At 69.9% G+C, this 55,419-nt stretch carries 52 protein-coding genes, 2 tRNA genes and 8 pseudogenes (2 of these 62 only partly in view); 36 read left to right on the forward strand and 26 right to left on the reverse strand.

Going from position 1 to position 55,419, the window contains the following annotated elements:
- The 8 genes in view from AB5J53_RS41950 to AB5J53_RS41985 are tightly spaced (at most 47 nt apart) and all read left to right on the forward strand, a layout consistent with a single transcriptional unit that may run on beyond the window.
- Window positions 1–353, forward strand: partial view of a helix-turn-helix domain-containing protein gene (locus AB5J53_RS41950; RefSeq protein ID WP_369250830.1) — the 3' portion only. 352 nt of this gene lie to the left of the window's left edge; only the last 353 of its 705 coding nucleotides appear in the window; its start codon lies off the left edge, out of view; the stop codon is at window positions 351–353.
- A gap of 47 nt (window positions 354–400) precedes the next feature.
- A complete protein-coding gene (locus AB5J53_RS41955) occupies window positions 401–1,738 on the forward strand; it encodes a M24 family metallopeptidase (RefSeq protein ID WP_369250831.1) in 1,338 nt (445 codons plus the stop codon).
- Window positions 1,738–2,706, forward strand: coding sequence for a thiamine pyrophosphate-dependent dehydrogenase E1 component subunit alpha (locus AB5J53_RS41960; protein WP_369250832.1), 969 nt, complete (start codon window positions 1,738–1,740; stop codon window positions 2,704–2,706). Before AB5J53_RS41955 ends, AB5J53_RS41960 begins: the two co-directional genes overlap by 1 nt.
- Window positions 2,694–3,704 (forward strand): alpha-ketoacid dehydrogenase subunit beta, encoded by a 1,011-nt coding sequence (locus AB5J53_RS41965; protein ID WP_369250833.1) that lies wholly within the window; start codon window positions 2,694–2,696, stop codon window positions 3,702–3,704. The genes AB5J53_RS41960 and AB5J53_RS41965 overlap by 13 nt, the downstream gene beginning before the upstream one ends.
- Window positions 3,705–3,749: 45 nt before the next feature.
- Window positions 3,750–5,102: an amidohydrolase family protein gene (locus AB5J53_RS41970; RefSeq protein ID WP_369250834.1), complete on the forward strand. Its 1,353-nt coding sequence runs from the start codon at window positions 3,750–3,752 to the stop codon at window positions 5,100–5,102.
- Complete coding sequence (locus tag AB5J53_RS41975; RefSeq protein WP_369250835.1) at window positions 5,099–5,980, forward strand: cupin domain-containing protein; 882 nt, start codon at window positions 5,099–5,101, stop codon at window positions 5,978–5,980. Before AB5J53_RS41970 ends, AB5J53_RS41975 begins: the two co-directional genes overlap by 4 nt.
- A 20-nt stretch (window positions 5,981–6,000) precedes the next feature.
- A complete protein-coding gene (locus AB5J53_RS41980; protein ID WP_369250836.1) occupies window positions 6,001–6,690 on the forward strand; it encodes an SDR family NAD(P)-dependent oxidoreductase in 690 nt (229 codons plus the stop codon).
- A complete protein-coding gene (locus tag AB5J53_RS41985) occupies window positions 6,687–7,601 on the forward strand; it encodes an NAD(P)-dependent oxidoreductase (RefSeq protein WP_369250837.1) in 915 nt (304 codons plus the stop codon). Before AB5J53_RS41980 ends, AB5J53_RS41985 begins: the two co-directional genes overlap by 4 nt.
- A gap of 108 nt (window positions 7,602–7,709) precedes the next feature.
- On the opposite strand, the gene AB5J53_RS41990 is transcribed toward AB5J53_RS41985, so the two are convergent.
- Entirely contained in the window at window positions 7,710–7,976 is a 267-nt protein-coding gene (locus AB5J53_RS41990) for a WhiB family transcriptional regulator (protein ID WP_369250838.1), read from the reverse strand.
- Window positions 7,977–8,191: 215 nt separating this feature from the next.
- Here AB5J53_RS41990 and AB5J53_RS41995 point away from each other — a divergent pair, with 215 nt between their 5' ends.
- Window positions 8,192–9,379 carry an acetyl-CoA C-acyltransferase gene (locus AB5J53_RS41995; protein ID WP_369250839.1) on the forward strand — a complete coding sequence of 396 codons (1,188 nt, stop codon included), beginning with the start codon at window positions 8,192–8,194 and terminating at the stop codon, window positions 9,377–9,379.
- A 159-nt stretch (window positions 9,380–9,538) separates the two neighbouring features.
- Window positions 9,539–9,829, forward strand: a pseudogene (locus AB5J53_RS42000) (AMP-binding protein); the annotation flags it as partial.
- Window positions 9,830–9,841: 12 nt separating this feature from the next.
- On the opposite strand, the gene AB5J53_RS42005 reads toward AB5J53_RS42000, so the two are convergent.
- Window positions 9,842–11,080, reverse strand: coding sequence for an RNA-guided endonuclease InsQ/TnpB family protein (locus AB5J53_RS42005; RefSeq protein WP_369250840.1), 1,239 nt, complete (start codon window positions 11,078–11,080; stop codon window positions 9,842–9,844).
- A gap of 59 nt (window positions 11,081–11,139) precedes the next feature.
- On the opposite strand from AB5J53_RS42005, the gene tnpA reads away from it, so the two are divergent.
- The 3 genes from tnpA (at window position 11,140) to AB5J53_RS42020 (ending at window position 13,736) form a co-directional block, all read left to right on the forward strand.
- Window positions 11,140–11,538, forward strand: coding sequence for an IS200/IS605 family transposase (tnpA, locus tag AB5J53_RS42010; RefSeq protein ID WP_369252803.1), 399 nt, complete (start codon window positions 11,140–11,142; stop codon window positions 11,536–11,538).
- Entirely contained in the window at window positions 11,480–12,865 is a 1,386-nt protein-coding gene (locus AB5J53_RS42015; RefSeq protein WP_369250841.1) for an AMP-binding protein, read from the forward strand. Before tnpA ends, AB5J53_RS42015 begins: the two co-directional genes overlap by 59 nt.
- Before the next feature lie 97 nt (window positions 12,866–12,962).
- Window positions 12,963–13,736, forward strand: a complete 774-nt coding sequence (locus AB5J53_RS42020; RefSeq protein ID WP_369250842.1) for a sulfite exporter TauE/SafE family protein — start codon at window positions 12,963–12,965, stop codon at window positions 13,734–13,736.
- Between the two features lie 3 nt (window positions 13,737–13,739).
- Here AB5J53_RS42020 and AB5J53_RS42025 read toward each other — a convergent pair whose 3' ends face one another.
- On the reverse strand, window positions 13,740–14,675 hold the full coding sequence (locus tag AB5J53_RS42025) for an HAD-IIA family hydrolase (protein WP_369250843.1): 936 nt from the start codon (window positions 14,673–14,675) through the stop codon (window positions 13,740–13,742).
- Between the two features lie 114 nt (window positions 14,676–14,789).
- Between AB5J53_RS42025 and AB5J53_RS42030 the strand changes: the two genes are divergently transcribed.
- The gene (locus tag AB5J53_RS42030) at window positions 14,790–15,536 is read left to right on the forward strand and encodes a cobalt-precorrin-6A reductase (RefSeq protein WP_369250844.1); all 747 of its coding nucleotides are present in this window, start codon (window positions 14,790–14,792) and stop codon (window positions 15,534–15,536) included.
- On the opposite strand, the gene AB5J53_RS42035 is transcribed toward AB5J53_RS42030, so the two are convergent.
- The 3 genes from AB5J53_RS42035 to AB5J53_RS42045 form a co-directional block, all read right to left on the reverse strand.
- A complete protein-coding gene (locus tag AB5J53_RS42035) occupies window positions 15,523–15,648 on the reverse strand; it encodes a hypothetical protein (RefSeq protein WP_369250845.1) in 126 nt (41 codons plus the stop codon). The two genes, AB5J53_RS42030 and AB5J53_RS42035, sit on opposite strands and share 14 nt — an antisense overlap.
- 124 nt (window positions 15,649–15,772) lie before the next feature.
- Window positions 15,773–16,543, reverse strand: coding sequence for a precorrin-6A synthase (deacetylating) (gene cobF, locus AB5J53_RS42040; RefSeq protein ID WP_369250846.1), 771 nt, complete (start codon window positions 16,541–16,543; stop codon window positions 15,773–15,775).
- Window positions 16,544–16,622: 79 nt separating this feature from the next.
- On the reverse strand, window positions 16,623–17,147 hold the full coding sequence (locus tag AB5J53_RS42045; RefSeq protein ID WP_369250847.1) for a DUF309 domain-containing protein: 525 nt from the start codon (window positions 17,145–17,147) through the stop codon (window positions 16,623–16,625).
- A 100-nt stretch (window positions 17,148–17,247) separates the two neighbouring features.
- Between AB5J53_RS42045 and AB5J53_RS42050 the strand changes: the two genes are divergently transcribed.
- Window positions 17,248–17,321, forward strand: a tRNA-Pro gene (locus tag AB5J53_RS42050).
- Between the two features lie 581 nt (window positions 17,322–17,902).
- Here AB5J53_RS42050 and AB5J53_RS42055 read toward each other — a convergent pair.
- Window positions 17,903–18,256 (reverse strand): annotated as a pseudogene (locus AB5J53_RS42055) (transposase); the annotation flags it as partial.
- A 57-nt stretch (window positions 18,257–18,313) separates the two neighbouring features.
- Here AB5J53_RS42055 and AB5J53_RS42060 point away from each other — a divergent pair.
- Window positions 18,314–19,363, forward strand: a complete 1,050-nt coding sequence (locus AB5J53_RS42060; protein ID WP_369250848.1) for a LacI family DNA-binding transcriptional regulator — start codon at window positions 18,314–18,316, stop codon at window positions 19,361–19,363.
- Here AB5J53_RS42060 and AB5J53_RS42065 read toward each other — a convergent pair.
- Window positions 19,326–20,086: pseudogene (locus AB5J53_RS42065) on the reverse strand (aminoglycoside phosphotransferase family protein); the annotation flags it as partial. The gene AB5J53_RS42060 and the pseudogene AB5J53_RS42065 overlap by 38 nt on opposite strands.
- On the opposite strand from AB5J53_RS42065, the gene AB5J53_RS42070 reads away from it, so the two are divergent.
- Both AB5J53_RS42070 and AB5J53_RS42075 read left to right on the forward strand, forming a co-directional pair.
- Window positions 20,061–20,639 carry a hypothetical protein gene (locus tag AB5J53_RS42070; RefSeq protein WP_369250849.1) on the forward strand — a complete coding sequence of 193 codons (579 nt, stop codon included), beginning with the start codon at window positions 20,061–20,063 and terminating at the stop codon, window positions 20,637–20,639. The pseudogene AB5J53_RS42065 and the gene AB5J53_RS42070 overlap by 26 nt on opposite strands.
- A 183-nt stretch (window positions 20,640–20,822) precedes the next feature.
- Window positions 20,823–21,197, forward strand: coding sequence for a hypothetical protein (locus AB5J53_RS42075; RefSeq protein ID WP_369252805.1), 375 nt, complete (start codon window positions 20,823–20,825; stop codon window positions 21,195–21,197).
- On the opposite strand, the gene AB5J53_RS42080 is transcribed toward AB5J53_RS42075, so the two are convergent.
- The 3 genes from AB5J53_RS42080 to AB5J53_RS42090 form a co-directional block, all read right to left on the reverse strand.
- A complete protein-coding gene (locus tag AB5J53_RS42080; protein WP_369250850.1) occupies window positions 21,104–21,676 on the reverse strand; it encodes a YceI family protein in 573 nt (190 codons plus the stop codon). The two genes, AB5J53_RS42075 and AB5J53_RS42080, sit on opposite strands and share 94 nt — an antisense overlap.
- A gap of 361 nt (window positions 21,677–22,037) precedes the next feature.
- Window positions 22,038–22,250, reverse strand: a complete 213-nt coding sequence (locus AB5J53_RS42085) for a hypothetical protein (RefSeq protein ID WP_369250851.1) — start codon at window positions 22,248–22,250, stop codon at window positions 22,038–22,040.
- A gap of 299 nt (window positions 22,251–22,549) precedes the next feature.
- Window positions 22,550–22,789 (reverse strand): hypothetical protein, encoded by a 240-nt coding sequence (locus AB5J53_RS42090; protein WP_369250852.1) that lies wholly within the window; start codon window positions 22,787–22,789, stop codon window positions 22,550–22,552.
- 487 nt (window positions 22,790–23,276) lie between these two features.
- On the opposite strand from AB5J53_RS42090, the gene AB5J53_RS42095 reads away from it, so the two are divergent.
- On the forward strand, window positions 23,277–24,761 hold the full coding sequence (locus tag AB5J53_RS42095) for a SpoIIE family protein phosphatase (RefSeq protein ID WP_369252807.1): 1,485 nt from the start codon (window positions 23,277–23,279) through the stop codon (window positions 24,759–24,761).
- 50 nt (window positions 24,762–24,811) lie between these two features.
- Here the strand turns inward: AB5J53_RS42095 and AB5J53_RS42100 are convergent, their stop codons facing one another.
- Window positions 24,812–24,985 carry a hypothetical protein gene (locus tag AB5J53_RS42100; RefSeq protein ID WP_369250853.1) on the reverse strand — a complete coding sequence of 58 codons (174 nt, stop codon included), beginning with the start codon at window positions 24,983–24,985 and terminating at the stop codon, window positions 24,812–24,814.
- Between the two features lie 518 nt (window positions 24,986–25,503).
- Between AB5J53_RS42100 and AB5J53_RS42105 the strand changes: the two genes are divergently transcribed.
- A complete protein-coding gene (locus tag AB5J53_RS42105; protein ID WP_369250854.1) occupies window positions 25,504–26,598 on the forward strand; it encodes a hypothetical protein in 1,095 nt (364 codons plus the stop codon).
- Window positions 26,599–27,090: 492 nt separating this feature from the next.
- A complete protein-coding gene (locus AB5J53_RS42110) occupies window positions 27,091–27,333 on the forward strand; it encodes a DUF6480 family protein (protein ID WP_369250855.1) in 243 nt (80 codons plus the stop codon).
- A gap of 42 nt (window positions 27,334–27,375) precedes the next feature.
- Here AB5J53_RS42110 and AB5J53_RS42115 read toward each other — a convergent pair whose 3' ends face one another.
- From AB5J53_RS42115 to AB5J53_RS42150, 8 genes and pseudogenes are all read right to left on the reverse strand, one after another.
- On the reverse strand, window positions 27,376–28,110 hold the full coding sequence (locus tag AB5J53_RS42115) for a VOC family protein (protein ID WP_369250856.1): 735 nt from the start codon (window positions 28,108–28,110) through the stop codon (window positions 27,376–27,378).
- Between the two features lie 367 nt (window positions 28,111–28,477).
- Window positions 28,478–28,980, reverse strand: a pseudogene (locus AB5J53_RS42120) (DNA polymerase ligase N-terminal domain-containing protein).
- A gap of 46 nt (window positions 28,981–29,026) precedes the next feature.
- Window positions 29,027–29,320 (reverse strand): hypothetical protein, encoded by a 294-nt coding sequence (locus tag AB5J53_RS42125; protein WP_369250857.1) that lies wholly within the window; start codon window positions 29,318–29,320, stop codon window positions 29,027–29,029.
- 127 nt (window positions 29,321–29,447) lie between these two features.
- Window positions 29,448–29,779: pseudogene (locus AB5J53_RS42130) on the reverse strand (hypothetical protein); the annotation flags it as partial.
- A 203-nt stretch (window positions 29,780–29,982) separates the two neighbouring features.
- A complete protein-coding gene (locus AB5J53_RS42135) occupies window positions 29,983–30,633 on the reverse strand; it encodes an endonuclease (RefSeq protein ID WP_369250858.1) in 651 nt (216 codons plus the stop codon).
- 13 nt (window positions 30,634–30,646) lie between these two features.
- Window positions 30,647–30,926 (reverse strand): annotated as a pseudogene (locus tag AB5J53_RS42140) (DUF3140 domain-containing protein).
- A 66-nt stretch (window positions 30,927–30,992) separates the two neighbouring features.
- Window positions 30,993–31,112, reverse strand: a pseudogene (locus AB5J53_RS42145) (hypothetical protein); the annotation flags it as partial.
- Between the two features lie 117 nt (window positions 31,113–31,229).
- Window positions 31,230–31,868, reverse strand: a complete 639-nt coding sequence (locus AB5J53_RS42150) for a DedA family protein (RefSeq protein WP_369252809.1) — start codon at window positions 31,866–31,868, stop codon at window positions 31,230–31,232.
- 607 nt (window positions 31,869–32,475) lie between these two features.
- Here AB5J53_RS42150 and AB5J53_RS42155 point away from each other — a divergent pair.
- Complete coding sequence (locus tag AB5J53_RS42155) at window positions 32,476–32,580, forward strand: SHOCT domain-containing protein (protein WP_369250859.1); 105 nt, start codon at window positions 32,476–32,478, stop codon at window positions 32,578–32,580.
- Between the two features lie 65 nt (window positions 32,581–32,645).
- On the opposite strand, the gene AB5J53_RS42160 is transcribed toward AB5J53_RS42155, so the two are convergent.
- A complete protein-coding gene (locus AB5J53_RS42160; protein ID WP_369252811.1) occupies window positions 32,646–33,173 on the reverse strand; it encodes an NUDIX hydrolase family protein in 528 nt (175 codons plus the stop codon).
- A 24-nt stretch (window positions 33,174–33,197) separates the two neighbouring features.
- The gene (locus tag AB5J53_RS42165; protein ID WP_369250860.1) at window positions 33,198–34,322 is read right to left on the reverse strand and encodes a DUF2235 domain-containing protein; all 1,125 of its coding nucleotides are present in this window, start codon (window positions 34,320–34,322) and stop codon (window positions 33,198–33,200) included.
- Between the two features lie 127 nt (window positions 34,323–34,449).
- On the opposite strand from AB5J53_RS42165, the gene AB5J53_RS42170 reads away from it, so the two are divergent.
- From AB5J53_RS42170 to AB5J53_RS42190, 5 genes are all read left to right on the forward strand, one after another.
- Entirely contained in the window at window positions 34,450–35,622 is a 1,173-nt protein-coding gene (locus AB5J53_RS42170; RefSeq protein WP_369250861.1) for a caspase domain-containing protein, read from the forward strand.
- Window positions 35,619–36,920: a hypothetical protein gene (locus AB5J53_RS42175; RefSeq protein ID WP_369250862.1), complete on the forward strand. Its 1,302-nt coding sequence runs from the start codon at window positions 35,619–35,621 to the stop codon at window positions 36,918–36,920. The genes AB5J53_RS42170 and AB5J53_RS42175 overlap by 4 nt, the downstream gene beginning before the upstream one ends.
- A gap of 110 nt (window positions 36,921–37,030) precedes the next feature.
- Window positions 37,031–38,071, forward strand: a complete 1,041-nt coding sequence (locus AB5J53_RS42180) for a ComEC/Rec2 family competence protein (RefSeq protein WP_369250863.1) — start codon at window positions 37,031–37,033, stop codon at window positions 38,069–38,071.
- A gap of 66 nt (window positions 38,072–38,137) precedes the next feature.
- The gene (locus tag AB5J53_RS42185) at window positions 38,138–39,001 is read left to right on the forward strand and encodes an intradiol ring-cleavage dioxygenase (protein WP_369250864.1); all 864 of its coding nucleotides are present in this window, start codon (window positions 38,138–38,140) and stop codon (window positions 38,999–39,001) included.
- Window positions 38,998–40,071, forward strand: a complete 1,074-nt coding sequence (locus AB5J53_RS42190; RefSeq protein WP_369250865.1) for a maleylacetate reductase — start codon at window positions 38,998–39,000, stop codon at window positions 40,069–40,071. The genes AB5J53_RS42185 and AB5J53_RS42190 overlap by 4 nt, the downstream gene beginning before the upstream one ends.
- Here AB5J53_RS42190 and AB5J53_RS42195 read toward each other — a convergent pair.
- The gene (locus AB5J53_RS42195) at window positions 40,007–40,762 is read right to left on the reverse strand and encodes a hypothetical protein (RefSeq protein ID WP_369250866.1); all 756 of its coding nucleotides are present in this window, start codon (window positions 40,760–40,762) and stop codon (window positions 40,007–40,009) included. The genes AB5J53_RS42190 and AB5J53_RS42195 overlap by 65 nt on opposite strands.
- A 252-nt stretch (window positions 40,763–41,014) precedes the next feature.
- Here AB5J53_RS42195 and AB5J53_RS42200 point away from each other — a divergent pair, with 252 nt between their 5' ends.
- From AB5J53_RS42200 to AB5J53_RS42215, 4 genes are all read left to right on the forward strand, one after another.
- On the forward strand, window positions 41,015–42,424 hold the full coding sequence (locus AB5J53_RS42200; protein WP_369252813.1) for a hypothetical protein: 1,410 nt from the start codon (window positions 41,015–41,017) through the stop codon (window positions 42,422–42,424).
- Between the two features lie 265 nt (window positions 42,425–42,689).
- Window positions 42,690–43,457, forward strand: a complete 768-nt coding sequence (locus tag AB5J53_RS42205; protein WP_369250867.1) for an NPP1 family protein — start codon at window positions 42,690–42,692, stop codon at window positions 43,455–43,457.
- 809 nt (window positions 43,458–44,266) lie between these two features.
- Window positions 44,267–44,340 (forward strand) — tRNA-Pro (locus tag AB5J53_RS42210).
- A 460-nt stretch (window positions 44,341–44,800) separates the two neighbouring features.
- Window positions 44,801–45,979 carry an FAD-dependent monooxygenase gene (locus AB5J53_RS42215; protein ID WP_369250868.1) on the forward strand — a complete coding sequence of 393 codons (1,179 nt, stop codon included), beginning with the start codon at window positions 44,801–44,803 and terminating at the stop codon, window positions 45,977–45,979.
- A 526-nt stretch (window positions 45,980–46,505) separates the two neighbouring features.
- Here the strand turns inward: AB5J53_RS42215 and AB5J53_RS42220 are convergent.
- Together AB5J53_RS42220 and AB5J53_RS42225 are read right to left on the reverse strand one after the other, a co-directional pair.
- Complete coding sequence (locus AB5J53_RS42220; RefSeq protein WP_369252815.1) at window positions 46,506–46,844, reverse strand: hypothetical protein; 339 nt, start codon at window positions 46,842–46,844, stop codon at window positions 46,506–46,508.
- A 435-nt stretch (window positions 46,845–47,279) separates the two neighbouring features.
- Window positions 47,280–47,747: a winged helix-turn-helix transcriptional regulator gene (locus AB5J53_RS42225; RefSeq protein WP_369250869.1), complete on the reverse strand. Its 468-nt coding sequence runs from the start codon at window positions 47,745–47,747 to the stop codon at window positions 47,280–47,282.
- Between the two features lie 98 nt (window positions 47,748–47,845).
- Between AB5J53_RS42225 and AB5J53_RS42230 the strand changes: the two genes are divergently transcribed.
- The 4 genes and pseudogenes from AB5J53_RS42230 (at window position 47,846) to AB5J53_RS42245 (ending at window position 51,805) form a co-directional block, all read left to right on the forward strand.
- Window positions 47,846–48,340 carry a PaaI family thioesterase gene (locus AB5J53_RS42230; RefSeq protein WP_369250870.1) on the forward strand — a complete coding sequence of 165 codons (495 nt, stop codon included), beginning with the start codon at window positions 47,846–47,848 and terminating at the stop codon, window positions 48,338–48,340.
- A gap of 40 nt (window positions 48,341–48,380) precedes the next feature.
- On the forward strand, window positions 48,381–49,193 hold the full coding sequence (locus AB5J53_RS42235) for an enoyl-CoA hydratase-related protein (RefSeq protein WP_369250871.1): 813 nt from the start codon (window positions 48,381–48,383) through the stop codon (window positions 49,191–49,193).
- A gap of 183 nt (window positions 49,194–49,376) precedes the next feature.
- Window positions 49,377–50,162: pseudogene (locus AB5J53_RS42240) on the forward strand (cyclase family protein).
- Window positions 50,159–51,805, forward strand: a complete 1,647-nt coding sequence (locus tag AB5J53_RS42245) for a thiamine pyrophosphate-binding protein (protein WP_369250872.1) — start codon at window positions 50,159–50,161, stop codon at window positions 51,803–51,805. Before AB5J53_RS42240 ends, AB5J53_RS42245 begins: the two are co-directional and overlap by 4 nt.
- 613 nt (window positions 51,806–52,418) lie before the next feature.
- Here AB5J53_RS42245 and AB5J53_RS42250 read toward each other — a convergent pair.
- Complete coding sequence (locus AB5J53_RS42250; RefSeq protein ID WP_369250873.1) at window positions 52,419–54,155, reverse strand: FAD-dependent oxidoreductase; 1,737 nt, start codon at window positions 54,153–54,155, stop codon at window positions 52,419–52,421.
- 234 nt (window positions 54,156–54,389) lie between these two features.
- On the opposite strand from AB5J53_RS42250, the gene AB5J53_RS42255 reads away from it, so the two are divergent.
- A protein-coding gene (locus tag AB5J53_RS42255; RefSeq protein ID WP_369250874.1) for a SchA/CurD-like domain-containing protein crosses the window boundary here: on the forward strand, window positions 54,390–55,419 show its 5' portion. 95 nt of this gene lie beyond the right edge of the window; only the first 1,030 of its 1,125 coding nucleotides appear in the window; its start codon is at window positions 54,390–54,392; the stop codon falls past the right edge of the window.

Consider the following 55,419-nt stretch of genomic DNA (forward strand, 5'->3'; position numbering starts at 1 on the left):
ATCCGGGGCGCCGCATCGGGCCATTGGTCGGCGCCGGGCGGCGGGAGACGCTGGAGCTCGACTCGGGTGTGGTGTGGGAACGTCTCGGCCATGTTCCGGGCACCGACGTCGACTTCCTGCTGGTGACCTACCGGCCCGGCGGCACCTCGTCCAGTTCCGGTGGTCTGATGCGGCATGCGGGCACCGAGTACGGCTACCTCACCTCCGGCGAACTCGTCCTCACCCTCGGGTTCGAGGAGTACACGCTGCGCCCCGGCGACGCGGTGTGCTTCGAGTCGACCACCCCGCATCGCTACCGCAACGACGGTGCCGAACCTGCCGTTGGGGTGTGGTTCGTGTTCAGTAGCGCTTGACACTTCCCTCGAGCGGTCGTTCACTCCGGATGACGGAGGTGGTCGCCATGGCGATCCGCACATTCGGGCCGAACGCCGTCGACTGGGAAGAGCGCGTCGACCTGGACCGGCTGCGCAGAGAGCGCCTGGCCCGGCTGAACGAGGCCCTCAACGCTTCCGAGTTGGGCGCGCTGCTCAGCTTCGACTTCGCCAACATCCGCTATATGTCGTCCACCCACATCGGTACGTGGGCCATGGACAAGCTGATTCGCTTCGCGCTTCTCGTACGGGGCGGCGAACCGATCGTCTGGGACTTCGGTTCCGCCGCCCGCCACCACCAGCTCTACAACCCCTGGCTGGACTACAGCGACGGCAAGGGCGGCCCGCCCACCGGCGCCCGTGCCGGCATCTCCACCCTGCGGGGCGCCTTCCACCCGGAGGCCGGTATCGCCGAGGACGTCGCCACGAAGATCGCCACCGAACTGCGCGAACACGGCCTGGCGGGCGAGCCGTTGGGCGTCGACCTCGCCGAGATGCCCGTCCTCATGGCGCTGCGCGCCCAGGGCATCGACGTCGTCGACGGACAACAGGTCTTCCTCCGGGCCCGCCGCACCAAGACCGCCGACGAGATCTCCCTCCTCGCCCAGGCCTGCGCGATGGTCGACGCGGCGTACGAGGAGCTGTACGGATTTCTGCGCCCGGGCGTGCGGGAGAACGAGTGCGTCGGACTCGTCAGCAAGGTTCTCTACGACCTGGGCAGCGAGTACGTCGAAGGCGTCAACGCCATCTCGGGCGAGCGCTGTTCACCCCACCCGCACGTCTACAGCGACCGGCTCATCCGCCCCGGCGACCCCGCCTTCTTCGACATCCTGCACAGCCACCTGGGCTACCGCACCTGCTACTACCGCACGTTCGCAGCCGGCAGCGCGTCGAGCGCGCAGCGCGACGCGTATCTGAGGTGCCGGGAGTACATGGACGAGGCGATCTCGCTGGTGCGGCCGGGCGCGACCACCGCCGACATCGTCCAAGTCTGGCCGCGCGCCGAGGAGTTCGGCTTCCCCGACGAGACCGCAGCCTTCGCCCTCCAGTACGGCCACGGGGTCGGCCTGTCCATCTGGGAGAAGCCCATCTTCAGCCGGCTCGTCTCGCTCGACCATCCCGAAGTCCTGGAAGAGGGGATGGTGTTCGCCCTGGAGACCTACTGGCCCGCCAAGGACGGCTGGTCGGCGGCGCGCATCGAGGAGGAACTGGTCGTCACCGCCGACGGCTGCGAGGTGATCACCAAGTTCCCGGCCGAGGAACTGCTCGTCGCGGGCCGCAAGTACTGGACCGTGGGCGGAGAGCTGAACACGCGGCGCGAGGCGCAGTCCCATCTCAACACCCGCCGCGACAACGGGGCGCGCTGATGGACGCGGCCGAACTCCTCCCCCTGTACGAGCAGATGGCGCTGATCCGCCGCACCGAACGGGCCGCCCATGACCTGTTCATGTCCGGACTCGTCAAAGGCACCACCCACCTCGCCGCCGGGCACGAGGCGATCGCCGTCGGCGCGAGCGCGGCGCTGCGCCCCGACGACTACGTCTTCGCCACCTACCGTGGCCACCACCACGCCCTGGCCCGTGGCGCAACCCCCGAGGAGTGCCTCGCCGAACTCATGAGCCGGGCCACGGGGTTGTGCCGTGCCAAAGGCGGCTCGATGCACCTCACCAAGGCGTCTGTCGGCATGCTCGGTTCGTACGCCATCGTGGGCGCCCATCTGCCGATGGCGGTCGGCGCCGCCTGGTCGGCCCGACTGCGTGGCACCGAGCAGATCGCGGTGGCCTTCTTCGGGGACGGCGCGACCAACATCGGCGCCTTCCACGAGGCGCTCAACCTGGCCGCCGTATGGAAGCTGCCCGTGCTCTTCGTCTGCGAGAACAACCTCTATATGGAGTACACGCCCATCGCCGAAGTGACGGCGGTGGCCCGTCCCGCCGCCGACCGGGCGTCCGCGTACGGCATCCCGGGAGAGGTCGTCGACGGCAACGACGTGGTGCTCGTCCGCGAGGCGGTGGCCGGGCTGGCCGACCGAGCCCGTGCGGGGGAGGGGCCCGGTGTGCTGGAGGCGCTGACCTACCGCCACTTCGGGCACAGCCGGGCCGATCCGGCGACCTACCGACCGGCCGAGGAGGTCGAGCGCTGGCTGAAGCACGACCCGCTCGATCTCGCCCGCGCCCGGCTCGAGGCCCTCGGCGCCGACACGACGGACGTCGACGCGCGCGTCGAGAAGACCGTCGCGGCGGCTGTCGAGGCCGCCAGGAACGCGCCCGCGCCCGATCCGGGCGAGGCGCTCACCGACGTATGGGCGGACGGGGGTGCGGCATGGCGGACATGACGGGAGAGCGGATGACCACCGGCCGCCCCCTCACCTATCGCGAGGCGGTCGCCGAGGGCATCGCCCGCGAGATGCGCCGCGATCCGACGGTCGTGTGCCTGGGCGAGGACATCGGCGCCGCGGGCGGAGTCTTCAAGACAACTGCCGGACTGCACAAGGAGTTCGGTCCCGAACGGGTGTGGGACACGCCCATCTCCGAGCAGGCGATCGTGGGTGCGGCCATGGGTGCCGCGATGACCGGAATGCGGCCGGTCGCGGAGATCATGTTCTCCGACTTCCTGGCCTGTTGCTGGGACTATCTCGCCAACGAGATCCCGAAAGTCCGGTACATGACAGGCGGTCAGGTCACGGTTCCGCTGGTCGTCCGCACGGCGAACGGCGGCGGACTCGGCTTCGGCGCCCAGCACTCGCAGGCCACCGAGAACTGGGCGTTCACCGTCCCCGGTCTGAAGATCGCGGCTCCGGCCACACCCGCCGATGCGATCGGCATGATGGCGGCGGCCATCCGCAGCGACGACCCGGTGGTCTTCTTCGAGCACAAGGGACTGCTCGCGACCAAGGGGCCGCCCGCACCGCCTGGCCACCTCGTCGAACTGGGGCGCGCGGCCGTCGTACGCGAAGGCGGCGACATCACGCTCGTGGCACTCGCCTCGATGGTGCCCGTGGCTCTCACGGCCGCCGAACGGCTCGCCACGGAGGGCATTTCGGCCGAGGTGATCGACCTGCGCTGCCTGGTGCCGCTGGACACCCGGGCCGTCCTCGCCTCCGTCGCGAAGACCTCGCGGCTCGTCACCGTCGAGGAGAACCCGTACCAGGGCGGCTGGGGCGGCACCCTCGTCTCGGTCGTCGTCGACGAGGGCTTCGGCCTGCTGGACGCGCCGGTGTGCCGGGTGGCGGGGGAGTGCGTCCCGCTGCCCTTCGCGGACGCGCTCGAAGAGCGGGTGATCCCCACGGTCGACAAGGTCGTGGCAAGGGTCAGGGACCTCGCCGCGTACTGACCCCCACCCGTACTCCGTACCGAACATCCCATGGGAGGAAGGGCGATGACCAAACGGATGCTCCTGCGCTCGGGCCATGTCGTCTCGATGGACCCCGACATCGGGGATCTGCCCCAGGGGGACGTCCTCATCGAGGACGGGAAGATCGCGGCGGTGGAACGCGAGATCGCCGCCGACGCCGAAGTGCTCGACATGAAGGGCCGCATCGTCATCCCGGGCTTCGTGGACACCCACCGTCACACCTGGGAGGCGCCGATCCGCGGCTGCGCGCCCGACGCCACGCTCGACGACTACTTCGTCGACGTGCTCGACACCTTCGCCCCCGTCTACACGCCCGAGGACGTGTACGCGGGCAACCTCGCGGGCTCGTTGGAGTGCCTCAACGCCGGCATCACCACGCTCGTCGACTGGTCGCACATCAACAACACGCCGGGGCACCCCGACGCCGCGCTCCAGGCGCTGACCGAGACGGGCATCCGCGCGCAGTACGCGTACGGCAGTGCCAACACCTCGCTCGCCGACTACTGGTTCGACAGCAAGATCGCGATACCGGGTGACGACGTACGGCGCATACGGGACCGTTACTTCGCTTCCGACGACGGACTGTTGACCATGGCGCTGGCCACCCGCGGCCCCGGCTTCTGCATCAACGACGTCGTCACCGCCGAGTGGGGCCTCGCCCGCGAGCTGGGCATCCCGATCACCGTGCACGTGGCCATGGGCCGCCTGGCCGGCCGCTTCGGCATGGTGAAACAGCTCCACGACCTCGGCCTGCTCGGTCCCGACACCACCTACGTCCACTGCTGCTACTTCAGCGAGGAGGAGTGGCGCATGGTCGCCGACACCGGCGGTACGGTCTCGATCGCGCCGCAGGTGGAGACACAGATGGGGCACGGCTGGCCGCCCGTGATGAAGGCGATCGAGTGCGGGCTGCGGCCTTCGCTGAGCATCGACGTCGTGACCACGGTCCCCGGCGACATGTTCACCCAGATCCGCGCGGCCTTCGCAGCGGAACGCGCCCGCGTCAACGCCGAGTGCTGGAAGGCCGATGTGGGCATCCCCGACACGATGTTGACCGCACGTCAGATGCTGGAGATCGCCACACTCAGCGGCGCGCACGTCGCGAGGCTGGAGGACCGGACCGGTTCCCTGACCCCGGGCAAGCGGGCGGACATCGTGGCGATCGACGCCACGGCGCTCAATGTGGCGCCGGTGCACGACGCCGCGGCCGCCGTCACGCTGAGCGCGGACGTGTCCAACGTGGAGACCGTCATCGTCGACGGGGTGATCCGCAAGCGGGACGGCCGGCTGCTCGCCGATGCCGAACGGGCGCGGCGGCTGGTCGAGGAGTCACGCGACCGCCTCGTGGCGGCGAAGGCGGCGAGGGCCAAGGCATGACGAACTTCCTGGTGCGGCGGGCCGCGGACGCCCCCGAGGTGGCGTACGACCCGCACGGCTTCCATCGGCGCACGGTCGTCGGCGAGGCGGACGGCAGCGTGCACACCGGCTTCGGCATCTGCGCGTTGCGGCCCGACGGTGTGGTGGGCGCACACGTGCACTCGTACGAGGAGACCTTCCACATACTCTCCGGGACGGTCGTCCTCGATGTGCCGGAAGGCTCGTACCTCCTCGAAGAAGGGGACTACGGGCTGCTCCCCACCGGTGTGCCGCACGCCTGGCGCGGCGCCGGGGACACCGTCGGGCGCTGGGCCGACATGCTCGCGCCGGTCCCGCGGGCCCGCTACGGGTACGACACCCGGGCGGTGCCCGCGCTGCCGGAGCGGGAGCCTGTCCGGATCGACGTCCGTGACCCGCGCACCCGGTCGTTCGGGCACTTCGAGCCCGACCTGATGGATCCAGGCAAGCAGTCCCAGGACCTCCTCGCCGTCTCGGCCAGCATGCGCACGGCGCTGCTCGTCTACAGCGGCATCACCGTGAAGACGATGGTGGACAGCGACCTCGGGGCGGTGGCCTCGACCATGTTCATGGTGCAGTACGCGTCCGACGGCATGGCGGGCACGCACGACCATCCCTTCGAGGAGACGTACCTGATTCTCGAAGGCACGGTGGACGCCACCTTCGACGGCGAACGTCACCGGCTCGGCGTCGGCGACGCCGCCTGGGCGGGCGCCGGTTGCGTCCACGGGTTCGCCAACGCCGGTCGGGGGCCGGTGCGTTGGCTGGAGACACAGGCTCCGCAGCCGCCGCCGCGCCACTCCTACCGCTTCACCCGGGACTGGGACTATCTGCGCGAGGCGCTGGAGGAGAAGCCGTGAACGTGGCTGGAGGAGAGGCCATGACCGTGGTCGTCATCGGCGGTACGTCGGGAATCGGGCGCGAGATCGCCCGGTTCCGCGCGGAGCGCGGCGACAAGGTCGTCATCACCGGCCGCGACGCGCACCGGGCCGACACGGTGGCCAAGGAGATCGGCGCGGCCCGTGGCCTCGCCCTCGACCTCTCCAGGCCACGGGAGATCGCCGCGGCGCTGGCCAGCGTCCGCACCGTCGACCACCTGGTGCTGGCGGGCATCTCCCGTGACGACAACAGCGTCGCGGAGTACGACATCGACGCGGCGCTCCACCTGGTCACCCTCAAGCTGGTCGGCTACACGGAGGTCGTGCACACGCTCCGCCCGCGACTGCACGACGGGAGCGCGATCGTGCTCTTCGGCGGCCAGGCGAAGGAGCGGCCCTATCCCGGCGCGACAACGGTGGCGACCGTGAACGCGGGGGTGACCGGTCTGGTGCACACCCTCGCCACCGAGCTGGCTCCAGTCCGGGTGAACGCCGTGCACCCGGGGGTCGTCGGCGACAGTCCGTACTGGTCGGCGAAGCCCGACGAGGTGCTCGCGGGCCTGCGCGCGCGGACCCCGACGGGGCGGCTCGCCGCCATGCGCGACGTGGTGGACGCCGTGGACTTCCTGCTCCGCAACCGCTCGGTCAACGGGGTCGATCTCGCCGTCGACGGAGGATGGCTGCTCCGATGACGATGATGCCGGTGAGGATGCGGCTCGCGGTGATCGGGACCGGGCGCATGGGCGGCGCGATGGTGCGGCGGCTGCGGCGCGCGGGGTTCGAGGTGACGGCCTACAACCGCTCGCGCGACAAGGCCGAGGCGGTGGCCGCCGGTGCGGGAGCCACCCTCGCGGCCACCGCCCGTGAGGCCGCCGCGTCCGCGGACATCGTGCTGGTCTCGCTCGCCGACGACGCGGCCGTGAGCGCGGCATACGGCGGAGGGGACGGGATCGCGGCCGGGCTCCGCCCCGGCAGCGTGGTGCTGGAGACGAGCACCATCGCCCCGGAGACGGTCGCGGTCCTGCACACCCTCGTCGACAAACAGGGTGCGACCCTGCTCGACACCCCCGTATCGGGGAGCGTGAGTTTCGTCGAGCAGGGCAGGCTGACCGTGCTGGCGGGTGGCTCCGGCGAGGCACTGGACCGGGTACGCCCCGTGCTCGACGCGCTGGCCGAGCGGGTCTTCCACGTGGGCGACAGCGGCACAGGAGCGGCGATGAAGCTGGCCGTCAACTCCGTTGTCCACGGGCTCAATCAGGCCCTGTCGGAGGCGCTGGTGCTCGCCGAGCGGGCGGGGATTCCCAGGGAGTCCGCGTACGAGGTGTTCGCGGCGAGTGCTGTGGCGGCACCCTTCGTGCAGTACAAGCGGGACGCGTTTCTGCATCCGGACGAGACACCCGTGGCCTTCACCCTGGAACTCGTCGCCAAGGACCTGGACTTGATCCTGGACCTCGCCGGTCGGGTCGGCGCGGCGATGCAACAGGCCCGTCTCAACGGCCGGTTGGCCCGTACGGCCGCCGAAGGAGGCTTCGGCGGCCGGGACCTGAGCGCGATGGCGGAGTTCCTCAGGTCGGGCGGGCCCGATGTTCCCGAGCCCTGCTAGGCCCAGGACTGACGTTCTCCGGCTCGAAGTCGGCGTGCTCGTGTCGATCCGGTCTCGGGCGGTCTCGGTCCCGGGCGTCGGGCAACTCCTCTGCTCGACAAGGCCTGTTCACCCTGTCGGCCTGCGTTCGACAAGGTGTGCGAGCAGTCTGTCATCCCGGATCAGTGCGGCGCGTTCCTCCTCGCAGGTCCCGCCCCACACCCCGGACGTCTGCCGGTTGCTGAGGGCCCAGGCCAGGCACTCGCTGGTCACCGGGCAGCGGGAACAGACGCGCTTGGCGGCGGCGATGTCTTCCAGCGCCGGCCCTTTCGTGCCCACGGGGAAGAACAGATCCGGGTCCGCTTCCGCGCAGGCAGCACTCCGCAACCACTCCATGCGGGCGCGGGTGCCCAGGACGGATGGGTGGAAACCGACCGCAGGGGATCTTCCCAAGGGGCCGCCGGGCGGTCTATAGTCCAAAACTAGCAGTGCTAATTAATTGTTCGCTGATCAACCCTTCGGTGATCAATCGTTCGGTTCCCGTGATCCGGTGATCCCGCGATCGCGTGACCCGGTGATCCTGTGATCCGGTGTCCCTCAGGAGTCCTGCCGTGCGTCCCGTCCACTTCGCGGCCGCCCGCCGCACCCCCATCGGCAAGTTGCGCGGAGCCCTGTCCTCCGTGCGGCCCGACGACCTCGCCGCGACCGTCGTCCGCGGCCTGGTCGCCGAGGTGCCCGCGCTCGACCCGGCCCGCATCGACGACGTCTACTGGGGCGCCGCCAACCAGGCGGGCGAGGACAACCGCAATGTGGCCCGGATGGCCGCGCTGCTCGCCGGGCTGCCCGAGTCCGTGCCCGGCGCCACGGTCAACCGGCTCTGCGCCTCCGGCCTCGAAGCGGTCACCACGGCGGCCCGCGCCATCGCCGCCGGCGAGGCCGACATCGTGCTCGCCGGCGGTTCCGAGTCCATGAGCCGCGCCCCCTTCGTCCTGCCCCGCCCCGACGAGGCCCTGCCGCCCCGCATCGAGACCATCGACACCCGGCTCGGCTGGCGTCTGGTCAACCCCGCGATGAAGGAGCTGCACGGGCTCCTGTCGATGGGGGAGACCGCCGAGGAGGTCGCCGAGCGGTACGGCGTCTCGCGCGAGCGCCAGGACGCGTTCGCGCTGCGCAGCCACCAGCGCGCCGCGGACGCCCGCAAGAACGGGCACTTCGACGCCGAACTACTGCCCGTGGAGCGTCCCGACGGTGTCGTCGTCGACAGTGACGAATGCGTACGGGAGGACACCTCGCTCGACAAGCTGTCCCGCCTCAAGCCGGTGTTCCGCGAGGGCGGCACGGTCACCGCGGGCAACGCCTCGCCGATGAACGACGGCGCGGCCGGAGTCCTGCTGGTCAGCGAGGAGGCCCTGAACGAACTGGGGCTGGAGTCCCTCGGACGCTATGTCGCCGGCGCCTCGGCCGGCGTCCACCCCGACGTCATGGGCATCGGCCCCGTCCCCGCCACGCAGAAGGCACTCGGGCGCGTCGGCTGGAGCATCGGTGACATCGAGGAGGCCGAGTTCAACGAGGCGTTCGCGGCGCAGGCCCTCGCCAGCGTGGACCGCCTGGGCATCGACCCGGACCTCGTCAACCCGACCGGCGGCGCCATCGCCCTCGGCCACCCGCTCGGCTGCTCGGGCGCCCGTATCCTCACCACTCTGCTGCACCGCATGCGCCGCACGGGAGCCGCGCGCGGCCTGGCCACGATGTGCGTCGGCGTCGGCCAGGGCAGCGCCGTCCTGATCGAGCGCGGCTGAAGTCCCGTACTCCGCCCAGCGAGAGTCCGCCTGCGAGTTTCCATGAGTTCTGGGGCGCCCGCCAAGTGCCCGTGAATACGTGGCCGGGGCTGTCGCCAGACCGTGGGCAGCCCCCAACCGGTTCAGAGCCGCACCAGCAAGGAAACGGAGCATTCCTCCATGGCAACCCTGTCCCTCGCCGCGAACCTCGCCGAGAACGCCCGCCGCCGTCCGGACCGGACGGCGCTCGTCGAGGGCGAGCTGCGTCTCACCTTCGCCGAGGTGTGGCGGCGCGCCCGGGCCCAGGCCGGCGCCCTCGTCGGCCTGGGCGTGCGGCCGGGGGACCGGGTGGCGCTGATGGCGCCGAACACGGCGGAGTTCCCGCACGCCTACTACGCGATCGCGGCGGCGGGCGGTGTGGTCGTCCCCGTCCATCTGCTGCTGTCGCAGGCCGAGGTCGAACACGTAGTCAACTACCCGTCGCTAAGGCGATGGGCTTGCACACCGGGCATCACTGGCGGTGATGTGTCGTTTGCGTCCAGCCCCACTCGGTGGTGTTCGGGATGGGGCAGGGGCCGTTGACGTGACCCCGCGTCGCCACAACTCCCAGGCGCGGGCCCGGATATTGCGGGAGCCATTCCGGTCCGCGTGATCAACGAATCCGCAGTTCCGGCACGCGAACCAGGCCTGCGAGACCCGGTTCGCCCTGTCGAGGTGCCCGCACTCGGCGCAGGTGCGGGATGTGTACGCCGGATCGACGTACACCACCGGCACTCCCGCCCGGCGGGCCTTGTATCCGATGAACGCTCCCAGCTGGGCAAAGGACCAGCTGGAGTGGGTGGCCCGTTGGGGCTTGCGAAGCCGTACCCGCTCGCGGATGCCTGTCAGGTCTTCAAGGGCGATCCCGCGACCGGTGCGTTCTGCCTCGGCCACCACATGCTTCGCGATCTTGTGGTTGATGTCCCTCGCCCGCCGGGCTTCCTTGCCCCGCCGCTTCTTGGCACGGCGTTTGGCGGACGGGGTGTTCTTCTTCTGCAGCTTGGCCCGCAGGCCGCGCTCGCGGACCCGGATGCGGTTCAGCTCGCGCCCGGCCATGATTTCGCCGTCCGAGGTGGTGGCGATGTTCACGATGCCCAGGTCGACCCCGACGAAATCCACCGGAGTCGGGTTCAACTCCGTCTCGGGGACCTCGCACGTGGCGTTCAGGAACCACATGCCGTCCCGTTCCAGCAGGTCGGACTCACCCTTGCGGTACAGGGCCAGCGTGGCCAGCTGCTCCGGTGAGGCGGTAAACGCCACGCCCCTGAGGCGGCCCGCCACGGTCCAGATCGACACCGTCCGGTCCGGGATCTGCCAGGACAGCATGCGGTCGTCGTATGGCTGCGCGCCCTGCGGGCGGAAGGCGATCGGCTTCTCGGTCGCCCGGCGGTAACGGCGGGAGCCAACCTGCCCCAGATTTCCTGCCGTCAGGTTCGCCTTCAGCACGATGTACGCGTCACAGGTCTTCTTGATCGCGTGCTGGGCGGCCTGCGCGCCCAGGTTCCAGCGGGACTTGACCTCGCCGTAAGTGAGCTTGCGCAGGGCGAAGTTCTTAAACTCCCCGCGCACGAAGGCGATCTCGCTCACCCAGGTGGCGGCCTCGTTGCACGCCCGCAGGGTCGCCTCAAGCACCGACGCCTGCACAGGCGTCGGCAGCAGCTTCACCTGCACCACCAACTTCACTCCCCCAGGCTAGCTACAAGAATTGATCTGTGTCACCGAGATGGGAACCAAACCCCCATATACGCAGGGGACGTAGCGTCGTCTATTCTCTGCACGCACACTTGGTCTTCACCCCGAAGTACCGGCGCGGTCCGTTCACCGACGAGATCCTCACGCACTGCGAGGAGATCATGCGGGACGTGTGCGCGGATTTCGGCGCTGAGCTGCACGAGTTCAACGGCGAGAAGGACTATGTGCACCTGCTGGTCCACTACCCGCCCAAGATCGCTCTGTCCCGGCTGGTCGGCTCGCTCAAAGGCGTCTCCGCGCGCCGCCTGCGCCAGGAATTCCCCGACCACATCCGCCGCTACCTGTGGGGCGACCACCTCTGGTGCCCGTCCTACTTCGCCGCCTCCGCAGGTGGCGCACCCCTCACGGTCATCAAGGAGTACATCGACAACCAGAAACGTCCCGGGTGAGCCATCAGCGGCTCCGCCGCCACGACACGGCGGCGCTCCGCACCGCCCCACCAAGGATGCGATTTCACCCAGGCGTAAACGCCCGGGGCTCCTCGCAAGAATCAAGCTGAAGGACAGCGGCGCGAGCCTGCTGCTCTGCCACCCGGCGCAGGCCGACACCGGCGCCGCCGCCGCACGGGCCCTCGGCGTCCAGGTCGTCACGCTGGGCGCCGAGTTCGAGAAGCTCGCGGCCGACGCCGAACCGCTGCCGTCGTACGTCACCCGCGAGGCGGACGACCCCGCGGTCGTCTTCTACACCAGCGGCACGACCGGTGTCCCCAAGGGCGCCGTACTCAGCCACTTCAACCTGGTGATGAACGCGACGGTCAATGCCTTCGACGCCAACGACATCCGCCCCGACGACATCGCGCTGGGCGCGCTGCCGCTGTTCCACGCCTTCGGGCAGACGGTGTCCATGAACTCGACCTGGCGGGCGGGGGCGATGCTCGTGTTGCTGCCGCGCTTCGACGCGGCGCGCGCCATCGAGTTGATGGTCGAAGAGCGTGTGAACACCTTTCACGGGGTGCCGACGATGTTCGTGGGTCTCGCGGCCGCGGCCAGCACGGCGGAGACTTTGCCCGAACTGCGCGTGTGCGTCTCCGGAGGCGCCTCGCTGCCGGTCGCCGTACTGGAACGCTTCGAGGAGGCGTTCGGGGCGAAGATCTACGAAGGGTACGGACTGTCGGAGACCTCGCCGACCGCGTCCGTGAACCAGCCCCTGTTCGGCATGAAGGCGGGCACCATCGGCCACCCGCTCTGGGGCGTGGACGTGGAGATCGCGCGCGCCGAGGTCGAGGGGCGCGTCGAGCTGCTGCCGCCGGGGGAGCTGGGCGAGGTCGTCATCCGCGGCCACAATGTCTTCTCCGGCTATCTGGGCCGGCCCGAGGCGACCGCGGAGGCCGTGGTCGACGGCTGGTTCCGCACCGGTGACCTGGGCACCAAGGACGACGAGGGCTTTCTCAGGATCGTCGACCGCAAGAAGGACGTCATCATTCGCGGCGGCTACAACGTCTACCCGCGAGAGGTCGAGGAGGTTCTGGTGCGTCACCCCGGCATCGCCCAGGTCGCGGTGATCGGCCTGCCGGACGAGCTGCACGGCGTGGAGGTGTGCGCGGTCGTCGTGCGCGCTCCGGGAACCGCGCAGGACGCGGTGGAGATCACCGACTGGTCCAAGAAACACCTGGGCCGCCACAAGTACCCGCGTCGCGTGGAGTTCACCGACGCGCTTCCGCTTGGCCCGAGCATGAAGGTCCTCAAGCGGGAGCTGCGGGCGCGCTACAGGAGCTGACGCGGCGGGTCTCCTTGCGCGACGGTCCTGCTGAAGGGGTCAACTGGCGAGACGCTCCTTACGTCAGGAGATACGTGGGCTTAGCATCGGTCCCCGCATGAACACGATGACGCTCTGGCACATATCCGTAGGGGAGTTCGCCGCTCTCGCCGCCGCGGCTCTGCTCGTCGGCTTCTCGAAGACCGCTGTGAGCGGGGCCAACACGGTCAGCCTGGCGATCTTCGCCGCCGTGCTGCCCGCCCGCGCCTCGACCGGCGTCCTCCTGCCCATCCTGATCGTCGGGGACGTGCTCGCCGTGCTCACCTATCGGCGGCATGCCCACTGGCCGACGCTGTGGCGGCTGTTCCCCGCGGTCGCCGCGGGCGTCGTCTTCGGCACGCTGTTCCTGGTGTGGGCCGACGACGGGGTCGTACGGACCTCGATCGGCGCGATCCTGCTGCTGATGGCGGCGGTCACCGTGTGGCGCCGCCGGGCCGCCGCGCAGGACGACGAACCCGACTCGGTGGCGACGCGCACGGGCCGGATCAAGGCCCGTTCGTACGGGGTGCTCGGCGGCTTCACGACGATGGTCGCCAACGCGGGCGGCCCGGTGATGTCGATGTATCTCCTGTCGGCGGGCTTCAGGAAGCTGGGCTTCCTCGGCACGTCGGCCTTCTTCTTCCTGATCGTCAATGTGTCGAAGGTGCCGTTCAGCGTGGGACTCGGCCTGATCGACGGCCACTCGCTGCTGTTGGACGCGGCGTTGGCGGCTTTCGTCGTGCCGGGGGCGTTCATCGGCAAATGGGCCGTGAACCGAATCAACCAGCTGCTCTTCGAGCGGCTGGTGATCGCGGCGACGGTGGTGGGCGGGGTGCAGCTGCTGCTGCGCTGACCGCTACTGGGGCGTGGCGGAGTTCAGCAGGGCGGGGAGATCCGCGAAGGAGTCCAGGACGTGGTCGGGTTCGCCGCTCGCCGCCTTATGGCTCTCGGGCAGGTACTTGCCGGTCTTGACGAGGACACCCGTGATTCCCGTGCGTTGCGCCGCGAGCACGTCCGACTCGATGTCGTCGCCGACCATCAGCGCCTCACCGGGACCGACCCCGAGACGCGCCAGCGCCGTCTCGAAGAACGCGGGCGCCGGCTTGCCGGTGATCTCCGCCTCGGTGCGGGCCGCCCGCTCCAGGCCGAGCAGGAACGCTCCGCTGTCGAGCTGCAGCCCCTGATCGGTGCGCCAGTACAGGTTGCGGTGCATGGCGATCAGCCGGGCGCCGTGCTGGAGGTGGCCGAAGGTCCGGTTGAGCGCGGCGTAGCCGAACTCGGGTCCGGCGCCGCCCACGACGACGACATCCGGCACGGTGTCCGTGTCGCGGTCGTCGTCGCTCTCGCCGACCAGCGTGACTCCCGCGAGGTCCTCGGCGATGTCACCGCTGTTCAGCAGGGAGCACCGGGCGCCCGGATGGCGGTCGGCGAGATACGCGGCGGTGACGGCGGGGGCGGTGAGGATGTCCTCGGCGTCCACGGGGAAGCCGGCTTCGCCCAGGGTCCCGGCGATCGACGCGCGCGTACGGGACGTCGTGTTGGTGACCAGGGCGACCCCGAGCCCTGACGCACGGATCTGCCGCAACGCCTCGACCGCGCCGGGCAGCGGCTGCCACGAGACCGTGAGCACACCGTCGATGTCGATCAGGACCGCGCGTACCGACTCCATGCCCGGACGATACCGATCAGCACCCGCGCCGCGCATGCGCGCAGGCTTCCTGCGCCGACGGCTCACCCTGCCGGACCCGATGTGCGCGAGAGGTGTCGGTACCCGGGGCGCTGACCAGGTCACGTGGACATGGCCGGAGACCCACGGGATGCGCGGGCGGTGACCCTGCCGACCTGCTGCTTCCCGGGGTGGGACCCGAACCCCACGCCCCTACCCGGCCCCCGTACGCTCGAGGCCATGGCCCCCCACGTCCTGGTCCTCGGCGGCACCACCGAGGCACGCGAACTCGCCGCCGAGCTGGCGACGCGTCCCGGTGTCCGGGTGACGACTTCCCTGGCGGGGCGCGTGTCGCGGCCGGGGGCGCTTGCGGGGGACGTACGGATCGGGGGATTCGGCGGAGCGGAGGGGCTCGCGGAGTGGCTGCGCGAGCACGGCGTGGACGCCGTGGTGGACGCGACGCACCCGTTCGCCTCCGCCATCACGGCGAACGCCGCGCGGGCCGCGGCGGCGACCGGAGTCCCGGCCGTGGTGCTGCGCCGTCCTGGCTGGCGCCCCGGCCCCGGCGACCGGTGGCACTCGGCAGCATCCCTCGCCGAAGCCGCCGCGCTGCTCCCGGCGTTGGGCCGCCGCGTCTTCCTCACCACGGGCCGCCTGGGCCTCGCGGCCTTCACGGACCTCGCCGAACTCCACTTCCTCGTACGCTCGGTGGACGCGCCGGAGCCCCCGCTGCCCCCCGACGCCGAAGTACTCCTGGCACGCGGCCCGTTCACGCTGGACGGCGAGAAAACCCTGCTGCGCGAGCACCACATCGACGTCCTGGTGACCAAGGACAGCGGCGGAGCCGCAACAGCGGCCAAACTCACGGCCGCCCGTGACCTCGGGCTTCCCGTGGTCGTCGTGCGCCGCCCCGACCTCCCCGACGGCGTGACCGCAGTACCGGACGTGACGACGGCCCTGACCCGGCTGGACCTCAGCCTCCGGTGACGGCCGCCCGGATCCCGGTGGGCAGGCCGTTGGTCAGGTCCTCGACCAGGAGGCGCTCGGCGATGATGTCGAGGACGGCGCGGAGGGCCGCGCGGCCGCTGCCCCGTTCCATGCGATCGGCGCGCCGACTGCCCCAGGCGTTGCTGATGATCCGGCGGGCGCCCCGTGCGTGAGGGTCATCGGCGCGGCGTACCGTCGCGGGTCACCTGCCCGTCGCACGGTCGCCGGGGCGTGCGCTACCCGCGCGGATGCCTGCGCAGCAGATACGTGTCCATGATCCATCCCTTGCGCTCCCGGGCCTCGGCCCGCAGACGCTCGATACGGGGAGCCGCCTCGGCTAGGGGACCGGAGGCGAGGATCTCGTCGGGCGTGCCTATGTAGGCGCCCCAGTAGATGTCGATGTCCTCGCCGGCGTACTGCCGGAACGTCTGGTGGGCGTCGAGCATGACGACCACGTCGTCGACACCCTCGGGGAAGCCTTCCGCGAGGCGGCGGCCCGTGGTGATCTGGACGGGCCGCGCGACCCGGTTCAGCCCCGTGCGGTGACGGGCGACGAGCGCGGAGACGCTGCTGATGCCGGGCACGACGTCGTACGTGAACGCCACCGCGCCCCGGTCCAGGATCTCCTCCAGGATGCCGAGCGTGCTGTCGTACAGCGCGGGGTCGCCCCACACCAGGAACGCGCCGCTCTCGTCCTCGCCCAGCTCCTCGGCGATCAGCCGCTCGTAGATGGCCGCGCGGGCACTGCGCCAGTCCCCGACGGCCGGCGAGTACGCCGCGCCCCCCGCGGACCGGTCGCGGTCCGGGTCGCGGGCCTCGACCAGTCGATACGCCCCCTGCGGTATGTGCGCGTCGAGGATGTCACGGCGCAGCTGGACGAGGTCCGACTTCACCTCGCCCTTGTCCAGGATGAAGAACACGTCGGTGCTCCTCAGCGCCTTGACCGCCTGCAGCGTGAGCTGGTCGGGGTCGCCCGCCCCAATCCCGATGACATGAATCTTTCGCACACCGAGAGTCTGCCGTACGCCACTGACAGTGGACGCACCGCACCCGGGATCGGCACCGGCCCGACGCGGCGGTGCCCGGTCAGTCCCCTCGCCCGCGCAACCGTGGTGCCCACGCCTCCGCGCTGATCGCCTTGCCCTCCCGCTCCACGACCCCCGCCAATTCCCGCGCCCAGGCGCTCAGTTCCGCGAGGTCCATTCCGTACGGCCGCCCCCGGCCGGTCTCCGACGCCCACTCCTCGGCCGCGCCGGCGCCGCGCCGCAGCAGCCGGGCGCCGCCCGTCGTGTTCCCCCGGGCCGCATGCGTGAGGCCCACCGCGAGCTGGGCCAGACCACGCCAGAGCGCGCGCTCGTCCTCGGGCCCGGACTTCCAGGCGTCCTCGAAGACCTCGTGCGCGTGAAACGGCTTCCCCGCCTCCAGCAGCGCCTGCGCCTCGGCGACACTCTCCTCGGGGCCGCGTACGACGCCTTCCGGCTGCCGTTCCACACCGTCCGCGCCGTACGGCAGGGGTCGCCCCAGCCCGTCGCGCGGCCGGGCGTTCCGCGCCCGCCCCGCCGTGTCCCGATCACGCCCGCCGCCCTGCCGAGCCTCAGATGTCCCACTCATACGCCGATTGTCGCGCGCCCCGCGCCCCCTTCGGAGCAGCCCACGACGTGGGGTAAAGTTCTGTTCGCACGATCACGCGGGTCACCGCGGGTGAACGCATCGGGACGTGGCGCAGCTTGGTAGCGCACTTGACTGGGGGTCAAGGGGTCGCAGGTTCAAATCCTGTCGTCCCGACGGTGCGAAGGGTCTTCGCAGGCGGGAGCCTGTGGGGGCCCTTTTTCGCGTGGGTCGTTTCCGATCTTCGACGTCGAGCATGCCGCTCATCGGCACCTTTACTCGGAGGCCGGCGAAGATGCCGTTGCTGGACCTGGAGAAGATGACCGCGGGTCTGTCGAAGACCTGGTCGGGGTTCCGCGCCCCGCTCCAGGTGCGTAGGGCAGGGCCGACCACCGGGTCACTATGAGCCCGGTACCAGGCGGGAACCCGGGCGCCGGGGCGGTTGAACCAGGCGCGCGAGGCGGTGATGAGCATCAGGTCCAGTGCCCGGTCCAGCAGATCTGCTGCCCCGGCTCCTCCCGGATGATCTCCTGGAAGGTCGTCCGGCTGACCGGGCAGGCGCCGGCGCTCGCCCCGATGACAGCCACAGGTGGCAGGGCGGCGAGCAGCCGGCCGGGGTGCCACTGCCCACGGTGTACAGACCACTCAGTAGGAGCGTGCCGTCCGCGCTTCGGTGTCCCAGGTGCCGGCATCCGGAGCCCGGCGCAGACCAGTTCCTCGCCCTGTGCGGTCGTGCAGCGGCCGCCGTGGTGGATCACCGCCCAGGACGCGTAGGTCGGGGTGAAACACAGCTCGACCTTGTTCTTCGCCGCCCAGCGGCGGATGCGCAGTTCAAATCGGCGGAGTGGTTGTCGAGGATGACGTGGATCATCGCTCCGTCGGGGCGGGCCGCGCGGATCGACCGCAGGGCCGCCCAGGTGTGGTCGATGCCCTTGCGTCGGCGAACCACATCCCACAGCCGGTCGTCGCCGAGCCGAGTGGCAGCCGTGGAAGTAGGTGATGCCATGAGTGCGGTGGAACGTAGCCGGCAGCCGGTCGGGATGCTTCTGCCTCGCCCAGCGGGAGCCGGTGGTGGGGCGGATGCCCAGCGGGCCGAACTCGGCGAAGGCGAAGGCAGGGTGCGGCTAACGTGTCCAGCACCTGAGGAACTGCGCGCATCGGAGAAGGTGTTGACGGAACGGTCGAACGGATATCGCCCCACACTCGAGGACGTGGCACGCCGGTCAGGGGTGTCGAAGTCCACGGTGTCGCGTGTGATCAACGGCGAGCCGAGGGTGCGAGCGGCGGTCGCCGACCGCATCCGACAGGCTGTGGACGAACTCGGCTACGTACCGAACCAAGCCGCCCGAAGCCTGGTCACCCGCCGCAACAACGCCGTCGCCGTGGTGGTCACCGAACCGCAGAACCGGCTCTTCGTGGACCCTTATTTCGACTGCCATCTGCGTGGCATCCGGCAGGAGCTTGTCCAACAAGGAGCGCAGCCGGTGCTGCTGTTCATCGAGGAGCCGGACGACTATCCGCGCGTCGGTAACTTCCTGGGCGGCGGCCACGTCGATGGCGCGCTGTTGTTCTCCCTGCGCACCGACGACCCGTTGCCTGCCATGGTCGAGCACATGGGCCTGCCCGCCATCTTCGGCGGTCGCCCGGTCGTCGGCTCCGGCCACCGCAGTAACGGCTACACGTACGTCGACGCCGACAACCGCGGCGGAGCCAGGGAAGCCGTTCGGCATCTCGAATCACTGGGACGTCTACGCATCGGGACCATCACCGGGCCGCTCAACCAGGCTTCCGCGATCGACCGCCTCGACGGCTACCGAGACGTGCTCCTGGACACCCCACCCCATCTGATCGCCGAGGGCGACTTCACGCTGCAGGGCGGCGCCGCCGCCATGGCCGAGCTCCTCGAGGGGTGTCCCGATCTGGACGCGGTTTTCGTCGCCTCGGACCTGATGGCATCCGGTGCCTTGCGCGTACTGCGGGAACGCGGGCGCAGCGTACCCGAGGATGTGGCGGTTGTCGGCTTCGACGACTTGGCGCCCATCGCTGAGGCGACGGAGCCACCGTTGACCACTGTGCACCAGGACATCGAGGACATGGGACGCCTGATGGCCCGGCTGCTGTTCAAGCGCACAGCGGACGAGCTCGCGCCGCGAGACGGCAGACATCCGCTGTCCTCTGTGGTCACCCCGACACGTTTGGTCGTGCGGAAGTCCGCTTGAGACATCGAGGGAACTTCGGTGCAGCGGCCATCGGCGAGGCGGGCCCTGTTGCCTGGCCGACAAGGGCCTCGGTGATCTGGCGGGTGGCCTGCGCGGCAACACGGGATCGACGGCGGCGTAGACGGTGTAGGCACTCAGAGTCGTGGCCAGGGCCCAGCCGCGGCCCCGCACCCAGGTGACGTCGTCCACGCCGAGCGCGGCACGGAAGGCACCCCGGCTCCCAGCCGACATCAAGGTGAAGGCGATCGTCAGGTCGCAGGCCGGGTCGCCGACGCCGAGCCCGCCGAAATCGATGACCGCGCTGAGGCGGCCGTCGACAGTCAGCAGGTTGCCGGTGTGGAAGTCGCCGTGGAACCAGACCGGCGGGCGATCCCACCCGGGGGCACTCAACGCCGCGTCCCACAGCTCGGTCATCGCCGAGACGTCGAACACGCCGCCGACCTTCTCGATGGCGGCCCGCGTGGCACGGTCCCGGTCGGCCAGCGACCCGGCGGCGAGGTCGTCGCGGGCACCCTCATCCGAGATGTCCTCGGGCGAGAACCGCTGAAGGGCGATCAGGAACTCTGCCAGTTCGACGGCCGCCCCGGACGAGTCGGCCAGTGCCTCAACGGTCGCCACCTCGCCGTCCAGCCAGCGGGACACCGCCCACGGCCACGGATAGCCGAAGTCGGGTTCTCCCACCCCCACCGGTAGCGGGATGGCCAGGGGAAGGCGCGGGGCGAGCAGCTACGCCTCGTGCCCCCTGGACGGGGTGGACTGGAGCCCGTTCGACATCGTCGGCCTGGACGCCTTCCGGGGCCTGCGCAACGCCGCCACCTACCGCGACGACCTGCGCAAGGAGTTCACCCACGGCAAGCCGGTCGCCATCATGGAAGTCGGCTGCTGCACCTTCCACGGGGCAGGCGACTACGGCGGCTCGGGCTGGTACGTCGCTATGGAGCCCGAAGGTGTCACCCCCAAACCGGACCTGGTGCGCGACGAGAGCGAGCAGGTCCGCTGTCTCGACGACCTCATGTCCATCTTCGAAGACGAAGGCGTCGACTCCGTCTTCTGGTTCAGCTTCGCCGGCTACGGCACCCCTCACCGTCTGTCCGGACCGGACCCCGACCTCGCCTCCTACGGCATCGTCAAGATCCTCGACGAGCACAGCGGCTACCCAGCCGACGCGCGCACCTACCCCGAGAGGCCCTGGGAACCCAAGGAGGCGTTCCACGCGCTCGCCAACCGCTACCAGGCCCTCAAGCAGCAAGGAACGCCCGACCAGCAACGCCGATAACCGATAGCACCTGTAGGGCCACTGAACTTCGCCAGGGGACGCTCCTGCTGCATTGGCTGATCACCAACAGCATCCCTTCTTGAGTCCTGGAGGGTCACCGAAACCGCGATCCTGAACGGCCGTGGGTGATGTGCTCCTCTAAGACCTGTGGTTTCACCAGGTAGCCAGGGCCTGCTGATGAGGATGGTAGGTCCGCTGCAGGCACTGCTCGCCACCGGCGAACCGGTCACGGTCGAGCGGCTCGCCGCCCGGACCGGTCGCCGAGATCCGCGACGCGCTGGCCGCCATGCAACACGGAGTACGACGCCGAGGGCCGCGTCATCGGCTACGGCCTCACCTTCGATCCGACGCCGATCTCGCTCGTGCCTTCACCGTAGGCGTCCGCGCGGTGGGCCTGCCCGCAGTCTTGAGCCGGGTGGTCGAAATCGGCTGGCGGGACTCCGGCGCTCGGTCCGGCGCAGAGGCTATCCGGGGTTGTCTGCCGGCTCCAGCCGGGCTACGTCGAACTCCACACGGACGTCATCGGCCAGCCGCAGTGCGCCGAGGAACGCGGTGTAGGGCTTGATTCCCCAGGTGGATTGCCTGACGATCGCCGAACCGCGCAGAAGCCCGTCGCCGTTGCCCTTCCCCCGCACCGTCACAGGGTGGGTTCGGCCCTTGATGGTGAGGTCCCCGGTGATCTCGAAGGACTGCAGTGTTCCTGCGACCAGGGTGGAGCGGAAGGCGATCGTGGGGTGCTGTGCGATATGCAGCAGGGCCTCGCCTGCCAGGGTCCGTTTGATCTCGGCCCGGTCGGTGTCGCTGAGGGGCTTCAGCCCGCCTGTTCCCTCTCGAACCTGAAGCGAGTCCGTCTCGACCGTCACGCTCACCGACGATCTGCCAGGGTCGCCGACGGCTACCACCGCCTCGCCGGACCATCGGGTGGCCTCGATCGTGAGGTCGTGTCCAGCCCTGCGGCCCAGCCCTGCACGCCCGGTCTTGATCAAGAGGCGGCCGGTCGACGGTCCCAGCCGATACGTTCCGTCTGTCAGCGTCACAGCGCCGAGGGTAGGGCGCGGACGCGGCCGGGCGGTTGAGGCAGCCCGCTTGGCGTGTCCCCCGCGCCGCGATGATGCCTTGGGGGAGCGCGCAGCCTGGGTCGCTGTGACGGTGACTTCTGCTCGGCGTACCGCGGGACCCGCTGGTGAGGCACGGCGCGGCGGGGCCAGCACCTGTGCCTGCCGGTCAGCGCTCTCCGAGGCGAGAGCCCCGGGTGGCCGCACGCCGGCGAGTGACGAAACGCATCGTCGGTATGACGACCGCGTGCCCAGGTCACCGTGGCTTCTCGGCTCCGCGTCCTGAAGCCGTCGGTCTGCCCGACGCCTGTAACAGACGGCTCGGCGCAAGCGGGACGCCGTCTCAGGTGCGCGGCACCTCGGAGAGGTGGTGCCTTGCCAGTAAGGCGGCCGCCGCTTCGCTCCCGCGCCGTTCCGCGCTGACCTCGGCGGCAGCCTGCGCGGCGTTGCGCTGCGCTCTGTCCTCGCCACCGTAAGAGGCGATGGTGAGCAGGCCGTGAAGGGTTTGCTCACCGATGGCCCGCAGCACGTTCTCCAGTGATCCGACGGGTAGCACGCGAGTTCCTTCCGTGGCAGACCGTTCCGGCGATACGCCAGGCCACCGGAGTGGGTGAAGGACCTTCCGGAATCTCCGGTGCCAAAGCTACTCGAGGGGCTGCTGGGTGCCTACGGAAAAGGCGGTAGCGACAGAAGGTGTCGCAAGCCCGCGTGGCTGGGTGACCAGGGGCTGCTCCAGCCGCCCCCAACTACGGGCAGTTCCTTCAGGATGCAACTGTCGGTGCCGGGCTGTCACCGGCGCGTGGTGCAGGTGCCGAGACGGGCGTACCGCGATATGAGTTCCAGGCGCCACTGACGTCACCGAGCGCAGCCGACGTCCAGCACCTCGATCACGTCGCCGCGGATGGTGTACACAAGCCAGCACCAGTCACCGAATGCCGCGGCCAGTCCGGGGACCCGCGCTTTCGGATCCGTGGCCAGAGCGGTGATGAGCGTGATGATCTGCTCGTGCATGTCGTCCGGGACGTCGAACAGCACGTTGGCAGCCGGTTCGATCAGTTCGACTTTCATTTCGCGACTTACAAGCAGAGTCCCCACGACCAGAATAAATCCGCCATTCGTCTCGCGCGGGGCTCACGTGTGCCCAGCTATTGATCGGCGGGGCGCGGCTGTGCGGCCTGCTCCCCGCGACCGGAGTCCATCTGACCAGATGGCCGACGCGGCAGCCGAGCGCAATCAGCCCGCCGCGACTGCAGCCGATCACGACCACCGTCGCCCCGAATTGCGGGCACAGGGCGCCTGCCCGGGCCGGACGAAGCCGACGCCGCGGACCGGTGACAGTTCTGCAACCGCCAGACGCGGCCGCTATCACCTGGGGCTGACGGGTATCTCCTGGGGCTGACGGGGCAACATCATGTTGCTGACAGGTATGGGAAAATGAAATTGAAATGTGGAGTGTTCGCGTGAGCATTCCTGAGACGCGCAACATAGAGATATCTGGGGTGCGATCGGCAAAGGCGGCCGGTTGCCGTCTCGCTTGTGGCCGACGCGGGTCGACCCCGGTCTGAATGGGGCACCGATGCGTATGCATGGCACTGCGCAGGGGGCGGAGGTAGCTGCCGCGGCCGTTGACGCGCATGGTGTCGTCACCGCGTGGAGCCGTGGTGCCCGGCTGCTTCTGGGATACGCACCCGGGGAGGTCGTAGGGCACCCGGCGACGGAACTTCTGGCCGCTGGTCTTCCTGATTCGGCTCGGCGGAGCCTCGCGCGACGGGAGGCGTGGCTCGGAAGGGTTGCACTGCGCCACCAGGCGGGTCGTCCGGTGGAGTCCGATCTGTGGGCCTGCCCGCTGACCAACGCCGAAAAGCAGGTCCAGTGGTTCCTTGAGGCCGCCATTCCGCAAGAGGGCGGTGAGGGCGTGGACCTGGCGCTGCAGCGCACCTTGCTCTCGCATCACCGGCCCGCCCAGCTGGCGGTGGACACGGCGACGCGTTATCTGCCGGCCGATCCTCAGGCCGGTGTCGGCGGCGACTGGTTCGATGTCATTCCTCTCTCGGGTGCCCGTGTGGCTCTGGTTGTCGGCGACGTCGTGGGGCACGGCATCCATGCCTCGGCCGCCATGGGACGTCTGCGCACCGCGGTGCGCACCCTCGCCGATGTCGACATTCCCCCGGACGAGCTGCTGACCCAGCTGGACGATCTCATCCTGGAAGAGATCGAAGAGGGGATCGAGTCGGTCGGGGAGGTCGGTGCAACCTGCCTGTACGTGGTCTACGACCCGGTCTCCCGCCGTTGCACGCTGGCCAGCGCCGGCCATCTGGCCCCGGCAGCCGTCACTCCGGACGGCTCCGTCGGCTTCCTCCCGCTGGCGCCGGGCCCCCCGCTGGGCGTGGGCGGCCTGCCGTTCGAAGCCACCGAGGCCCAGCTGCCCGAAGGCAGCCTGCTCGTTCTGTACACCGACGGACTGGTCGAAGCCCGCGACCGCGACATCGACTCCGCACTGCGGACCCTGCTGCGTGTCCTGGCCGAGCCCGCCCCTTCGCTGGAGACGACCTGCGACAGCATCCTCAACGAGCTCCTGCCCGGGCGGCCCGACGACGTGGCTCTCCTCGTCGCCCGCACGCACGCGCTGGGCCCTGCCCATGTGGCCTCCTGGGACCTGCCTGCCGACCCCGCCGTCGTCGCGGACGCGCGCCAGCATGCCGCCGACCAGCTCACGACATGGGGTCTGCAGGAGGCCGCTCCCACCACAGAGCTGATCGTCAGCGAACTGGTCACCAACGCCATCCGCCACGCCAGGCCCCCGATCCAGCTGCGGCTCATCCACAACTCCGCACTGATCTGCGAGGTCTCCGACTCCAGTAGCACCTCACCGCACCCGCGCCGAGCCCGTGACCTCGACGAGGGCGGCCGCGGCCTGTTCCTCGTCGGCCAGCTCACCGAACGGTGGGGGACCCGCCACACGCTCACCGGGAAGACCATCTGGGCAGAGCAGCTCCGGCCCCTGCATGCCCATGTCCCGCCCTGGCATCTCCCCGTGGCAAGAGAACCGCTGACGAGGGTCGGGTGAGAGACCGGGAATGAGCGCCGCTCGGGCCGCGCGGTGTGGGGCCGACCAGCTCATGCGAGAACGTAACCGCGGAGGCGAACCCGCAGCGGCAGCTCCGCGGCCCCGGGGCCCGCGTCGAACGCGACCCGGTGACCGCGGTTGCGCACCAGCAGGCCGGCGGGTGCGAAGCGCGGCGAGTTCATCGTGCCCACGCCCAGGAGCGTCATGCGCAGGTGCCACGCCACCGCGCTCACCTCCCGCGCGGGACTTGCACCTGCCACCTACCCGTCGGGGGCCCGTCGCGCCAGCGCTGAGAGGATCGGCCGGCCGGGCGGATCCTCCGGAGCCCCTCCGGCCGTTTCGCTCGGCAACAGCCGGGTAACCGGCCTGGCGAGGGCCCCGATGCCGCCCACCGCGACCGAGACAGGGAGCCATCATGGGCATCCCTCCCAAAGACCCCGTACCACCAAGTCCCACACCGGCACCCGGACCGGGTCCCGGTCCGCAACCAGGCCCCGTGTCAGGTCCGGTGCCTTCTCCTGGCGGACCCGATCCCGTGCCCCCGGCGCCGCCCCAGCCCGAACCCGATCTCCAGCCGCCGCCCGCCCCGCGCCCCGATCCGCATCCTCGGCCCGGCCCGACGCCTGGGACGGCACCGGCCCCGGAGCCCGTCACACGCGAGGGCCGGAGCCTGGGACGGCACCGGCCCTGGAGCCCGTCATACGGGAGGGCGGCACGCTGAAGCGCGCTCCGGGAGGAAGACGTGAAGCTGCAGTTCCTCAACCCCCTGTACGAACGCCCCGGCCCGATCGCCTCCGTCTACCTCGACACCTCCCGTGAAATCGACGAACCCGACCGGGCCATCCAGCTGCGCTGGAGGAACCTGCGGGACAGCCTGCTCGCCCACGACAGCGACCACGCCACCCTCGACGCCATCGCCGATGTCGTCGGCACTGACCGCGACGTAGTAGGACGACACGGCCAGGCGATCTTCGCCGCGCACGGGCACCTGCTCCTGGCCGAGGTCCTGCCCGAGCCACCCGCCCACGACACCGCTCGGTACGGCATGCTGCCCGACGCACTGCCGCTCGCTCTCCAGCACGCTCCGGACATCCGCTACGCGGTCGTCGTTACGCACCGTATGCACACCCCGGAGGCCGACGACGGTGAGGACGAGCTCGAGGTCGCCTACGACACCGGCAGCTGGCCGATGAGCCGAGTCGCGCCCTCCCAGGCTCCCCAGCGCCGGATACCGGTGGATGGCTGGCCCAAGGAAGCCGAACAGCTCATCAGCGAACTGGCAGACAGCGTGGACGGGGACGGCACCGAGGTGATCGTCCTGTCCGGTGACCCGTGGGCCACCAACAGCCTCATCCGGCAGGCCCCGAGGAAACTGCAGGACCGCTTTGTCAGGCTCAAGGACAGCGGCCACTGGCGACCGGAGCCTGGCCGGGCACTCCTGGAGACCGGCCTGGGCACCTTGTTCGCCGGCACGCTGCCCGACCACGACCGGCAGCGGCTGGATGCCTTCCTCGCCCAGCGGGCCCGCAGCCGAGACGACGTCGAAGGCCTCGCGGCCACCGTGACCGCCCTGCAGCGTGCCCAGACCCAGGCATTGATACTCAACCCGCCGGTGTCCGCGGCCCCACCTCTGTGGGTGGGCACCGAGCCGACCCATATCGCTCTCTCGGGCGCGGACCTGCACGCCTTCGGAGTGCCGTACTACTGGGAGGAGCCCGCAGGCAGCGCGCTGATCCGAGCCACCGCCAGAACCAGGGGCGAGCTGATCGCCGTGACGCGGGACGCACTGCCTCTGAGGGACGGCCTCGCTGTACTTCTCCGCTACCCCGGCACCTGACCGACGCCGCCAGGTGCTCGAACAGAGTGCCCCTCCTACGTCACGACTTGTGTCGCTGCCACCAGTCGCTGTCAACTTGGGCGACCTGGCTGTCGAGCGCGATCCGCGGTCTGCGCTCGCCGACATCAGCGCAGCGGAGCCGAGCCGCTGACGCGCACCGAGACCGGCGTAGACCCGCTTCAAGTACTTCGGGCCGGTCTTGGCCGATTTCCTTCCACGGCTCTGGGCGGTGGCTTACTCGAGGTCAGTGCGTTCGCCAATGGGCTTGTGGAATACCGGCAATGACGACCTAAAGGGCACCGGCGACCGAGCCGACTGCAACGGTCTCCGCCGGAGCCGCGGCGGCATCGGTCTGTGTCTCGTCCGGTACCTCGGGCTCGTCCGGCGGTGCCTTTGCGTAAAGGTGACGAGGCCTGATCGGGGCGTTTCAGCGTCTATCGAACTTCGTGCCGACGGATATTGGATCGGAGCAGTTTGGGGCACCTGCTCGATATGGCCGCAAACAATCCCGACCTCGATCCCCGGGTGACCCCGGCCGGGAAACCTGGCGGCTCCATGCCCCCGGGCGAAACCCCACCCGCCGAAGCCGGCCCGGCCTCGGACGCAGACCCGCACGAGACCCGTACGCGCGGTTGGTACGGGGGCCCGACGTGGCCTCCGGTACCTCGGTCCTGCCGTCCGAAGCAGCCGCCCGTAACCCCGAGCACAAGTCCCTCGGCTGCCTTTGACACATAGTGCGTCGCGGTGAGCCGGGCCCGAGTTCCGGAAAGGGCCCGGCTATCCGGATGTGCGGGTGGTGACCGTGAAGAGTCCTCCGTCCGGGTCGCGCAGCATCGCCTCGTCGTCGGCGGCGTCGATGGTCCCGTCGGGTGACACGGTGCTGCCGCCGAGCTTGATGGCCTTCTCGACGGCATAGGCGATGTCGGGGACGTAGAAGTGCACGTGCCAGCGCGGCTGGATGTGTGGGTCGGGAGCGGCCTCGATCGCGCCGCCGACGAGCCGTGCGACGGCGATGCCGTGGTGGCGCAGCACAACCTGGTCGTCCTCGTAGGCCACCTGGCAGCAGTCGGGCTGCCCGCATCCCCAGTCGAGGACCTCGGCGTAGAAGATCGCCGCTTCGAACGCATCCCTGGTGCGCAGTTCCAGCCAGGCGGGCGCCTCTGCCCTGCCGACACCCCAGTCGGGGATGACCCTGCCCTGCCAGATGCCGAAGACCGCGCCGTCCCGGTCCGCGGCCAGAGCGGCCCGGCCAGTACCGAGGTTGAGCGGGCCGACAGCGACGGTGGCGGCGCGCTCACGAATGCGCCCCGCGACCGCGTCGGCGTCGTCGACGGCGAAGTACGGGGTCCACGCGACGGCCACGGCCAGGCGCGTTGCGAGTGCACCGAGGCCCGCGACCGGGGCTCCGTCGAGGAAGGCGACGGAGAATTCCTCGCCGAGCCGTGTGGGCCGGAACTCCCAGCCGAATACCCCGCCGTAGAAATCCTCGGCGGCGTGCAGATCGCGGGCCATGAGGCTGACCCAGCACGGAGCGCCGAATACCGCATCACTTGACGTCGACACAAGCTCCAACCCATCCGCTGAGGGGTGACCGGAACCTCTCCACGATACCCCACACTGAAGCCCCGAATGGCGAAAAGTGTCCGGCGGATTACAGGCTGTTACTTACTGAAAGGGAAGCTGCCGACTTTCGGCCGCTATCCGGTGCGGAAAGGGTGATTTACTGCGCGCCGAAAGATTCGCCTTCTGCGAGATAACGGATTCCGGGTCTCGGCCAGGGGAGTGCGTGAAACGTTCTCTCCACAGGGGAGTGACTACTTCGTAAAGTCACCCGACGTACATGTGCAGCCAACCGGAAGGCGCCAGGCGGGCAGCCCGGTCATCGTCCGTCGTCCTCCTGCCCGTCGGCATTCCGGGCCACCTGATTCAACGTGCGTCCGCTGAGCAGCGACTTGGCACGAGCGGGTCGGTCGTGCCGTGGCCTCCCGCCCGCCCCTCAGGCGTGGCCCTTGCGCAGGGCGTCGGCGTAGGGGGCCTCTGACCGGAGCGGTCGACGGTGAGATTGCTGTAGCTTCCCTCGTCCCACACGATCACGGTGCCTCCGCCGTACTCGCCCTCGGCGATGACGCCTTCGAACTCCCGGTACTCCAGCGGGTGGTCCTCGGCGGGCATGGCCAGCCGCTTGTCGTGCGGGTCACCCGAGGGCCCCTTGGGGACGGCCCAGGACTTCAGGACCCCGTCCACCTCCAGCCGGAAGTCGAAGTGCATCGTGCTCGCGTCATGGATCTGCACCACGAAGTGGGGCTGGTCGCCGGCCGTCCCGTCGTTGCCCCGCGGCTCTTCGGTCCTGGAGAAGTCGCGCTTGCGGTGGTAGTCGGACAGCGCACGGCAGCGACCCGAGGACCCTGAAGCCGGCAGATGGGCCTCGTCAGTGCTGGAGGTTCGGTCCGGCCATCGTGTCCGGCCCGGCGACTTCGGTCCGGTGGGAGCGCGGGCGGCTGTGACGTCGGTGAACCGCCCCGCGCATCGCCATGGCCAGACCCAGGCAGAAGATCAGCGCCAGTGCGAGGCCGGAGCAGAAGATGGCCAGGGTGCTCATGGTGGCGATGTCGTGGTCGAGGACCGACACGGTGTACTCGGGTCCGCCGGACAGGTTGTCGGCGATGGCCAGGCCGGTGAACACACCGGTGGTCGCGAGGAGGAGCAGTCCGATGAACAGCATCCGAGTCATCTCCTCAGGGAGCCTGAGAGGCCTCAGGGGGTCATGTCGCCGCTATGGGTACCCGTGACCCGGCGGGGTACACGGCCCGGACGCCGCAGCTGGGCCGGCGGGCCTGGCGCTAGCCCGCCTACGCGCGCCCTTCATTCGTCGCACGCATCGCCACCCTGTCGACCGCCCACAGGCCCACCCCGATCGCGACCAGTACGGCGGCGCGGATCTACACGTCGGACCGCCGCTTCGCGAGCGGGCGTGGTGTCGCCAAGTCCCTTGATCTCACCGGTCGCCTCCAGGCCGACGGTGATGACGGTGACGAAGGCGATGCCGGTCACCGGCGTGCGGCGATTGGGCAGCGAGGTCCCGGTGAGAGACCACGAGCGAGGAGATCAGCGCGACGAGGACATACAGCACGCCGGTCACGGCGACGCCCAGGAAGATGGCGCGGGGGAAGATCCGCGCGGGATTGACTGGCGGTCCTGTCCCGAACGGCCGCCCGGCAGATGCGTTCAGGCCGTGCCGTGGTGCTGAGGCGCCGAGATCACGGCGGGGGCGGCGGCTCAGCGGTCTTCGCGCGCCCCGGCTTCGTACCCACGCGATGTGCGAACAGCGCGACACCGTTAGCCGGCGAAGCGGCCGAGGGATCCTCGGTTGCTGTCCGCCCGGCGTTATCCGGCCTTTCCGAGGACCTGCTCGACCACCTCCTTGTCCAGTGCAGCCCGTACCAACGCGGCGGCGAGCCTGGCGGGTTCGGTGCTTCCTGCGATCTTGACCAGCTGGTCGGGTTCGTCCGGCAGGTCGAGCCGGCGCGCGCCGTCCAGGGCCTTCGAGTCGATGTAGGGTGCCGCCTCCGGCCAGACACTCTGGGCCTCGCGCAGGAAGATGTTCGCTCCCGCGGGCCCGATCCCGGGCACCTCCTGCAGCAGACCACGCAGTTGGGCAACGTCCCCGTCGGCCTCCTCCCGCAGGCGTCGCAGGTCACCGCCGCAGCGTTCCGTCAACAGTTCAGCTCCGTCGCCGAGTTGGGTTGCCGTGCGCTCGTCATAGCGCCGGTAGCCGCCGCGGCCCAGCGCGTCGACCCGCTGTTGCCAGGTCGCCGCGGCCATGCGACGGGGGTCGCGCATGCCCGCGTCGTACAGGGCGCGGGCGGCCGCGAGGGCGGTGGAGGCGCGGATGCGTGCGCTGAGCAGGAGGGCCAGCACCAGGGTGCGGTACAGGGGCTGCGGGGTGTTCTTCAGCCGGATGCCGGCCTCCTCCGCATAGGTGCGGCCGTACGAGGAGACGAGTTCCTTGATGACTCGTTGCTGTTTGTCGCTCATGATTCAAGCCTTCTCACTGAGGCGGTTTGCGCGGATCGTGCCGCAGAGTCATCAGCCGGTGGCGACGGTGCCCGTCATCGGCCTCCGACTCGTTCTCCTCGCCCCGCTGCGAGGAGACGGTGTCCACGACCTTGCACATGACGCGGATGTCGTCGTCGGTCAGATCCGCGCGCCGCTTCTGCAGGATCGCGAGGACATGCTGGCCAGTGGGCGATCCTGCGTGCTCGGGCAGCGGCTCGGTCTGCTCGCCGGCGTCGCGGACCGGAGCCAGGCCGCCAGTTCCTGGAGGTCATGTTCGCCACCAGGGTGTCCTGCAGCGCCTCTCCGGCGCTGAGCGTCCAGGACAGGCACGGGGCGGTCACCGGACAGTGCGTACAGATGCGCTTGGCGGCGGTGAGGTCCTCCAGTGCAGCGCCGCCGTGCCCACGGGGAAGAACAGGTCGGGGTCCTCTCCCACCCAGGCTGCTCTCCGCAACCACTCCATGCCACGGCGGGTGCCCAGGACGAATGGGTGGAAACCAGACAGGATCGGGCGACGTGGGCGCGGTTCACGAAGAGTCCGGTCCCCGTCCGATCGCTCGCGACCGGAGCCCCGGTCACCGCGAGGACGACCGCCGATCGCGCCGCGTGCGGCGTGCCTCCGCCAGCAGGGGCAGCAGGGAGAGTGCGACGACCACTGCGACGAGCGGCAGCAGGTAGTCGTCGATGTGGGGGACAGAGGAACCGAGGGTGTATCCGATCAGGACGAGACTCTGCGACCAGAGCAGGCCGCCGACGACCTGCCAGACGGTGAAGGCTCGCGTGGGCACGCCGAGCGCACCCGCCGCCGGGTGCAGTACCGTCCGCAGCATCGGGATGAAGCGGCCGATCACGAGGGCCTTGCCGTATCCGTAGCGGGCCAGGAGCTTCTCCGCTCGTGCCATGCCCTCCGTCAGGCGCCGGTTCGAGGTGCGGGCCAGCAGAGCGCGCCCGCCGCGCCGCCCGAGCAGAAACCCCACCTGGGCGCCCGCCACGGCGCCGACGGCCGCGCACAGCAGCACCTGCCACAACTCCAGCCGCGGCGCCTGCTGGCCACTCCCCGCGCACAACACCCCGGCCGGGAACAGCAGCGTGTCGCCGGGCAGGAAGAAGCCGACCACCAGCAGGCCCGACTCCGCGAAGATCACCACCAGGACACCCAGGGCACCGAAGGCAGCCAGCAACGAGGCGCTGTCCATCGGGTTGACGGCGATCACCGCCATCGCCTCCTGGCCGGCTTCATCGAGCCGTCGTCATCGAACGTCATCGGGCCCACTCGTCGAGTTCGCCCGTCATCAAGCATCCCGTGGACGCGGCGGAGGTGCCTCGATGCCAAGCGTACGTATCCCTCGTATCCCTTGATCGTGGGCGCCGCCGCCGGGGACGCCGGGGATCGACGTCGACCGCAGCCGACGGCACGATGTGGCCACCCCGAAGGGGTGACGGGCCCGCTCGATGATCTGGGTGCGGGCAGTTCCGGCACCGACGGCTCTGTCACGACCGGTTTCTCGGCGCTGTTCAGTGGACTGCTTGGCGTGATCGCACAGTCACCCTCAGTGTCGGCGCATCCGGACCTGGACCACGACCGGTCGGGAGTCCAACGGCCCTTTTCCCAGGGCGCGCTGGCGCGAGTTGTGCGGCGTCCGACCCGCTTCCCGGAGTCCGGGCTTCCAGGCCCTGCCGTCGTCGCCGGAACCGCCACCGCGGTACCCAACCGTGTGTCACGTCGTCAGGCAGGCCGATGGGCGGAGCAGGACGCTCAGCAGGCGGCGGCATCCGCGCCGCCGTCGGTTCCCGGAGACGACATGAGCATCAGGAGACGACATGGGCATCAAGATGGATCAGCTCAAGCAACTGGGTGACCTGAAGGCCCAAGACGTGCTGACCGAAGAGGAATTCGAGGCGCGGAAGCGCAACATCCTCGGCTGAACAGCTTTTGAGCAGGTCGGAGTCCGTTTCTCAGCTGTGTGAAAACGGCTTCTCCATGGCGCCGTTCAGGACAGGCAGCCGACATACGCCAATGCCTGCTTGAGCAGAACCCCGTGCCCGCCCGGCATCTCGTCGAGGACCAGCGGTGACGAAGCCTCCTCGGGGCTGACCCACACCAGGTCGAGCGCGTTCTGCTGCGGGCGGCAGTCGCCGGTCACCGGGACGATGTAGGCGAGGGAGACGGCGTGCTGGCGGGGGTCGTGGAAGGGCGTGACCCCGAGTGTCGGGAAGTACTCGGCGACGGTGAAGGGCTGCAGGGAGGCGGGGACCCGGGGGAGTGCCACCGGGCCGAGGTCTTTCTCCAGGTGGCGCAGAAGGGCGTCCCGGACCCGCTCGTGGTGCAGCACCCGGCCGGAGACGAGGGTGCGGCTGACCGTCCCGTCCGGACCGATGCGCAGCAGGAGCCCGATGTGGGTGACTTCGCCGTTGTCGTCGACGCGCACCGGTACCGCCTCGACGTACAGGATCGGCATCCGTGCGCGGGCCAGTTCCAGCTCGTCGGGAGTCAGCCAGCCGGGCGTGGTTTCGGTCATGTCAGACATTGGTTGATCATACTTTCAGTGTCGGCTGCTGCGCGCGTGTCGCATCAGGTCGACCGTGCCCCCCGGGGCCGTCGACGGTGATACGTGCGGCCATCGAGGGGTGAGCCATTCGGTGTCGGACCAGACCACCGTAGGGGGGATCCGGTCCGCGTACCGCGGATCCTTCTCCAGCCGCGCCCGGACACTCGCGTGCACCTGCGCGTCCCGCGGAAGCCTCCGGCGCCGGTAGGTGAGCAGGGCCCAGATCCAGCCCATCCGGTGCACCGTCCCCGGCGCGTCCTCGGGTGCGAGGGTCACCTCGCGCGCGTACGACCCGGTCTTGAGCAGGAGGCCCTCGTCGAGGGCGCCGTCCACGATCCACTTGAGGGTGATGGTGGGGAGCCGGGGATCGTCGTCGAAGGTCCCGCCGACGTCGGAGTGCACCCCGGCGAACCACACCTGCTCGACCGAGCCGGTCGCTGGATGCTTCTTGTCGGGCGTGACCAGGTACTCGCGATAGGGCCTGCGCTTCTCGTCGATGGACACGGCGTGGCGGACACGGCTGACGTTCGGGAGCTGACGGGTGTACGGCCACCGCAGGTTCCAGCGCAGCACTCCGGACGCCTTCACGGAGTCCCAGATCCCCAGGTAGGCGACGGAGATGCCGACGCGTCCCTCGACCGCGTTGCTGAAGGCGCCCGCGAAATGGTGGAGTTGGTCCCAGTCCTGCCGGGTCCAGTCCTTGTTCTTGGCGTACACGGACACGGCGTAGGGGACGAGGTTCTCCATGCCGGGGCGCATCAGGCCGACCGCCTTCAGCATGCCCACGAGCGCGCGGGCCGTATACGCGCCGCGACTGAAACCGAACACGTAGATCCGGTCGCCCGGCTGGTAATGCTCCATCAGATACGTGTACGCCTCGGCGAGGTTGGCCTTCATCCCGGAGCCGACGGCGAGACCGAGAAGCTTCGACAGGCGCCGGGCGACGGGTGTCCACGCGCCCGCGGCGGAGAAGGTGCCGACGCCGGGGTCGTAGTAGGCGATCTGCCGGGCGGGATCGGAGAGGTCCAGCATTTCGTAGAGCCGGACGACGTTGGTGTTCCCTTTCGCCTTCAACTGATTGCCCGTGCCGTCCAGGCAGATGACGAGGTTCTTGGGCATGCCGGTCCTCACGTTCGCTGACATACCATGACATATCGGGCTCTTAGAAATATAATAAGGGAAATGCTGCTCGCGGGTGGTCTCCGGTCGCGGGCAGTCTCCGGCGCAGTCGGGTTCCGGAGGATCCATGGCCGGTTCCGTAGTTCACCTCGAAGAGGACACGGGCCTTCCGCGCACCCACGCGCTGGTCATCGGCGTCGGAAAGTACCCGCATCTGGCCGGCGGCGAGGCGCCGGTGGCGGACTCCGACGGGATGCGGCAGCTCAGCTCGCCCCCTGTCTCCGCCCGCGCCCTCGCGACGTGGCTCATCTCCGAGTACAACGATCCGCAGCGACGACTCGGCAGTCTGGCCCTGCTGCTGAGCGAGGAGCAGCCGGCCCCGTTCGTGAACCCACGCACCGGGACCGCCCACGACGTCGACGTCGCCACCATCGACAACATCCTCACCGCGATCAGGGAGTGGTACGACCGCGGTGACAGCCACGTCGACAACCGGCTCATCTTCTACTTCTGCGGACACGGCGTATCGCAGGGCGACGACATGGCGCTCCTCGCCGCCGACATCTTCGCCGACGAACACAACCCCCTCAACAGCGCACTGGACTTCGCGGGGCTGATGAACGGGCTCAAGCGGTGCAAGGCCTCCCAGCAGGTGTTCTTCGTCGACGCCTGCCGGTCCAACTCGGATGTGCTGATCGAGAGTTCGGGCACGCGGTTCGCCGGGCAGACGCCGCTCGGGGCCGGGACGCGTCCGCTCGATCTGCCCCGACGCTTCCACATTCCGTACTACGCCACCCTGGCCGGGGACCGCTCGCACGCCCGGCCCGGGCAGGTGAGCCTGTTCACCGAGGCGCTGCTCAAGAGCCTCGCCGGTGCGGCGAGCGACGATCCCGAGGGCGACTGGCGGGTCAACACCTCCCATCTCCTCGAAGCGATCGACCACTTCATGCACCAGCCGCAGTTCGCGGGAGCGGTCGCGGGCGTCCAGGTCCCCTCGGTCGGTGAACTGCCCGTGTTCGTACTGCATGAGCTGGCCGATCCACCGGTCGTCCCGGTCTACGTGGGCTGTGAGCACGCGGAGGACAACGCCGACGCCGAATTCGTCTGCCGCGAGGGCGGCCAGGAGCGGCTGCGGCGGGCGCCCGGCGAGGTCGACGAGGCGGATCCGCAGAGCGAGTGGGCCATCGAACTCAGCTTTGGCAACTACGACTTCGAAGCGAGACTCGGCGACCACGACGTGCTGACCAAGTCCGTCACCGTACGTCCGGTCTTCCGCCGCGTACAGCTGGTGAAGCGATGAGTGCCTTCCTGAGCGTGCGGGTCGCGCTGGGTCTCAAGGAAACCGACGGCGCCGCCGGGGCGAAGGTCGTCGGCAACATCTACCCGGCCGACGGCGGCGGTGGCGAGTCGCTCCGCAACGTCCTCTTCCCCTGCGGGGCTTCGGCTCCGCCGGCGCGCTTCGAGGTCGCAGCCGGCCGGTACATCGTGTCCGCCACGCTGCCCTCCGGCGTCCTGCTCTCCAAGGACGCCGAGGCGCGGGAAGCCACCGACACGTCCGTGACGCTGTGCACGTCGCCCTCGCCGTACGAGTCGCACTCCTGGCAGTACCTGATGGGCAACATCGAGTCCTACGGTGCCTACCACGACGGCGAGGAGACGCCGGTGCCCCGCTCCCGGGGATCGAGCTCCGGGGTCCGGGAGTGGTCCTCGGTCGTCGAACCCGGCCACGCGGCCTGGGTCGGCGATCCCAAGGCGGCGAGCTGGCAGTTCGCGTCCCTGCTCAAGCTCGCCGAGGAGCCCCCGCAGGGACCGGTCGTGCTGGAGATCGCCCAGTCGGTGCCCCACTCCGTCCCCAGTCTCCATCTGGGCGACGCGGCGGCGCGGCTCTACCGCTTCGGCCCGCACGGCCCGGTCGACGAGCACGGCGAGCCCAGGCTCGGTGGGCCCACACGCGGCGGGCCCACCGGCCCACGGCAGTTCCTGGTCGTCTCACTGGCCGGCAGCGACTACGTCGTCACCCTCCCGGCGCCCTGGGGTTCGGCGCAGATCGAGGTCCTCGTCAACGAGCGTCAGAGCCCGACCGGCAGCGCCGTCTCGGTGACCGTGCGCGACAGCCGGGTGGGCCCCGCCCTGGGCTACATGGTCCGAGGCGCCTTCGACTCGGCCGCGACCCTCGTCAAGGACGCGGAGACCATGCTCTACGGCGAGATGACGAACCCGCTCGCGGCGGTGGCAGGCGCGTACGTTCTGGTCGGCAGCGAGCTGGCCGAACGACCGCGCCGCTGGGACCCGTGGCTCTCCCGGCTGCGGCACGAGTTCGACTGGATGAGCGACGGATCCCTGCTGTGGGCCATGCGCCATCTGCGCAGGGCGCACACCGAAGAGGAGCGGCAGGCGGCGCGCGACGCGCTCGTCGAGGCCTTCGACCGCGGAGTGCCGGTCTTCACCCTGGGCCTGAGCCGCCTCATCCACGGGCTCTCCGAGTTCCCCGACGACCCGGAGTGCAAGGACCGGCTCGACCAGGCCCGCCGCCTGTCGTGGCGCGTCGACACGCGCGAGCCGTTCGTGATCGTCGCCCTGTACCGAACGTCGCCATGACCGCCCGGCACGGACGGCCGTCATGACCGCTCCGCACAGAAGGTGGCCCAAGGTCGCCATGACAGCTCGGCACGGGAGATCGCCATGACCAGTCCGCCTGGGAGGCCGCAATGATCAAGTTCACCATGATGCCCGGCGAGGACGGCGACTGCCTGCTCCTGGAGTACGGCGACGACACCTTCGTACGCCGGATCCTCGTCGACGGCGGCCGCTCGGGCACGTATCCGCTCATCAAGCCGACGCTGGCCGGGCTCGACGGCCTGGTCGACCTCCTCGTCGTCACCCATGTCGATCAGGACCACATCCTCGGCGTACTCGCCCTGATGGACGACCCCGACCGGTCGGTGGAGTTCGGGGACGTCTGGTTCAACGGCTTCGACCAGCTCCTCGACGCCGAGGGGTTCGGCGCGGTGGACGGCGAGAAGCTCACCAGTGCTCTGCTGGCGCAGAAGGTGCCGTGGAACGACGCGTTCGGCGGGCGCAGCGTCGAAGTCGGACGGGACCTCGCGTGGTTCGACGACGGTTCCACGATGGACGTGCTCTCGCCCGACCGCGGGCAACTGGAGCGGCTGGCACCGGTCTGGAGCGCGGAGTGTGCCAAGAACGGCCTGATCCCGGGCCGCGACGCCGACGAACTCCCTCCGGTGGCGGGCTTCGAGCACTTCGGTGCCCCGAATGTGGAGCAGCTCGCCGCGTCACCCTTCAAGCCGGACACCTCGAAGACGAACCTCACCAGCATCGGACTGCTCTTCGAGTTCGAGGACAAGCGCGTGATCCTCACCGGCGACGCGGACGACCGCAGACTCGTGGCGTCGATACGCCCCCGGGCCGAGGAGGAAGGCGGCCGCTTCCACGTCGACGTCCTCAAGGTCGCCCACCACGGCAGCGATCACAACATCTCCAACGAGCTGCTCGAACTGATCGACTGCGACCGCTATCTGATATCCACGAGCGGCGCCCGACACGATCATCCCAACGAGATCGCCGTCGCCCGCATCCTCAAGCACGGGGGCGACGAGAAGGAGATCGTCTTCAACTACCGAGACCGCGCGGCGATGTGGGACGTCGCCACCCTCAAGAACCGCTTCGGCTACAGCGTCACGGCGCCGGAGCGGAACGCCGACGACGGATTCGTCAGCTTCGAACTGTGAGTTCCGACGGCCTCGTGGCCTCGGGCGCATGCCTGGCAGGATGACCGGCGTGACCAGGGGAGCGGCATGACCACGGAATTCACCAAGGACATCACCGGCGCCGTCGTCGACAGCCTCAAGGGCACGGCCGATCCACGGCTGCGCGAACTGCTGAGCGCACTCACCCGTCACCTCCACGACTTCGTACGCGAGACGGGGCCGACGACGGAGGAGTGGGAGCGCGCCATCGGCTTCCTCACCGCGACCGGGCAGACGTGCACCGACACCCGGCAGGAGTTCATCCTGCTGTCGGACGTGCTGGGCGTCTCGATGCTCGTGGAGACCCTGGGCGGCCACCGCGCTCCCGGCGCCACCGAGTCGACCGTCCTCGGCCCCTTCCACATGACCGAGTCGCCGGTACGTGCACTCGGCGCCGACATCGACCTGGTGGGGGCCGGCGAGCCGTGCGCGGTCAGCGGCCGGGTGCTGTCGAGCGACGGCACCCCGCTGCCCGGAGCGGTTCTCGATGTGTGGCAGGCCGACGCCGAGGGCTATTACGACGTCCAGCGGCCGGACATCCAGCCACCCGGCAACGGACGCGGGCTCTTCACGGCGGACGCCGAGGGCCGCTTCTGGTTCCGCACATGCGTGCCCAGCCCGTACCCGATCCCCACGGACGGACCGGTCGGTGACCTCCTGCGGGCCACCGGTCGCCACCCCTACCGCCCCGCCCACATCCACTTCATCGCCTCGGCGGAGGGCCACGCCTCCGTCACCACCCACATCTTCGTGGCGGGCAGCCCCTACCTCGACTCCGACGCGGTGTTCGCGGTGAAGGAAAGCCTGGTCGCCGACTTCGCCGAGACCGACGACCGGTCCCTGGCAGGGGAGTTCGGCATCCCCAACCCCTTCCGGCACGCACGTTTCGACCTCGTACTGGAGCCCCGATGAGCCCCCCTCTCGACTTCTCGTACGAGACCCGGCCCGCGCGAGTCGTGTTCCGCCCCGGCGCCTCGGTGTCCGCGACACCGGGCGAGGCCGCGCGGCTCGGTCTGCGCAGGGTCCTGGTGGTCTGCGGCAGCCGGGGCGAGGCCACCGCGCGGGCGGTCGCGGACGCGCTCGGCGACGCGTGCGCGGGGCTGCACGCCGAGGCCCGTATGCATGTGCCCGTGGAGGTCGCCGACCGGGCCGTCGAGGTGGCGCGCGCGGCGGGCGCCGATGGATGCGTCGCGGTCGGCGGCGGCTCCGCGATCGGCCTCGGCAAGGCGATCGCGCTGCGCACCGGCCTGCCGCTGATCGCCGTACCGTCCACCTACTCCGGCTCCGAGATGACCCCCGTCTGGGGCCTCACCGAGCAGGGCGCCAAACGCACCGGGCGCGACCCCACCGTCCAGCCCCGCAGCGTCGTCTACGACCCTGAGCTCACCCTCGCGCTCCCGGTCCCCCTCTCCGTCACCAGCGGCATCAACGCCCTCGCGCACGCGGCCGAGGCCCTCTACGCGCCCGATGCCTCGCCCCTCGTTTCCCTCATGGCCGAGGAAGGCGTACGGGCGATGGCCGGGGCCCTGCCCCAGGTGGCCGCCGCCCCGCGCGACCTCGACGCCCGCAGCCGCGCCCTGTACGGCGCCTGGCTCTGCGGTGCCTGCCTGGGTGCCACCGCCATGGGGCTGCACCACAAGCTCTGCCACGTACTCGGCGGCACCTTCGGCCTGCCGCACGCGGAGACCCACACGGTGGTCCTCCCGTACGTCCTCGCCTACAACGCGTCCGCCGCGCCCCAGGCGATCACCGCCCTGTCCCGCGCCCTGAACACCGACGACGTGCCCCGCGCCCTCCGTGAAATGGCGGGAAGCCTCGGCGCTCCCCGCACTCTCGCCGAACTGGGCCTGAAGGAACGAGACTTGCCGGTCGCGGCCGCGCGGACCGCCGAGGAGTCGTACCCCAACCCCCGCGAGGTCACGGCGAATGGCGTACTGGGTCTGCTGACAGCCGCGTACGAGGGCTGGGAGCCCCGAACCTGAGGGCGCCCATTTCGAGTGCCGCGGTCAGCCAGGCGATACCGAACGCCCACACTGCCAGCGTTTCGCAGAGGTAGACGGACGTGAACGTCCAGTCGGCGCCCCATTTGGTCAATTGCGCGATTCCGGCGATGGCCGTGAAGGCGACGATGGCCGCTCCGGCCGCCAGATAAAGCCGATTCACATGTCGCTTGTCCGTCGGTGCCGGATCCCAGAAGGACATGATGCAGAACGTCGCCAGCATGAGGAGAAGCAGCGCGGCGCACACGAGATGAATGACACCGACAGCCTCTTGGCGTGCGCTCGGATGGTCGTCCGGTGACGTCGGCAGGAACGCGACGGCCAGGGCGAATACGCCGGCTGCCGAGCTGAAGTAGTCGTCGCGTTTGTTGTAGCGATAGCAGATGAGGAAGACGCCCAGCGCGCACAGGCTGCCGACGAAGACATTCCGTGTGCCGGTGTAGTACGAGCCGCTGATGGACCCGGGCATGATCGCGGTCTTTGATCCCAACGCCTGGAGGATCTCGTTTCCCAATGGCACCGCCGGCGGAAGCGTGATGCCGATGACTCCGACCCCGAGGCGCAGGCGTCCAACGGTCCTGTTGTCCTGATCGCGCTCCGGATCACGCTGCTGCCGTGAGGAGTTCTCCGCGATCCAGTCGAGGACTCGGCTGCCCTGCGCGTCTTCACTCATGCGGCCTCCCGATGCGGCATCAGTTGTGTTGTGCCCCAGGGGAATTGGAGAAAACGAGCCCGGGTACGGCCTCGAACCCGCTCCTAGATCGCCGGCGTGGCGCACATCACCCCCGGAGTGTCGGAAACGTGGAGCAGAACTTCACAGGTTCATGACACCCTCACCCTTGGTTACCGGCTGGTAATCCCTTGCCACCCCCCACCCCCCTCAGGACTGACCTTGCGTATCCGCAAGCGGCCCTTGCGTGCCGTCATGCCCGCGCTCGCCGCATCCGCCCTCTTCCTCGCCGCCGGTTGTGCCGCAGAGCCCGGGGCACACTCCTCCCCCTCCGCCGCACGCGCACAGGACGCCGAAGCCTCCTCCGGCACCACCGCCGCCGGCCAACCGCTCGCCGTCGCCGCCGCTCCCGAGGCGGCAGCCACCTCGACCGCCGTCGCGCGGCCGGGTGCGGCGGGCGGCAAGGCCCGTAAGACCGCGCTGAAGGTGAAGTCGTACGACAGCCGCACCCGACGTGCCGTCATATCCCCAGCAGATAAAGGGACTTCCGGAGGCAAGGGGACCGCGTCACCGTCCCCGACCGCCGGGAACACCGCGAAGCCGCACGGCACCTCCATGGGCGACGTCATTGCCAGTGCCCCCGCGCCCGGTGCCCCGGACGGACTCCTCGCCAAGGTCACCAAGGTGATCGGCGAGAGTCGAGACGGCACCGAGGTGCAGACGGCTCCGGCGACCCTGGACGCGCTGCTCGGTGACGACGACGCGAAGGGCTCCGTTCCCGTCGATCCCGCCTCCTTCGACGTCGAGCGGCTGCTGCCCGAGGTGAAGGTCTCCTGGGCGAAGACGGGGGACATCCACTCCGGACCCGAGGGCACGGAGGTTCCGCTCGGCAGCCTGCGGATCGATGTCGGGGCGAAGGTCGCGGCGGCGGGAGCACCGGCTTCGGCGACGGCATCCGTCTCCGGCTTCGTCCAGGTCGCGCCCGAGGTCGACTTCTCCTACGGCGGCGACTCGGCCGCCTCCGGGCCGGGGGCGGCGTACCTCGGCGTCTCCGGCGACTGGACCTCGCGGTGGGCGGTCAAGGGGCGTGCGGCGGCCTCGGCCCAGCCCGTACGGGTGCCGTTCGCGAAGCTGCACGCCGACCCCGTGCTTCAGGTCGGCCCGATTCCCGTCGTGGTGAACCTCGATCTGACCTGCTACTTCCAGATCAGCGCCGACGGAAGCGTGACCGTCGACATCGAGCAGGACCTCAAGGGCGACTTCAAGGCCGGTGGCACCTTCGGCCCGGCCAAGGGCTGGACGCCGGTGAACGAGTCGCACATGGCGAGCTCGCCGGTGCGCACCTCCGTCACCACGGCCGGAAGCGTGAAGGCGTCCCTCGGCGCGGAGGCCACGGTCGGGCTGTACGGCACCGTCGGCGTCACCGCCGACCTGGCTCCGTATCTCCGCGGTGAGGCGGCGGGCTCGCTCGGCGCCACGTCCGCGACCGGTGCCACGGCGAAGACGAGTGTCGGAGCGTCGGGTGCCTGGGGCGTCTACGGCGGCGTCGACCTGACCGGCACTCTGCGCATCCAGCTGTCCATCTTCGGCACACCCGTCTTCCAACACAGCATCCCGCTGGGCACGTTGCACCGGGAGTGGAAGCTCGCCGACGGCAAGATGTAGCCGCCCGAGCAGGCGGACGCCGTTCAGCCGTCACTCTTCCGGGCCCGGTGGCAAACAGCCCACCGGGGCCCGGGAGTTGGGCGGCGAACGCGTCCTCGGCGCCCAATGGGCCACCCCACTCCGCCAATTGGTTGATCCTTCATCGCTCTGACACCTCCAGACGCTGGCGTTCTCGACAACAGCCCGGAAAGCTGAGCTGGGCATGCCAACACGACGACCGCCTGGTCTGCCCTGCCCCCACGTCGCGGTCGATCAGGAGGACGCAGTGAAGAGAAGCTCGCGGATCCGCAGGGTCTCGCTCATCCTCGGCAGCGCTGTCGCGCTGGTCGTCGCCTTTCCCGGCAGCGCGCTCGCCGACCCGCCGAAGGCCTTGCCCGCGAACGCGGACGGACTGGAGCAGACGTTCCAGCCCGCCTACGACTACGACACGGACGGCTGCTACCCGACTCCCGCCATCGGCCCCGACGGCACCATCAACGGCGGCCTCAAGCCGTCCGGTGCACTCAACGGCCAGTGCCACGACTCCTGGGACCTGGACAACACCAACGGCTACTCGCGCGGGAAGTGCAACAACGGCTGGTGCGCCATCATGTACGGCCTGTACTTCGAGAAGGACCAGGCCGTGGTCGGCAGCGGTCTGGGCGGGCACCGCAACGACTGGGAACACGTCGTGGTGTGGGTGCAGGACAACGAGGCCAAGTACGTGTCCACTTCGGCCCACGGCAACTTCAACATCTACGGTCGTGACCAGATCCGCTGGGACGGCACACACCCCAAGGTCGTCTACCACAAGGACGGCATCAGCACGCACTGCTTCCGCCCGGCCAACTCCAACGACGAACCGCCGGAGAACCACTACCACACCTGGCAGTTCCCCACCCTGGTCGGCTGGAACGGGTACCCCGCGGGTCTGCGCGACAAGCTGAGCGCGTACGACTTCGGCAGCGCCGTCTTCGGTCTCAAGGACGGCAACTTCAACTACCACCTGGAGAAGGCCAAGCCGGCCGGCATCTCCTTCGACCCCAACGCCTGATCGGCGCGGCCGGGGGTGGGTGGCCGTGCATCGCCACCCACCCCCGGCCACAGTGAGTCGCCACCCACCCCGGGCCGCAAGGAGTCGGCACCCACCCCCGGGCAGCAGCGAGTCTGCACCCCCCCGCGGCCCGTGAGTTGCCACCTCCCCGGTTACTCGGCGACGAGCCGTTCCTGGTGGCGCGAGGCGGCCTGTCCTCCTGCCAGGGCATGACCTCCCCGAAGCGGACGAGTTCGCCGTACGCCGCCGGGTCGACCTTCTCGGAGAGCAGGAGGTCGAGCAAGGCGACCGCCGCCTCGACCTCGTCGAGCGAGGTGCCGTCGAACTCGTCGCCCTGCGGCCGTGCACCCCGGCCTGCGGACCGGTCCCGGATGAGCAGGGCATTCGCGCTGGGACACCACGATGTCCGGCGCGCGGAACCGCGCCGGGCTCGGCTGCCAGCCGGTGCGCGGCCCGCGTGTCGGTGAAGTCGAGCACCCGGCCCTCGCCGTCCTGTCGCCCCGGTCATCGCCGCCCTGCGTCGCAGCCACCCGCGATCACCGTCACGACCCGGGAGGGGCAGCCCCCCGCTCTGGTCCGCTCTGGTCCGCGCGCTGCGGGCGCCATCCGCTCCGCGCCGTCGACATCGCCGACCCGCGCCGACAGCGCTGGATCGCACCATCCGGCGTACGGATCCACTCCGTAAGCGGCGTTCCCGAGGCACGGCGTCGCTCGTACGCTGGGACGATGACTGCCCGTGCACAGCCATCCACCTGCGTGGGGTAGGGTTTGACTGCACGATCACGCGGGTCACTGCGGGTCGGACGCATCGGGACGTGGCGCAGCTTGGTAGCGCACTTGACTGGGGGTCAAGGGGTCGCAGGTTCAAATCCTGTCGTCCCGACGGTGCGAAGGGTCTTCGCAGGCGAGAGCCTGTGAGGGCCCTTCTTCGTTCGGATCGTTTCCGTGGGCGCCGTCGCCGGCGGATCTCCCAGGCGTCGGGCAGGATGGCGGAGACGGTACGGGCGTTCTGCCCGCGCGGGCCGCAGCGACGCTTGATGAACCCGGTCTCACCCACGATCAACACGCTGTCCTCGGCGCTGAGATGCTCCAGCACGAAGCCGCGGATCTCGCCTCGCACCGCGTCCGCGTCACAGGCGGCCTGGTTCAACAGGCGCTGCATGCAGTCCGCGTACGCCTCCAGCGCGGCCCGGTCGGTGCGGCCGAAACACAGCACGTCGGGTGTTCGGCCGTCAGCTGTCGACGACTGGTTGGCGATGCTCGGGTTGACCGACGCCTTCGTGCTCGGCCAGGTTGTGGGGTCAGGGCGTGGGCGCGCGAGTCCGTCGAAGTGAGGCCGTGGCATGAGGGCGATCGTCGTGGGGGCGGGCATCGGGGGACTGGCCGCGACGCTGAGCCTGCGCCGCGCCGGCCATGAGGTCACGCTTGTCGAGCAGACGCCGCGGTTCACCGAGGTCGGTGCCGGGATCCAGCTCGCGCCCAACGCCACACGTGTGCTGCGCCGACTGGACCTGCTCGACGCGGTCGCCGCACAGGCCGCCCGCCCCTCCCACGTGAGCTTCCGCACCTGGTCCGATGGGGCCGAGATCTGCCGCTACACGCTGGGACGCGAGGCCGAGGACGAGTTCGGGGCGCCCTACCTGCTACTCCACCGGGCCGATCTGCACCAGGCACTTGCCGCCGCGGTGCCGCCCGGGTCGGTGCGCCTGAACACCGTCGTCGTGGGAATCGACCAGGACGACGAGTCGGCCTACGTGACCACGGCAAGCGGCGAGCGCTTGGGTGCGGACCTGGTCGTGGCCGCCGACGGGATACGGTCCGCGGCCCGCCAGTGGCTCTTCGGCGCGGACGAGGCGGTCTTCTCGAAAACCGCTGCCTATCGGGCGCTGCTCCCGGCCGACCAGGTGGCCGATCTGGACCTGCCGGAGCTCGCCGCCTGGCTCGGACCGGGCCGGCACTTCGTCCACTACTGGGTGCGTCGTGGGGAACTGCTCAACGTAGTGGCCGTGTTCGGGGCGGAGGCGGCGCAGGAGTCGTGGACCGCTCGGGCGGAGCCGGGAGAGCAGCTGCGCGAGTTCGACGGGTGGGACTCCAGGGTGCTCAAGGTTCTTGAACGCGCGGGGCAGGTGTTCCGCTACGGCATCTACACGCGTGCCCCGCTTGCGCGATGGAACGTCGGGCGGGTGACTCTGCTGGGCGACAGTGCCCACGCCATGGTGCCGTTCCAGGCGCAGGGTGCGGCGCAGGCGATCCTTGACGCGGCCGTGCTCGGCGACGCCCTCGCGGGTGCGACGCCGGCCGAGGTACCCGCCGGGCTCGACCGGTACGTGCGTCGGCGGCTCTCGACCGCCACGAGCGTGCAGACCGGTTCCGCGCGGGCGGGCGAGGAGTTCCACCTGCCGGACGGACCCGAAGCCCAGGCGCGGAACGCCCGCATGGCGGCATACGCGGCCGAGCACGGGTTCATGCCTCAAGCGACCGCGTGGGCCGTCGACGTCCTTGACCAACAGGCGCCATCGTGAGTGACCACGGGGTTGGCGGGCGGCCGGCCGGCGTTCTGATCGTGGTGATGGTGGCGCGGCGGCGGAGTGCGGCGGCAACGCGTGGGGACAGGGCCCTCTCTGTGCGGGTGCTCCGCGGGGGCAGGCAGGAGAAACCTCGTTGTCCACCTGCCCCCGCGGACCCGTACGGCACAGCGGGTCGCCCGGACGGACAGGGCTCACTGAGGACCGGGCTCGGGCTGAACTCCATCGCGCGTATTGAGCGCTTGCGTTGCCTGGTGCTGCGTCTGTTCGGCTGCCACGCGAGCTTCCGCCACGACGTCACCGCGTTCGCGTACCAGGCTCTCGTAGACCGGCAGATGATCGTTTCCGGTTGAGTTGGGTGTCACAGGGCTGGTCCTTCTTGGTGTCGTACTTCGGGCCGCCTGAGAGGACCCCGAAATCCTTGATGACGGCAGGGGCAATCGTGGTTCGCCGTCGTGGGTCGTCTGGAATCAGAGGTCTGGATACGGTCACCCCATCGACCAGGACTGAGATCTGAATGCGGTCATGCGCGACCGAGCCGCGTAGCGATCCCATGCCCGACCAGCAGATAAATCAGAGCCGGCAGACCGTAATTGAGGAGAACACGAAGGCTCTCCGTGTCCATAGTGAAAATGTCTTGTGACCACCAGGCCAGCCAGTCGGCCGTTCCATGCACGAACTCGACGAAGACATTGGCTTCGTTGGCTCCGAGCAGGTGGAGCAGGATCCACAGACCCAGGAAAACGGCGGCGATGTCACCGATCGTGTGGACAGCCAGGGCCGTCCGTCGGGCAGCGGACTGGCTCCGCTCGTAGCGGTGTGGGCCCTCCGGGGGTCGGCCGTAGGCGTGGGATCCGGGCATCGGGTCGGTATTGCTCACTGGAATCCAATCTGACGCATCACTTTGCGAGCCGAGGTGGGGGCAAAACACGCTCTGGGCTGTCTGTCAGGAGAATCTCCTGCCGCGTCACACACAGGTCGTCGCGCGGGCCCGTGTACGTCAGCGTCACGCAACCGCCGTCGCGTTACACGTCGATCGCGATATCCCAAATATGGGCACCTATTCTGCAACGTGCCCAAATGTGTGAGCGGGGTTTCTTTTGCCGACGGATAGTCGACCACCCGTGTGTGTATTCCGTGTTTCTTTGATGGCACCTCAAGGCAGAACGCATCACGGCCCGTCCACCTTTCGGTGGACGGGCCGTGAGACAACTTCATCCAGAATCCGCCGCCGCAAGAACCCGCGCTGACGGGGCGAACACTTCTGAGCGTCCCGACATGCGTGCAGACCGTGGTGTCAGGCGCGAGGGCGGGCCGCGGGCCCCGGCAGGACCGTGACCTCGGTCGGGGACAGCGGGGCGTGCTCGTCGGAGCACTCGACCACGACGCGTACCGGGCCACCGCACTCGCTGTGCTGGATGTCCAGGACCGGGCCCTCGGGATCCCCGACGTATGTCTCGCCCCATTGCCGGAGCGCCACGAGGACGGGCCACAGATCCCGGCCCTTGCGGGTCAGGCGGTACTCGTGCCGGGTCCGGCTGCCCTGCTCCTGGTACGGGACGGTCCTCAGGATCCCGGCCTCGACCAGCTTGCGGAGCCGACCGGCGAGGACCGCCTCGGAGAGCCCCACGTGGCGGCGGAAGTCGTCGAAGCGGCGGACCCCGTTGAAGGCGTCACGCAGGATCAGCAGCGTCCACTTCTCGCCGATCAGGTCGAGAGTGCGCTGGACCGTGCAGTTCTCTGTGCTGATCTCCAGCCACTTCATGCCGTCATCGTAGGCAAGTCACCTGGCTTTGTCATTGACAGTCAGCGTCGTCCAGGGCTAGCTTCGTAAAATAAAGTCAGAGGAGGTAGCACAGCCGCATGGAACGGTCTCGTACATACGACTGGCAGGACCCCACGATCTCGGCGGCCGCCGTCGGGCGGAGCTCGGGGCTGGAGTTCCTTCGGGAGATCCTCGCCGGACGTGTGCCCTCGCCGCCGATCGGCGCGACACTGGCCATCGCCCTCGAAGAGGTGGACCACGGACGCGCGGTCTTCTCCCTGGTGCCCGGCGAGGAGCACTACAACCCCATCGGCAGCGTGCACGGCGGGATCTACGCGACGATGCTCGACTCGGCGGCCGGCTGCGCGGTCCAGTCGACCCTGCCGCAGGGCATGGGCTACACGTCGCTCGACCTCACGGTGAAGTTCCTCCGCCCGATCACGGTCGACACGGGCAAGATCCGCGCCGTCGGCAGCGTCCTCAGCAGCGGCCGACGTACCGCGCTCGCCGAGGCCCAGCTGCTCGACGGATCGGACCGCCTTCTCGCGCACGCCACCAGCACGTGCATGGTGTTTCCGCTGCCGACCGCCTGACCCCCACCTCCCAAGCGCACAGACCGGACACGGAGGCGACATGACCCTCGACAGCACCGTTGGGATCGAAAGGCCGTCCGCCTCCGACTCCACCGGGGAGATCCGCGTCGACCGCGCGGGAGCGCTGGTCACCCTCACCGTCAACAGGCCCCACAAGGGCAACGCACTGACCCTGGCCATGTACCGGGCTCTGGCCGACGCCGTCGCCGAGGCGGATGCCGACCCAGGTGTACGGGTCATTGTGCTCACCGGTGCCGGCCAGGACTTCTGCTCCGGGAACGACCTCGACGACTTCCTGGCCCACCCCGGAACGGCCCTGACCCTCAGCTCTCCCGTCCTTGAGTTCCAGAAGGCGGTACTGCACACCAAAACCATCCTGGTCGCGGCCGTGGACGGCTCCGCCGTGGGAAGCGGTGCCACCGCGCTGCTGCACTTCGACCTCGTCTACGCGACCCGTCGCAGCCATCTGCAGTACGCGTTCGTCGACCGGGGCGTCGTACCGGACGCCGCCGCCAGCCTCCTGCTCCCGGAGCGTCTCGGGCCACAGCGTGCCGCCCAGCTCCTGCTGCTGGGCGAACGCCTCTCCGCCGTCCAGGCCGCACACCTCGGTCTGGTCACCGAGGTGCTCGACAACCGGGAGCGCCTCGATGCCCGCGTGGCCGAGCAGGTGGCGGTTCTGCTGGCCGCGCCCGCGGCGGCACTGAAAGCCACGCACACACTGCTGAGGCCCGCCGGGGCCGACCCGGTGCTGCGTATGTCGGCCGAAGCCGCGACCTCCGCCCGACTGCTGGGCACGGCGGACACGGCCGCGCGCATCACCTCCCGCGCAGTCGGCCCGCTGTCCGCTCCCTAAGGGGGCGGGCCTGGGCCACAGGTGGTCGAGCATCGACGCTCGGCGAACGGATGGTGCGCAGTCCTCCTTGGTGACCGTGGCGAACCTCGCGTGCCCCGGGCATCGACTGACACTCTTGAGGGTCCAGCCGTCGTCAACGCGTCCTGCGTTGCCGACAGGTCAGCCATGTCTCAGGAGGTCGTCATGCCCCAGCCCTCCATCCTCAGCGCCCTGGTAGCCGGGTTGCGGAGTGGTGCGATCGAAGTCGTCGACCTCACCTCCCCGCTGTCGTCGTCCACTCCGGTGATCCAACTGCCCGCCGAGTTCGGTCAGACGGCGGTGTTCGAACTGGAGGAGATCAGCAGGTACGACGACCGGGGTCCGGCCTGGTACTGGAACAACTTCCGTAGTGGTGAGCACACCGGCACGCACTTCGACGCTCCGGTGCACTGGGTCACCGGGAAGGACCACGCCGACGTCGCGTCGGTGCCGGCGCGCCGGCTGATCGCACCCGCTGCCGTACTGGACTTCTCCGCCGCGGCTGCCAAAGACCCCGACCACCTCGTCGAGGTGGACCACATCAAGGCGTGGGAGGCGGACAACGGACCATTGCCCGACGGCGGTTGGCTGCTGCTCCGCACCGGTTGGGACGCCCGCTCGCACTCTCAGGAGGCGTTCGTCAACGCCGACGAGAACGGCCCGCACACTCCTGGCCTGTCGCCGGAATGTGCCCGGTGGGTGGCGGAGGAGTCGCCGGTGATCGGCCTCGGTGTCGAGACGGTGGGGACCGACGCCGGAGGTGCGCACTCCTTCGACCCGGCCTTCCCCTGTCACTCGTATCTCATGGGCAGTGTGTAGTACGGTCTGACCCAGCTGCAGAACCTGGCGGCGCTGCCCCCGACCGGCGCTGTCGTCGTCGCGGGTCCCTTGCCCATCGTCAGTGGCTCCGGAGCTCCCGCGCGGGTGATCGCCCTGGTGGAGCGCTCATGAAGGTCGCGGAAGCCGTCGGCCGGGCGGTGGCCGAGTCCGGGGTCGACCACGTGTTCGGCGTGGTCGGTTCGGGCAACTTCCACCTGACCAACGCCATGGTCGCGGCGGGCTCGCGGTTCGTCGCCGCACGCCACGAGTGCGGTGCGGCGACCATGGCCGACGCCTACGCGCGGACGAGCGGCACGGTGGCCGCGCTGAGCGTGCACCAGGGACCCGGCCTGACGAACGCCATGACCGGCATCGCCGAGGCGGCCAAGAGCCGTACACCGCTTCTTGTGCTGGCCGCCGAAGTGACCGAACCGAGGTCCAACTTCTATGTCGACCAAGAGGCGTTGGCGCAGGCGGTGGGCGCCGTCACGGCGCGCGTGACGTCGGCGGAGGACGCGGTGGTACAGGCCGGCGCCGCGCTGCGACGAGCCGTGCACGAGCGGCGCACCGTAGTGCTGAACCTTCCGTTGGCGGTGCAGGCCATGGAAGTACCCGACGGCGCACCGGCCTTGATCGCCCCGCCGCCCGAACGGGCCGCGGTCGAGCCGGTGGCGGCCGACGTCGCCGCGCTGGTGCAGGCGCTCGAACAGGCCCGGCAACCGGTCTTCGTAGCCGGCCGGGGCTCCCGCACCCCCGGTTGCCGGGACGCCCTCGCGGCGCTCGCCGAGCGTTACGGCGCACTGCTGGCGACCTCGGCCGTCGCCCGCGGACTGTTCCACGGCAACCCGTGGTCGCTCGACGTGTCCGGGGGCTTCTCGTCGCCCGTGGCGGCGGAGCTGATCCGGGCGGCGGATCTGATCGTGGGTTGGGGCTGCGCGCTGAACATGTGGACGATGCGGCACGGCCGGCTGATCGGCCCCGACGCCACCGTCGCACAGGTCGACGACGACGCGGCCGCGCTCGGCGCACACCGCAACGTGCAGCTCGGCATCGTCGGCGATGTGGAGCTCACGGCCCGGCAAGCGCTCGACCTCACGGCGGGCGGCGAACCACGACAGGGCTACCGGACCGCCGACATCCGGGCGGCCATCGCCGCAGGGATCCGGTGGCGGGACGTGCCGTACGACGACGAGAGCGGCCGCGAGCGGATCGACCCACGGACCCTGAGCATCGCGCTCGACGACATCCTCCCCGCTGAGCGGGTGATCGGCGTGGACTCCGGCAACTTCATGGGCTACCCGAGCATGTACCTCTCGGTGCCGGACCACAACGGCCTGTGCTTCACTCAGGCGTTCCAGTCGATCGGCCTGGGGCTGGCGACCGCCATCGGAGCGGCGCTGGCACAGCCGGACAGGCTGCCCGTGGCCGCACTCGGCGACGGAGGTGCGCTGATGAGCGCCGTGGAACTCGACACCGTACGTCGGCTCGGACTGCCGATGGTGGTCGTCGTGTACAACGACGACGCGTACGGAGCGGAGGTGCACCACTTCGGGCCCGGCGGACACCCGCTCGACACGGTCAGGTTCCCGCCGACGGACATCGCCGCCGTCGCGCGAGGGTACGGATTCGAGGCGGTGACCGTGCGCACACCTGCGGACCTGAAGGCCGTCGAGGACTGGGCCCGTGGGCCACGATCCGCACCTCTGCTCATCGACGCCAAGGTGGTCGGTGATCGCGGGGCCTGGTGGCTGGAGGAGGCGTTCCGTGGGCACTGACTCATCCGCCGACACAGAATCTTCCGGTTCGTGGAGCGTTCCCTGGAGGAGGCCGACCGCTTCGCCGCGCTGCTGTGCGCACCCCTCGGCTTCGCCCGGGAGTTCAGTTCCGCCGACGGCCCGCCCGTCGCCCGCGGAACTCCGTGCGGAGAGCGACGTACTGCGGTCCCAGCGGCTCACGCGCCGCGTGAACGACGAGTGACTCCGCCGACGGGTCGGTTCGGCCCGGCGTGCCCGGCCTCGGCGCTCGAGTCCGCTCGGTTCGGGCCGGCGCTCCGGAGCGGCGCCGGGAGGGGACGTCGGGGTGCAGTGTGCGGCCGCACGGGACCGGCAGTCAGACGGTTCTCGAGCAGGACATGGTGGCGCGCAAGGTCATCCGGTGGTTCGAGGTGCCGGGCCGCCCGCTGTTCCGCGCCAACCACTGTCTGCTGACGTACGTACCGGGGACACCGTGGCCTGAAGGCCTGGCTGGACAGCGGGCAGCGGACCCGGGCCGTGCGCGAGCAGGGGAAATTCTCGGGCGTCGGTGAGCCCTGCCGGCGATCGGACTCGGCGCCCGCGTGATCTGCACGGGGCGCCGAGAGTCCGCACCTTCATGGCCCGGCTCGTGTGGTCAGCCCCTGTCCAGGACCGCCATGAGGGCCTGCTCCAACGCCGTCTTCGGGTCCGCCGACGGCCCTTCCGACCGCCAGGCGACGAACCCGTCGGGGCGGACCAGCACCGCTCCGTCCGCGGTGACGCCGTGGACTTCTGCCCAGTTCATGTCGCTCGCGGGGGACAGCTCCGCGTCGGGCCCGTTGCCGATGCGGTACGAGTCGAGCGGCACGGACAGCCGTTGCGCGACGCCCTTCGCTGCGGAGTGCCACCCGCCGGCGCCGTCCGCGGAGCTCAGGAGCACCATGGACCGTTCGTACAGGTCGAGGGTGGAGATCCGGGTGCCGGAGCGGTTGAGCCACATGTGGGGAGCGCGGCTCCCGGGCTCGCCGGTCAGCCGCATGCCCTCGGGTACGACGGGCATCGCCGGGTCGGTACCCAGGACCGCGCCCCGCGGATAGCGGTAGCACAGCGCCACGTTGAGGATTCCGCCCTTCCCGCCGGGACCGCCCTTCCCGCCGGGACCGCCAGGGCCGCCGGGACCGCCGGGACCGCCGGGGCCACCAGGACCGCCGGGTCCGCCGGGCCCACCGACGCCGGGGCCGGGCGTGTACCCGGGGTGGCTGTGCTCGACCGAACGCGAGGAAGCGCGTGCGCTGGTCGCCTCCGCGACCGGTCGGCGCTCCGCGTCGTAGGACCTCAGCAGTCCGGGGCCGGCCCAGCCGCCCAGCACGGCGGCCAGCTTCCAGGCGAGGTTGTGCGCGTCCTGGATACCGGTGTTGGAGCCGAACGCCCCGGTGGGGGACATCTCATGGGCCGAGTCGCCGGCGAGGAAGACCCGGCCGTCCCCGTACCGTTCGGCGACCCGCTCGGCGGCGTGCCAGGCGGCTCTGCCGGTGATCTGCACATCGAGATCCGGCACTCCGACGGCCCGACGGATGTGTTCCACGCACCGCTCGTCGGTGAACTCCTCCAGAGTCTCGCCGTGTTCGGGGTGCCAGGGGGCGTGGAAGACCCAGTGCTCCTTGTTGTCGACCGGCAGAAGGGCCCCGTCGGCCTCCGGATTGGTCAGGTAGCAGCAGATGAAGCGCCGGTCGCCGACGACGTCCGCGAGGCCGCGGGAGGTGAACGTGAGGCTCACGTTGTGGAACAGGTCGCCCGGTCCGGTCTGCCCGATGCCGAGCCGCTCGCGGATGGGGCTGCGCGGACCGTCCGCGGCGACGAGGTAGTCCGCGCGGATGGTGGTGTGCTCGCCGGTGTCGCGGCTCTTGACCTGTGCGGTCACGCCGCCCGCGTCCTGGTCGAACGACATCAACTCCGTGGAGAAGCGCAGATCTCCGCCCAGCTCCCGTGCGCACTCCAGCAGCACCGGCTCCAGGTCGTTCTGGCTGCACAGACACCACGCGCTGGGGCTGAAGCGCGCGAGCCCGCCACCGGGGTCGATCTCCTTGAACAGCCATTCGCCGGCATCGCCCACCAGGGTCGGCGTCTGCATGATGCCGTGGTTCTCCGCCAGGACCGAAGCGGCGTCCTGGATGCGCTGCTGAGCTCCGGCCACCCGGAACAACTCCATCGTGCGCACGTTGTTTCCACGTCCGCGCGGATGGATCGACGTACCCGAGTGGCGCTCGACGAGCATGTGCGGCACGCCGAGACGCCCCAGGAACAGGGAGGTCGACAGGCCCACCAGAGAGCCGCCGACGATGAGGACGGGCGTGTGGTGACCGACCTCGCCGGCCTCTTCCGATCGGTTCATTGAATGCCTCCAGCGTCACCTGCGAGGTGAGTCAGGGATGGGATGCAGTTTCCATGCCCTGTGCTGACCGGTTCGCTCGCTCGGGGCACCCGGATGGCACGCGGTTCACTCGTCCGCCCCGTGGGGCTCGCGCACTTCGGAGGTCGCGTCAACGATCGGCTCATGGCGACCCCGGCCTTTCGGGACACGGCGGTCGTTCCTGACCTTCCGTAATGAAGAGGAGAGGTGTGCCGGATGACCACCACGGGACGTATATCGCAGTCGGCGTTCGACGGCTCCAGGCTGCGGGTGATCCTGCTGCTCGATCTGTACGAAGGAGCCCAGCAGCAGTTCCTCGACGCGTATGAGCACATGCGCAATCAGGTCGCGTCGGTCCCCGGTCACCTCAGTGACCAGCTCTGCCAGTCGATCGAGAACCCTTCGCAGTGGCTCATCACCAGCGAGTGGGAGAGCGCCCCGCCCTTCCTGGCCTGGGTTAACAGCGAGGAGCACGTCGAAACGGTCCGGCCGATGCACGACTGCGTCCGGGACACCCGGTCGATGCGCTACAGCATCCTCCGGGAGACCAGCCCGGCCCAGCCGCTCACGCCGGAGTCGGCCAGGGCGGGCATGCAGGTGCAGGCCCGCGTGGGCGACGGTGTGGCACGCCACGCCCTCACCTTCACCGTCAAGCCGGGATCCGAATCGAAGGTCGCCGAGATCCTGGCCGGGTACAAGTCACCCCAGGCCCAGGTCGACGACACCACGCGGCTGCGCCGTACCTCGCTGTTCATGCACGGCAACCGTGTCGTGCGGGCGGTGGAAGTGGAGGGCGACCTCCTCGTGGCGCTCCGCCACGTCGCGCGTCAGCCCGAGGTGCGGGCGGTCGAGGAAGCCATCAACCCGTACCTGGAACAGGAGCGGGACCTCACCGACGACGGCTCGGCGCGGGTGTTCTTCACCCGGGCAGCGCTCCCGGCCGTGCACCACGTGGTGTCCGGTCGGCCGGAACCCGCCGAGCTGCGGCGGCACGCGCTGTACTACCCGGCCAAGCGGGGCTGCGGGATGGAGCTGGCCCGGTTGCTCGCCCACCAGGACGAGGCCGCGGCGGACGACCCGAAGAGCCCGGTGTACGGAAGCACCGTCTTCCAGCGTGACGACACCGTGGTGCGCCTCATCGACATGGTGGGCGCCCTCGACAAGGACCCCGTCGCCTCGCTGGGCCTCAAGGGTCCCAAGAAGGCCGCGGAGCTGGAGCGCCTCCTCGACGGCGCCGCGATCGGCG

The sequence above is a fragment of the Streptomyces sp. R41 genome (assembly GCF_041053055.1).
In the GTDB taxonomy this organism is placed as follows: domain Bacteria; phylum Actinomycetota; class Actinomycetes; order Streptomycetales; family Streptomycetaceae; genus Streptomyces.

Bases quoted from the DNA above. Each gene is read 5' to 3' on its own strand.
- AB5J53_RS41955 (WP_369250831.1), top strand. From the start codon at position 401: ATGGCGATCCGCACATTCGGGCCGAACGCCGTCGACTGGGAAGAGCGC.
- AB5J53_RS41960 (WP_369250832.1), top strand. From the start codon at position 1,738: ATGGACGCGGCCGAACTCCTCCCCCTGTACGAGCAGATGGCGCTGATC.
- AB5J53_RS41965 (WP_369250833.1), top strand. From the start codon at position 2,694: ATGGCGGACATGACGGGAGAGCGGATGACCACCGGCCGCCCCCTCACC.
- AB5J53_RS41970 (WP_369250834.1), top strand. From the start codon at position 3,750: ATGACCAAACGGATGCTCCTGCGCTCGGGCCATGTCGTCTCGATGGAC.
- AB5J53_RS41975 (WP_369250835.1), top strand. From the start codon at position 5,099: ATGACGAACTTCCTGGTGCGGCGGGCCGCGGACGCCCCCGAGGTGGCG.
- AB5J53_RS41980 (WP_369250836.1), top strand. From the start codon at position 6,001: ATGACCGTGGTCGTCATCGGCGGTACGTCGGGAATCGGGCGCGAGATC.
- AB5J53_RS41985 (WP_369250837.1), top strand. From the start codon at position 6,687: ATGACGATGATGCCGGTGAGGATGCGGCTCGCGGTGATCGGGACCGGG.
- AB5J53_RS41990 (WP_369250838.1), bottom strand. From the start codon at position 7,976: ATGGAGTGGTTGCGGAGTGCTGCCTGCGCGGAAGCGGACCCGGATCTG.
- AB5J53_RS42020 (WP_369250842.1), top strand. From the start codon at position 12,963: ATGAACACGATGACGCTCTGGCACATATCCGTAGGGGAGTTCGCCGCT.
- AB5J53_RS42030 (WP_369250844.1), top strand. From the start codon at position 14,790: ATGGCCCCCCACGTCCTGGTCCTCGGCGGCACCACCGAGGCACGCGAA.
- AB5J53_RS42035 (WP_369250845.1), bottom strand. From the start codon at position 15,648: ATGGAACGGGGCAGCGGCCGCGCGGCCCTCCGCGCCGTCCTCGACATC.
- AB5J53_RS42045 (WP_369250847.1), bottom strand. From the start codon at position 17,147: ATGAGTGGGACATCTGAGGCTCGGCAGGGCGGCGGGCGTGATCGGGAC.
- AB5J53_RS42070 (WP_369250849.1), top strand. From the start codon at position 20,061: ATGGCCAGGGGAAGGCGCGGGGCGAGCAGCTACGCCTCGTGCCCCCTG.
- AB5J53_RS42075 (WP_369252805.1), top strand. From the start codon at position 20,823: ATGGTAGGTCCGCTGCAGGCACTGCTCGCCACCGGCGAACCGGTCACG.
- AB5J53_RS42095 (WP_369252807.1), top strand. From the start codon at position 23,277: ATGCATGGCACTGCGCAGGGGGCGGAGGTAGCTGCCGCGGCCGTTGAC.
- AB5J53_RS42110 (WP_369250855.1), top strand. From the start codon at position 27,091: ATGGCCGCAAACAATCCCGACCTCGATCCCCGGGTGACCCCGGCCGGG.
- AB5J53_RS42115 (WP_369250856.1), bottom strand. From the start codon at position 28,110: ATGGCCCGCGATCTGCACGCCGCCGAGGATTTCTACGGCGGGGTATTC.
- AB5J53_RS42125 (WP_369250857.1), bottom strand. From the start codon at position 29,320: ATGCTGTTCATCGGACTGCTCCTCCTCGCGACCACCGGTGTGTTCACC.
- AB5J53_RS42135 (WP_369250858.1), bottom strand. From the start codon at position 30,633: ATGAGCGACAAACAGCAACGAGTCATCAAGGAACTCGTCTCCTCGTAC.
- AB5J53_RS42155 (WP_369250859.1), top strand. From the start codon at position 32,476: ATGGGCATCAAGATGGATCAGCTCAAGCAACTGGGTGACCTGAAGGCC.
- AB5J53_RS42160 (WP_369252811.1), bottom strand. From the start codon at position 33,173: ATGACCGAAACCACGCCCGGCTGGCTGACTCCCGACGAGCTGGAACTG.
- AB5J53_RS42165 (WP_369250860.1), bottom strand. From the start codon at position 34,322: ATGCCCAAGAACCTCGTCATCTGCCTGGACGGCACGGGCAATCAGTTG.
- AB5J53_RS42170 (WP_369250861.1), top strand. From the start codon at position 34,450: ATGGCCGGTTCCGTAGTTCACCTCGAAGAGGACACGGGCCTTCCGCGC.
- AB5J53_RS42175 (WP_369250862.1), top strand. From the start codon at position 35,619: ATGAGTGCCTTCCTGAGCGTGCGGGTCGCGCTGGGTCTCAAGGAAACC.
- AB5J53_RS42180 (WP_369250863.1), top strand. From the start codon at position 37,031: ATGATCAAGTTCACCATGATGCCCGGCGAGGACGGCGACTGCCTGCTC.
- AB5J53_RS42185 (WP_369250864.1), top strand. From the start codon at position 38,138: ATGACCACGGAATTCACCAAGGACATCACCGGCGCCGTCGTCGACAGC.
- AB5J53_RS42190 (WP_369250865.1), top strand. From the start codon at position 38,998: ATGAGCCCCCCTCTCGACTTCTCGTACGAGACCCGGCCCGCGCGAGTC.
- AB5J53_RS42195 (WP_369250866.1), bottom strand. From the start codon at position 40,762: ATGAGTGAAGACGCGCAGGGCAGCCGAGTCCTCGACTGGATCGCGGAG.
- AB5J53_RS42200 (WP_369252813.1), top strand. From the start codon at position 41,015: ATGCCCGCGCTCGCCGCATCCGCCCTCTTCCTCGCCGCCGGTTGTGCC.
- AB5J53_RS42215 (WP_369250868.1), top strand. From the start codon at position 44,801: ATGAGGGCGATCGTCGTGGGGGCGGGCATCGGGGGACTGGCCGCGACG.
- AB5J53_RS42220 (WP_369252815.1), bottom strand. From the start codon at position 46,844: ATGCCCGGATCCCACGCCTACGGCCGACCCCCGGAGGGCCCACACCGC.
- AB5J53_RS42225 (WP_369250869.1), bottom strand. From the start codon at position 47,747: ATGAAGTGGCTGGAGATCAGCACAGAGAACTGCACGGTCCAGCGCACT.
- AB5J53_RS42230 (WP_369250870.1), top strand. From the start codon at position 47,846: ATGGAACGGTCTCGTACATACGACTGGCAGGACCCCACGATCTCGGCG.
- AB5J53_RS42235 (WP_369250871.1), top strand. From the start codon at position 48,381: ATGACCCTCGACAGCACCGTTGGGATCGAAAGGCCGTCCGCCTCCGAC.
- AB5J53_RS42245 (WP_369250872.1), top strand. From the start codon at position 50,159: ATGAAGGTCGCGGAAGCCGTCGGCCGGGCGGTGGCCGAGTCCGGGGTC.
- AB5J53_RS42250 (WP_369250873.1), bottom strand. From the start codon at position 54,155: ATGAACCGATCGGAAGAGGCCGGCGAGGTCGGTCACCACACGCCCGTC.